This window comes from Microbacterium sp. IO18, from assembly GCF_049099505.1.
GTDB lineage: Bacteria > Actinomycetota > Actinomycetes > Actinomycetales > Microbacteriaceae > Microbacterium > Microbacterium aurugineum.
This window is the reverse complement of sequence record NZ_JBMJAF010000002.1, coordinates 250,658-305,401: the sequence shown is the minus strand read 5'-3', so window position 1 is coordinate 305,401 and position 54,744 is coordinate 250,658. Positions and strand designations below refer to the sequence as shown.

At 68.2% G+C, this 54,744-nt stretch carries 58 protein-coding genes and 3 tRNA genes (2 of these 61 only partly in view); 33 read left to right on the top strand and 28 right to left on the bottom strand.

Annotated features, from left to right (window positions below):
• The 8 genes from topA to ACLF6J_RS13070 form a co-directional block, all read left to right on the top strand.
• Positions 1-2,011, top strand: the 3' portion of a protein-coding gene (gene topA, locus ACLF6J_RS13105) for a type I DNA topoisomerase (protein WP_134351977.1). It extends 851 nt beyond the left edge of the window; only the last 2,011 of its 2,862 coding nucleotides appear in the window; its start codon lies beyond the left edge, outside the window; its stop codon occupies positions 2,009-2,011.
• Entirely contained in the window at positions 2,008-2,637 is a 630-nt protein-coding gene (tmk, locus tag ACLF6J_RS13100; protein WP_134351975.1) for a dTMP kinase, read from the top strand. Before topA ends, tmk begins: the two co-directional genes overlap by 4 nt.
• Before the next feature lie 71 nt (positions 2,638-2,708).
• Positions 2,709-3,866: a DNA polymerase III subunit delta' gene (locus ACLF6J_RS13095; RefSeq protein ID WP_047521576.1), complete on the top strand. Its 1,158-nt coding sequence runs from the start codon at positions 2,709-2,711 to the stop codon at positions 3,864-3,866.
• Positions 3,863-5,416, top strand: coding sequence for an alpha/beta hydrolase (locus ACLF6J_RS13090; RefSeq protein WP_134351973.1), 1,554 nt, complete (start codon positions 3,863-3,865; stop codon positions 5,414-5,416). The genes ACLF6J_RS13095 and ACLF6J_RS13090 overlap by 4 nt, the downstream gene beginning before the upstream one ends.
• 69 nt (positions 5,417-5,485) lie before the next feature.
• Positions 5,486-5,558 (top strand) — tRNA-Thr (locus tag ACLF6J_RS13085).
• A 66-nt stretch (positions 5,559-5,624) separates the two neighbouring features.
• Positions 5,625-6,206, top strand: a complete 582-nt coding sequence (locus ACLF6J_RS13080) for an isochorismatase family protein (protein WP_134351971.1) — start codon at positions 5,625-5,627, stop codon at positions 6,204-6,206.
• A complete protein-coding gene (locus ACLF6J_RS13075; RefSeq protein WP_134351969.1) occupies positions 6,203-6,736 on the top strand; it encodes a DUF1697 domain-containing protein in 534 nt (177 codons plus the stop codon). Before ACLF6J_RS13080 ends, ACLF6J_RS13075 begins: the two co-directional genes overlap by 4 nt.
• A 258-nt stretch (positions 6,737-6,994) precedes the next feature.
• Complete coding sequence (locus tag ACLF6J_RS13070) at positions 6,995-7,510, top strand: CGNR zinc finger domain-containing protein (RefSeq protein WP_047521568.1); 516 nt, start codon at positions 6,995-6,997, stop codon at positions 7,508-7,510.
• 29 nt (positions 7,511-7,539) lie between these two features.
• Here the strand turns inward: ACLF6J_RS13070 and ACLF6J_RS13065 are convergent, their stop codons facing one another.
• Entirely contained in the window at positions 7,540-8,085 is a 546-nt protein-coding gene (locus ACLF6J_RS13065) for a type 1 glutamine amidotransferase domain-containing protein (protein ID WP_047521566.1), read from the bottom strand.
• 172 nt (positions 8,086-8,257) lie between these two features.
• Here ACLF6J_RS13065 and ACLF6J_RS13060 point away from each other — a divergent pair, with 172 nt between their 5' ends.
• Positions 8,258-8,710: a hypothetical protein gene (locus ACLF6J_RS13060; protein WP_047521564.1), complete on the top strand. Its 453-nt coding sequence runs from the start codon at positions 8,258-8,260 to the stop codon at positions 8,708-8,710.
• A gap of 9 nt (positions 8,711-8,719) precedes the next feature.
• Here ACLF6J_RS13060 and ACLF6J_RS13055 read toward each other — a convergent pair whose 3' ends face one another.
• The 3 genes from ACLF6J_RS13055 to ACLF6J_RS13045 form a co-directional block, all read right to left on the bottom strand.
• Complete coding sequence (locus tag ACLF6J_RS13055; RefSeq protein WP_421076905.1) at positions 8,720-9,508, bottom strand: CPBP family intramembrane glutamic endopeptidase; 789 nt, start codon at positions 9,506-9,508, stop codon at positions 8,720-8,722.
• Between the two features lie 393 nt (positions 9,509-9,901).
• Positions 9,902-9,974 (bottom strand) — tRNA-Lys (locus ACLF6J_RS13050).
• A 139-nt stretch (positions 9,975-10,113) separates the two neighbouring features.
• A complete protein-coding gene (locus tag ACLF6J_RS13045) occupies positions 10,114-10,773 on the bottom strand; it encodes a fasciclin domain-containing protein (protein WP_047521562.1) in 660 nt (219 codons plus the stop codon).
• 151 nt (positions 10,774-10,924) lie between these two features.
• Between ACLF6J_RS13045 and sigK the strand changes: the two genes are divergently transcribed.
• The 4 genes from sigK to ACLF6J_RS13025 all read left to right on the top strand — a co-directional run bounded on the left by sigK (position 10,925) and on the right by ACLF6J_RS13025 (position 14,055).
• A complete protein-coding gene (sigK, locus tag ACLF6J_RS13040) occupies positions 10,925-11,524 on the top strand; it encodes an ECF RNA polymerase sigma factor SigK (protein WP_208526474.1) in 600 nt (199 codons plus the stop codon).
• Complete coding sequence (locus ACLF6J_RS13035; protein WP_134351963.1) at positions 11,521-12,315, top strand: anti-sigma factor; 795 nt, start codon at positions 11,521-11,523, stop codon at positions 12,313-12,315. The genes sigK and ACLF6J_RS13035 overlap by 4 nt, the downstream gene beginning before the upstream one ends.
• 29 nt (positions 12,316-12,344) lie before the next feature.
• A complete protein-coding gene (locus tag ACLF6J_RS13030) occupies positions 12,345-12,974 on the top strand; it encodes a hypothetical protein (protein ID WP_047521556.1) in 630 nt (209 codons plus the stop codon).
• Between the two features lie 196 nt (positions 12,975-13,170).
• A complete protein-coding gene (locus ACLF6J_RS13025; protein WP_134351961.1) occupies positions 13,171-14,055 on the top strand; it encodes an aminodeoxychorismate lyase in 885 nt (294 codons plus the stop codon).
• A 60-nt stretch (positions 14,056-14,115) separates the two neighbouring features.
• Here the strand turns inward: ACLF6J_RS13025 and pstB are convergent, their stop codons facing one another.
• The 7 genes from pstB to ACLF6J_RS12990 all read right to left on the bottom strand — a co-directional run bounded on the left by pstB (position 14,116) and on the right by ACLF6J_RS12990 (position 22,251).
• A complete protein-coding gene (gene pstB, locus ACLF6J_RS13020) occupies positions 14,116-14,895 on the bottom strand; it encodes a phosphate ABC transporter ATP-binding protein PstB (RefSeq protein WP_134351959.1) in 780 nt (259 codons plus the stop codon).
• 28 nt (positions 14,896-14,923) lie between these two features.
• Positions 14,924-16,009, bottom strand: coding sequence for a phosphate ABC transporter permease PstA (gene pstA / locus ACLF6J_RS13015; RefSeq protein ID WP_047521550.1), 1,086 nt, complete (start codon positions 16,007-16,009; stop codon positions 14,924-14,926).
• Between the two features lies 1 nt (position 16,010).
• On the bottom strand, positions 16,011-16,988 hold the full coding sequence (gene pstC / locus ACLF6J_RS13010) for a phosphate ABC transporter permease subunit PstC (RefSeq protein WP_134351957.1): 978 nt from the start codon (positions 16,986-16,988) through the stop codon (positions 16,011-16,013).
• Between the two features lie 104 nt (positions 16,989-17,092).
• Entirely contained in the window at positions 17,093-18,193 is a 1,101-nt protein-coding gene (locus ACLF6J_RS13005) for a phosphate ABC transporter substrate-binding protein PstS (protein ID WP_134351955.1), read from the bottom strand.
• Positions 18,194-18,364: 171 nt separating this feature from the next.
• Positions 18,365-19,354, bottom strand: coding sequence for an NUDIX hydrolase (locus ACLF6J_RS13000; RefSeq protein WP_134351953.1), 990 nt, complete (start codon positions 19,352-19,354; stop codon positions 18,365-18,367).
• Positions 19,351-21,516 (bottom strand): RNA degradosome polyphosphate kinase, encoded by a 2,166-nt coding sequence (locus ACLF6J_RS12995; RefSeq protein WP_047521544.1) that lies wholly within the window; start codon positions 21,514-21,516, stop codon positions 19,351-19,353. The genes ACLF6J_RS13000 and ACLF6J_RS12995 overlap by 4 nt, the downstream gene beginning before the upstream one ends.
• Before the next feature lie 51 nt (positions 21,517-21,567).
• On the bottom strand, positions 21,568-22,251 hold the full coding sequence (locus ACLF6J_RS12990) for a winged helix-turn-helix transcriptional regulator (RefSeq protein ID WP_047521542.1): 684 nt from the start codon (positions 22,249-22,251) through the stop codon (positions 21,568-21,570).
• Between the two features lie 73 nt (positions 22,252-22,324).
• Between ACLF6J_RS12990 and ACLF6J_RS12985 the strand changes: the two genes are divergently transcribed.
• From ACLF6J_RS12985 to ACLF6J_RS12975, 3 genes are all read left to right on the top strand, one after another.
• Positions 22,325-22,615 carry a hypothetical protein gene (locus ACLF6J_RS12985; RefSeq protein WP_047521540.1) on the top strand — a complete coding sequence of 97 codons (291 nt, stop codon included), beginning with the start codon at positions 22,325-22,327 and terminating at the stop codon, positions 22,613-22,615.
• Between the two features lie 150 nt (positions 22,616-22,765).
• On the top strand, positions 22,766-23,368 hold the full coding sequence (locus ACLF6J_RS12980; protein WP_134351951.1) for an FABP family protein: 603 nt from the start codon (positions 22,766-22,768) through the stop codon (positions 23,366-23,368).
• Between the two features lies 1 nt (position 23,369).
• Positions 23,370-24,506 carry a YgfZ/GcvT domain-containing protein gene (locus tag ACLF6J_RS12975; RefSeq protein WP_134351949.1) on the top strand — a complete coding sequence of 379 codons (1,137 nt, stop codon included), beginning with the start codon at positions 23,370-23,372 and terminating at the stop codon, positions 24,504-24,506.
• 2 nt (positions 24,507-24,508) lie between these two features.
• On the opposite strand, the gene ACLF6J_RS12970 is transcribed toward ACLF6J_RS12975, so the two are convergent.
• Positions 24,509-25,336: a class I SAM-dependent methyltransferase gene (locus tag ACLF6J_RS12970; protein ID WP_134351947.1), complete on the bottom strand. Its 828-nt coding sequence runs from the start codon at positions 25,334-25,336 to the stop codon at positions 24,509-24,511.
• Between the two features lie 58 nt (positions 25,337-25,394).
• Here ACLF6J_RS12970 and ACLF6J_RS12965 point away from each other — a divergent pair, with 58 nt between their 5' ends.
• Positions 25,395-26,144 carry a phosphoglyceromutase gene (locus ACLF6J_RS12965; protein WP_421076904.1) on the top strand — a complete coding sequence of 250 codons (750 nt, stop codon included), beginning with the start codon at positions 25,395-25,397 and terminating at the stop codon, positions 26,142-26,144.
• A gap of 113 nt (positions 26,145-26,257) precedes the next feature.
• Here ACLF6J_RS12965 and phoU read toward each other — a convergent pair whose 3' ends face one another.
• Positions 26,258-26,968 carry a phosphate signaling complex protein PhoU gene (gene phoU / locus ACLF6J_RS12960; protein WP_047521531.1) on the bottom strand — a complete coding sequence of 237 codons (711 nt, stop codon included), beginning with the start codon at positions 26,966-26,968 and terminating at the stop codon, positions 26,258-26,260.
• Positions 26,969-27,184: 216 nt separating this feature from the next.
• Here phoU and ACLF6J_RS12955 point away from each other — a divergent pair, with 216 nt between their 5' ends.
• Positions 27,185-28,408: a sensor histidine kinase gene (locus ACLF6J_RS12955; RefSeq protein ID WP_134351945.1), complete on the top strand. Its 1,224-nt coding sequence runs from the start codon at positions 27,185-27,187 to the stop codon at positions 28,406-28,408.
• A complete protein-coding gene (locus tag ACLF6J_RS12950) occupies positions 28,405-29,088 on the top strand; it encodes a response regulator transcription factor (protein ID WP_047521528.1) in 684 nt (227 codons plus the stop codon). The genes ACLF6J_RS12955 and ACLF6J_RS12950 overlap by 4 nt, the downstream gene beginning before the upstream one ends.
• 57 nt (positions 29,089-29,145) lie before the next feature.
• Here ACLF6J_RS12950 and ACLF6J_RS12945 read toward each other — a convergent pair whose 3' ends face one another.
• The gene (locus tag ACLF6J_RS12945; protein WP_047521526.1) at positions 29,146-29,679 is read right to left on the bottom strand and encodes a DNA modification methylase; all 534 of its coding nucleotides are present in this window, start codon (positions 29,677-29,679) and stop codon (positions 29,146-29,148) included.
• A 135-nt stretch (positions 29,680-29,814) separates the two neighbouring features.
• On the opposite strand from ACLF6J_RS12945, the gene ACLF6J_RS12940 reads away from it, so the two are divergent.
• The 5 genes from ACLF6J_RS12940 to ACLF6J_RS12920 all read left to right on the top strand — a co-directional run bounded on the left by ACLF6J_RS12940 (position 29,815) and on the right by ACLF6J_RS12920 (position 34,762).
• Positions 29,815-30,297, top strand: coding sequence for a CarD family transcriptional regulator (locus ACLF6J_RS12940; protein WP_017201416.1), 483 nt, complete (start codon positions 29,815-29,817; stop codon positions 30,295-30,297).
• Between the two features lie 71 nt (positions 30,298-30,368).
• Complete coding sequence (ispD, locus tag ACLF6J_RS12935) at positions 30,369-31,598, top strand: 2-C-methyl-D-erythritol 4-phosphate cytidylyltransferase (protein ID WP_131491426.1); 1,230 nt, start codon at positions 30,369-30,371, stop codon at positions 31,596-31,598.
• 85 nt (positions 31,599-31,683) lie between these two features.
• On the top strand, positions 31,684-33,090 hold the full coding sequence (gene cysS / locus ACLF6J_RS12930; RefSeq protein WP_134351943.1) for a cysteine--tRNA ligase: 1,407 nt from the start codon (positions 31,684-31,686) through the stop codon (positions 33,088-33,090).
• Entirely contained in the window at positions 33,083-34,096 is a 1,014-nt protein-coding gene (gene rlmB / locus ACLF6J_RS12925) for a 23S rRNA (guanosine(2251)-2'-O)-methyltransferase RlmB (RefSeq protein WP_047521519.1), read from the top strand. Before cysS ends, rlmB begins: the two co-directional genes overlap by 8 nt.
• Positions 34,097-34,120: 24 nt before the next feature.
• Positions 34,121-34,762: an NAD(P)-dependent oxidoreductase gene (locus ACLF6J_RS12920; protein WP_134351941.1), complete on the top strand. Its 642-nt coding sequence runs from the start codon at positions 34,121-34,123 to the stop codon at positions 34,760-34,762.
• A 152-nt stretch (positions 34,763-34,914) separates the two neighbouring features.
• Here the strand turns inward: ACLF6J_RS12920 and ACLF6J_RS12915 are convergent, their stop codons facing one another.
• Together ACLF6J_RS12915 and ACLF6J_RS12910 are read right to left on the bottom strand one after the other, a co-directional pair.
• Entirely contained in the window at positions 34,915-36,219 is a 1,305-nt protein-coding gene (locus ACLF6J_RS12915; RefSeq protein WP_134351939.1) for a DUF4032 domain-containing protein, read from the bottom strand.
• A 212-nt stretch (positions 36,220-36,431) separates the two neighbouring features.
• Positions 36,432-37,535 (bottom strand): ABC transporter ATP-binding protein, encoded by a 1,104-nt coding sequence (locus ACLF6J_RS12910; protein ID WP_047521512.1) that lies wholly within the window; start codon positions 37,533-37,535, stop codon positions 36,432-36,434.
• A gap of 233 nt (positions 37,536-37,768) precedes the next feature.
• Here ACLF6J_RS12910 and ACLF6J_RS12905 point away from each other — a divergent pair, with 233 nt between their 5' ends.
• The 3 genes from ACLF6J_RS12905 (at position 37,769) to ACLF6J_RS12895 (ending at position 41,319) form a co-directional block, all read left to right on the top strand.
• The gene (locus ACLF6J_RS12905; RefSeq protein ID WP_134351937.1) at positions 37,769-38,707 is read left to right on the top strand and encodes a DsbA family protein; all 939 of its coding nucleotides are present in this window, start codon (positions 37,769-37,771) and stop codon (positions 38,705-38,707) included.
• 40 nt (positions 38,708-38,747) lie between these two features.
• Positions 38,748-38,820: transfer RNA gene (locus ACLF6J_RS12900), tRNA-Thr, on the top strand.
• A gap of 261 nt (positions 38,821-39,081) precedes the next feature.
• Positions 39,082-41,319, top strand: coding sequence for an arylsulfatase (locus ACLF6J_RS12895; RefSeq protein WP_134351935.1), 2,238 nt, complete (start codon positions 39,082-39,084; stop codon positions 41,317-41,319).
• Between the two features lie 42 nt (positions 41,320-41,361).
• Here the strand turns inward: ACLF6J_RS12895 and ACLF6J_RS12890 are convergent, their stop codons facing one another.
• The 3 genes from ACLF6J_RS12890 to ACLF6J_RS12880 form a co-directional block, all read right to left on the bottom strand.
• Entirely contained in the window at positions 41,362-41,991 is a 630-nt protein-coding gene (locus tag ACLF6J_RS12890) for a hypothetical protein (RefSeq protein ID WP_134351933.1), read from the bottom strand.
• Positions 41,992-42,076: 85 nt separating this feature from the next.
• On the bottom strand, positions 42,077-42,700 hold the full coding sequence (locus ACLF6J_RS12885) for a hypothetical protein (protein ID WP_134351931.1): 624 nt from the start codon (positions 42,698-42,700) through the stop codon (positions 42,077-42,079).
• A 4-nt stretch (positions 42,701-42,704) separates the two neighbouring features.
• Positions 42,705-43,019, bottom strand: a complete 315-nt coding sequence (locus ACLF6J_RS12880; RefSeq protein ID WP_047521504.1) for a hypothetical protein — start codon at positions 43,017-43,019, stop codon at positions 42,705-42,707.
• A 224-nt stretch (positions 43,020-43,243) separates the two neighbouring features.
• Here ACLF6J_RS12880 and ppk2 point away from each other — a divergent pair, with 224 nt between their 5' ends.
• Both ppk2 and ACLF6J_RS12870 read left to right on the top strand, forming a co-directional pair.
• Positions 43,244-44,122: a polyphosphate kinase 2 gene (gene ppk2 / locus ACLF6J_RS12875; protein ID WP_134351929.1), complete on the top strand. Its 879-nt coding sequence runs from the start codon at positions 43,244-43,246 to the stop codon at positions 44,120-44,122.
• Complete coding sequence (locus tag ACLF6J_RS12870; RefSeq protein WP_134353868.1) at positions 44,103-45,056, top strand: aldo/keto reductase; 954 nt, start codon at positions 44,103-44,105, stop codon at positions 45,054-45,056. Before ppk2 ends, ACLF6J_RS12870 begins: the two co-directional genes overlap by 20 nt.
• A 10-nt stretch (positions 45,057-45,066) precedes the next feature.
• On the opposite strand, the gene ACLF6J_RS12865 is transcribed toward ACLF6J_RS12870, so the two are convergent.
• The 7 genes from ACLF6J_RS12865 to ACLF6J_RS12835 form a co-directional block, all read right to left on the bottom strand.
• The gene (locus ACLF6J_RS12865) at positions 45,067-45,744 is read right to left on the bottom strand and encodes a response regulator transcription factor (protein WP_134351927.1); all 678 of its coding nucleotides are present in this window, start codon (positions 45,742-45,744) and stop codon (positions 45,067-45,069) included.
• The gene (locus tag ACLF6J_RS12860; protein ID WP_134351925.1) at positions 45,741-47,015 is read right to left on the bottom strand and encodes a sensor histidine kinase; all 1,275 of its coding nucleotides are present in this window, start codon (positions 47,013-47,015) and stop codon (positions 45,741-45,743) included. Before ACLF6J_RS12860 ends, ACLF6J_RS12865 begins: the two co-directional genes overlap by 4 nt.
• A 10-nt stretch (positions 47,016-47,025) precedes the next feature.
• Positions 47,026-47,841 carry an integral membrane transport protein gene (locus ACLF6J_RS12855; protein ID WP_047521499.1) on the bottom strand — a complete coding sequence of 272 codons (816 nt, stop codon included), beginning with the start codon at positions 47,839-47,841 and terminating at the stop codon, positions 47,026-47,028.
• The gene (locus tag ACLF6J_RS12850; RefSeq protein ID WP_047521497.1) at positions 47,838-48,749 is read right to left on the bottom strand and encodes an ABC transporter ATP-binding protein; all 912 of its coding nucleotides are present in this window, start codon (positions 48,747-48,749) and stop codon (positions 47,838-47,840) included. Before ACLF6J_RS12850 ends, ACLF6J_RS12855 begins: the two co-directional genes overlap by 4 nt.
• A 105-nt stretch (positions 48,750-48,854) precedes the next feature.
• Positions 48,855-49,265, bottom strand: coding sequence for an arsenate reductase ArsC (locus ACLF6J_RS12845; protein WP_134351923.1), 411 nt, complete (start codon positions 49,263-49,265; stop codon positions 48,855-48,857).
• Positions 49,266-49,290: 25 nt separating this feature from the next.
• On the bottom strand, positions 49,291-50,262 hold the full coding sequence (locus ACLF6J_RS12840; protein WP_134351921.1) for a metalloregulator ArsR/SmtB family transcription factor: 972 nt from the start codon (positions 50,260-50,262) through the stop codon (positions 49,291-49,293).
• Positions 50,263-50,341: 79 nt separating this feature from the next.
• Positions 50,342-50,974: an SOS response-associated peptidase family protein gene (locus ACLF6J_RS12835; protein ID WP_134351919.1), complete on the bottom strand. Its 633-nt coding sequence runs from the start codon at positions 50,972-50,974 to the stop codon at positions 50,342-50,344.
• 106 nt (positions 50,975-51,080) lie between these two features.
• Here ACLF6J_RS12835 and ACLF6J_RS12830 point away from each other — a divergent pair, with 106 nt between their 5' ends.
• Complete coding sequence (locus ACLF6J_RS12830) at positions 51,081-51,992, top strand: DMT family transporter (RefSeq protein ID WP_134353867.1); 912 nt, start codon at positions 51,081-51,083, stop codon at positions 51,990-51,992.
• A 4-nt stretch (positions 51,993-51,996) separates the two neighbouring features.
• Here the strand turns inward: ACLF6J_RS12830 and ACLF6J_RS12825 are convergent, their stop codons facing one another.
• Together ACLF6J_RS12825 and msrB are read right to left on the bottom strand one after the other, a co-directional pair.
• Positions 51,997-52,590 (bottom strand): nitroreductase family protein, encoded by a 594-nt coding sequence (locus tag ACLF6J_RS12825; RefSeq protein ID WP_134351917.1) that lies wholly within the window; start codon positions 52,588-52,590, stop codon positions 51,997-51,999.
• Complete coding sequence (msrB, locus tag ACLF6J_RS12820) at positions 52,587-52,991, bottom strand: peptide-methionine (R)-S-oxide reductase MsrB (RefSeq protein ID WP_047521486.1); 405 nt, start codon at positions 52,989-52,991, stop codon at positions 52,587-52,589. The genes ACLF6J_RS12825 and msrB overlap by 4 nt, the downstream gene beginning before the upstream one ends.
• A 71-nt stretch (positions 52,992-53,062) precedes the next feature.
• Here msrB and ACLF6J_RS12815 point away from each other — a divergent pair, with 71 nt between their 5' ends.
• The 3 genes from ACLF6J_RS12815 to ACLF6J_RS12805 all read left to right on the top strand — a co-directional run.
• Positions 53,063-54,055, top strand: coding sequence for a DUF2332 domain-containing protein (locus ACLF6J_RS12815; RefSeq protein ID WP_134351915.1), 993 nt, complete (start codon positions 53,063-53,065; stop codon positions 54,053-54,055).
• A gap of 9 nt (positions 54,056-54,064) precedes the next feature.
• The gene (locus ACLF6J_RS12810) at positions 54,065-54,322 is read left to right on the top strand and encodes a DUF3263 domain-containing protein (protein WP_047521479.1); all 258 of its coding nucleotides are present in this window, start codon (positions 54,065-54,067) and stop codon (positions 54,320-54,322) included.
• A gap of 79 nt (positions 54,323-54,401) precedes the next feature.
• Positions 54,402-54,744 carry the 5' portion of a LytR C-terminal domain-containing protein gene (locus ACLF6J_RS12805; protein WP_227991732.1) on the top strand. The gene runs 236 nt beyond the window's last position, so 343 of the gene's 579 nt are visible here — the first part of the coding sequence; its start codon is at positions 54,402-54,404; its stop codon lies off the right edge, out of view.

Here is a 54,744-nt window from a genome sequence, read left to right as displayed (position 1 = left end):
CACGACCTCGACGATGCAGCAGGAGGCCGGGCGCAAGCTCTCCATGGGAGCCAAGCAGGCGATGGGTGTCGCCCAGCGGCTGTACGAGAAGGGGTACATCACCTATATGCGTACCGACTCCACGTCGCTGAGCACCCAGGCGGTGCAGGCGGCGCGGAGCCAGGCGGTGGCCCTCTACGGTGATGCCGCCGTGCCGCTGAAGCCGCGGGTCTACAAGTCCAAGAGCAAGAACGCGCAGGAGGCGCACGAGGCCATCCGTCCCTCGGGCGACAACTTCCGGACGCCGGCATCGCTGTCGTCTGAGCTCGATCGCGATGAGCAGCGCCTCTACGACCTCATCTGGAAGCGCACGGTTGCCAGCCAGATGGCCGACGCGAAGTACGAGACCACCACGGTCACGATCGCCGTCGATGCCGCGGGGAAGAAGGCCGAGTTCACGGCGTCCGGAACCGTCTACACCTTCAAGGGCTTCCTCGAGGCCTACGAGGAGGGGCGGGACGAGAAGCGCGGTGACGCGGATGCCGCAGAGAACCAGTCGCTCCCGGCCGTCGCCGTGGGCGATCAGCTCGCGGTGTCGGACGCTGAGGCGAAGGGCCACCGCACCACGCCGAAGCCGCGCTACACCGAGGCTTCGCTCGTCAAGGTGCTCGAGGAGAAGGGCATCGGTCGTCCCTCCACTTTCGCGTCGATCCCCGAGACGATCCTCGACCGCGGCTACGCCGTCAAGCGCGGCCAGGCCCTGGTGCCGACGTGGCTGGCGTTCAGCGTGGTGCGTCTGCTCGAAGAACATTTCGCGGACCTCGTCGACTACGACTTCACGGCAGCGCTCGAAGACGACCTCGACACCATCGCGCGCGGTGAACAGAACCGTGTCGAATGGCTCAAGTCGTTCTACTTCGGCTCGGACTCGCACGTCGGTCTCCGCCAGGTCGTCGACAACCTCGGCGAGATCGATGCGCGTGCGCTGAACTCCACGCGCATCACCGACACGGCTACTCTCCGCTTCGGCAAGTACGGCCCGTACCTCGAGGTCGCCGACCCCGAGAACCCGGAAGCGAAGCCGCGCATCGTGAACGTGCCGGAAGACCTGGCGCCCGACGAGCTCACGGCGGAGAAGGCACAGGAGCTCATCGATGCTCCTGTCGCGGGCGACCGCGTGCTCGGGGAGAACCCGGCGAACGGCAAGATCGTCGTCGTCAAGGACGGCCGCTTCGGGCCTTATGTGCAGGAGAACGATCCGGTGGCGGAAGACGCCGCGATCGATGAAGCGACCGGAGAGGTCGTCGAGGCCCCGAAGCCCAAGCGCGGAGCGAAGAAGGAAGCGGCTCCCAAGCCGCGGACGGCGTCACTCTTCCGTTCGATGTCCGTCGACGAGATCGACCTCGACACGGCGCTGCAGCTGCTCAGCCTCCCGCGCGTGGTGGGTGTGGACCCGGAATCCGGTGATGAGATCACGGCGCAGAACGGCCGCTTCGGTCCGTACTTGAAGAAGGGCACGGACTCCCGCTCCCTCGAGAGCGAGTCGCAGATCTTCAGCATCACGCTCGAGCAGGCGCTCGAGATCTACGCGCAGCCGAAGTACGGTGCCGGTCGACGGGCGTCGAGCGCGCTCGCCGAGTTCGAGGCCGATCCCGTCAGCGGCAAGCCGATCCGCATTCGCGACGGTCGTTTCGGGGCGTACGTCACCGACGGAGAGACCAACGTGACCATCCCGCGTGGTCAGACCGTCGAAGACATCACCTTCGAGATCGCGGTGCAGATGCTCGCCGACAAGCGCGCCAAGGGGCCGGCCCCCAAGCGGGGAGCAGCGAAGAAGGCTCCGGCGAAGAAGGCGCCAGCCAAGAAGGCGGCGGCCAAGGCGACCACCGTGAAGAAGGCTCCCGCGAAGAAGGCTCCCGCGAAGAAGACGGCAGCGGCGACATCGGCTGCGCGGTCGGCGGCGGCGAAGAAGGCGGCGGCTACCCGTGCGGCGAACGCGGCCGCGAAGGCCGCCGAGAAGGCGGACTCGTGACCTCAGGCCGCGGGGTGTGGATCACGCTCGAAGGCGGCGACGGGTCCGGCAAGACCACGCAGTCGAACCTGCTCGCCGAGTGGCTCGTGGCTGCGGGTCGCACGGTCGTGCGCACGCGGGAACCGGGCGGCTCCGAGGTCGGCCAGCTGATCCGTGACATCGTGCTGCATCACCGTGGTGACATCGCGCCGCGCGCGGAGGCTCTGCTGTACGCGGCCGACCGTGCGCATCACGTCGCGACCGTCGTGCGACCGGCGCTCGAGCGTGGCGACGTCGTGCTGCAGGACCGCTACCTCGATTCGTCCGTGGCGTATCAGGGAGCCGGGCGCGTGCTGGATGCGAAAGAGATCCGCGACCTGTCGCTCTGGGCCGCGGAAGGTGCCCTTCCCGACTTGACCGTGCTTCTCGACCTCGATCCCGCGGCAGCACGCACCCGTCTCGACTCGGCGGACAAGCCGTTCGACCGCCTCGAGGCCGAGCAGGAAGAGTTCCACGGCCGGGTCCGCGATGCCTACCTCGCGCTCGCCGACGCCGAGCCCGACAGGTTCCTGGTTCTGGACGCCGCTGCCTCTCCCGAGAGCATCGCCGAACGGATCCGCGCGCGGGTCGGAGACCTGCTCGACTGATCAGCCCGCGGCTCTCCGCGCGGGGAGGTCAGGGTCCCGACGAGGTCAGTGGTCCCGATTAGGCTGAGTACATGCCCCAGACCGTTCCCGCTCCGTTCCCGTGGGTGGATGTGTGGGGGCAGGACGCCGCGGTCGACACGCTCCGTGCCGCCGCCTCCGATCCCGCCGCGCTGTCGCACGCCTGGCTGATCACCGGTCCACCCGGATCAGGAAGATCGACCCTGGCCTATGCCTTCGCGGCCGCGCTGATCGCCGATCACCCCGACGACGAGAACGTGATGCGGCAGGTGCTGGCGGGCACGCATCCCGACGTCACCGCGCTGCGCACCGACAAGGTCATCATCACGATCGCCGAGGCCCGAGGCCTGGTGGAGCGCTCCTACTTCGCCCCCTCCGCCGGGCGATATCGCGTGATCGTGGTCGAAGACGCCGACCGCATGGTCGAGCGCACGTCCAACGTGCTCCTGAAGGCGCTCGAGGAGCCGCCGGAGCAGACGGTCTGGATCCTGTGCGCCCCCAGCGAGGCCGACCTCCTGCCCACGATCCGCTCTCGCGTGCGGTCGTTGCGGCTGACGGAACCGGACGTCGACGATGTCGCGCGTCTCATCAGCCTGCGCACGGGGGCGGACGAGGCCATCGCCGAGCAGGCCGCGCGGCACGCGCAGCGCCACATCGGCATGGCCCAGCGGCTCGCGACCGACGATGCGGCGCGCCGTCGCCGCGACGAGACGCTGCGATCCGTCCTCGGTGTACGCGGCGTCGGCGATGCCGTCGAGGTCGCCGGCCGGATCATCCAGGCCGCAACGGAGGATGCGAAGGCGCTCACGGCCGAGCGCGATGCGAGCGAGCGCGCCTCGCTGCTGCGCACGATCGGCATCGCGGAGGGCCAGGCTGTGCCGCCGGCGCTGCGCACCCAGCTGTCTGCGCTCGAAGACGATCAGAAGAAGCGCGCGACCCGGAGTCTGCGCGACGGGATCGACCGGGTGCTCACCGACCTGCAATCGCTGTTCCGTGACGTCGTGATGCTGCAGTTCGACCGTGGCGGCGACCTCATCAACCGAGAACTCCGTCCCGAACTCGAGGAGCTCGCGGCCGTCTGGCCCGTGACCCGTACTCTTGTCGTACTTGACCACCTAGCCGAGACGCGGCAGTCCCTGGAGCGCAACGTCGCTCCGCTGCTCGCCCTGGAGAGCTTGCTCGTGACGATCACGAGCGGGAGGAAACCGTGAACAACCGATCGACTTCCCGCTTCCGGCGTGCCCTCGGGGTCATCGCCGGCCTCGCCGCGGCTTCCGTCGCCCTCTCCGGCTGCCTCTACGCGATGATCCCCGAGCAGTCCTCGCGGCCGTCCACGACCGCCGTCCCCGACACCGAGGGTGTGGCAGAAGACCTGCTGCCGTTCTACTCGCAGGAATTGACCTGGACCGAGTGCGGCACCGGCTTCGACTGCACCGACGTGACGGCGCCGCTCGACTGGGAGAACCCGGCAGCGGGCGACATCACGCTCGCGGTCGTGCGCCACCGGGCGGAGGGGACCCCGGTCGGCTCGCTGCTGACCAACCCCGGTGGCCCTGGTGCCAGCGGTGTGGACCTCGTCCTGAACAACCTCGGATTCGCCGTCGGGGCCGACCTCATCGAGAACTTCGACGTGATCGGCTTCGACCCGCGCGGAGTCGGCGACTCGACCGCGGTGACCTGCTACGACGCCCCGGAGATGGATGACTATCTCTACGGCATCCCCGCCGCCGCCCGCGGTACCGCGGAGTGGGAGGCCGAACTGCTCGACGCGCACAAGTCGTTCGCCGAAGCGTGCGATGCGAACAGCGGCGGGATCCTGCCGTACATCACCACCGTCAACGCCGCCCGCGACATGGATCTGATCCGTGCCGTGCTGGGCGACAAGCAGCTGAACTACCTCGGCTACTCGTACGGCACATTCCTCGGCGCGACCTACGCCAAGCTCTACCCCGAGAAGGCCGGGCGTCTGGTGCTCGACGGTGCGATCGATCCCGCTGTCCCCGGCCTCGAGGTCGGCGCGACGCAGGCACTCGGTTTCGAATCGGCGCTGCGCGCCTACATGCAGAGCTGCCTCGACTCCGGGGAGTGCCCGTTCGCCGGCACGGTCAATGAAGCGATGGCCGATCTCGGAGCGCTCCTGGCGAGCGTCGATCGCACGCCGTTGCAGAGCGGCGACGGTCGACTCATGGGCGCGGACACCCTGCTGACGGGCATCATCGCGGCGCTCTATTCGCAGGACAACTGGGGATTCCTCACGCAGGCGCTCGATGAGGCTCTGCAGGGCGACCCGACCTCGGCATTCTTCCTCGCCGACTTCTACAACAGCCGCGAAGACGGCGTCTACATCGACAACTCCACCGAGGCGTTCCGCGCATACAACTGCATGGACTACCCGGTGGAAGACGACCCCGCCGCGGAAGCCGCCATCGATGCCAAGATCGCCGAGGGTGCCCCGACCATCGCGCCGTATTGGGGCGGTCCGGATTCCTGCGAGGTCTGGCCCTATCCGCCGACCGGAACCCGGGGTGAGATCACGGCCGAAGGTGCGGGACCCATCCTCGTGATCGGGACGACCAACGACCCGGCGACGCCGTACGAGTGGTCCGAATCGCTCGCGGATCAGCTGGAGGAGGGCGTTCTCATCACTCGCGTGGGCGAGGGGCACACCGGCTACAACAAGGGCAACATCTGCGTCGACGACGCGGTCGAGGCGTTCCTGCTCGACGACGTGGTGCCCGAAGACGGCCTCCGCTGCGAGTGAGACCGGCCCGATTCGCGAGCGAGCGCGAGACAGGGTAATATCGGTGATCGCGCCGCTCACGCGTCGCACGCCGCTTTAGCTCAGTCGGCAGAGCATTTCACTCGTAATGAAAAGGTCGTCAGTTCGATTCTGACAAGCGGCTCCGAAGGCCCCGTGATGCGAAGAACATCACGGGGCCTTTCCCGTCCCCACGGCGTAACCTCGAAGTATGAGTAGAGCGCTTCTCATCGTCGATGTGCAGAACGACTTCACCGAGGGCGGTGCGCTCGAGGTCGTGGGCGGTGATGCGGTGGCCTCCGCCGTCACGGGCTACCTCGCCGCGCACGCCACGGACTACGAGGTGATCATCGCCTCCCGCGACTGGCATGACGCCGAGGGCGACAATGGGGGTCACTTCGCCGAGACGCCGGACTTCATCGACTCCTGGCCGGTGCACTGCCTCGCCGGGACCCCGGGGGCCGACTACGATCCGCTCCTGGTGACCGATTCCGTGACCCACCACGTCCGCAAGGGGCAGGGCAAGCCCGCCTATTCGATGTTCGAGGGGGAGACCGAAGCGCAGGAGACCGTCGGTGAGGTCCTGGCGGCGGCCGGCGTGCTCAGCGCGGATGTCGTCGGGATCGCGACGGATCACTGTGTCCGTGCGTCAGCGCTCGACGCGATCGCCCACGGTGTCCACGTCCGCATCCTGACCGACCTCGTCGCGGGGGTCGCTCCGGAGGCGAGTGAGGCCGCGTTGGCCGAGCTCGTGCATGCCGGCGCGGAACTGGTCGTGAGCGCGGACGCGTGAGTCGTAGCGTCCTCCTGCTGCGGGCCGTGAACGTCAGCGGGCGCAACAGGGTTCCGATGGGGCGGCTGCGCGACGTGCTGGCAGCCGAGACGGACCTCGCCGATATCTCCACCTACATCGCCAGCGGGAACATCCTCTGCGCGACTCCGCCGGATCCCGAGACCGCACGCGCTGCTGTCCGTTCCGTGATCCACCGCGAGTTCGGGGTGGACACCCCCGTGATCCATCGGACCCATGCGCAGCTGGTCTCGTCGGAGTCCGCGCAGCCCTTTCCCGAAGGGGATGTGACTTTCGTGCACGCGATGTTCCTCGAGGGGCGGCCTGCGAGTGGTGCGCTCGCAGCGTTGGAGGAACGCCTGCTCCCTGCAGAGCGCCTCGCTCTCGTCGACGACGACCTGTGGATCGACTACGGTGAAGGCGGCGTGCATTCCACGAAGCTGACGAAGGCGGTGCTCGACCGTGCGCTCGGCGTGGCGGGCACAGCGCGCAACCTCCGCACGATCCGCACGCTCATCGAGCTGGCCGCGTGATCGTCGGCGTCTGAGCCTCAGCGCCCTGCGCCACCGAGTTCCCCGCTCACCCCGACCGGTGGTGTGTGAGGGTGCGCCTGCAGGTCGACACGTCGGGATCCGCAGTCCGCACAGCGCACGTAGAGCACGACGCCCTCGCTCGTCGGGTGTCGGGATTCCACTCGCCAGCCGTGTTCATGGGGCGCGGTCTCCGGTCGGAGGCGGGGGATCGGGAGAGTGTTCGGCGAGGTCATGCATCCAGCGTGATGTAATGGTCTTATGCATCTCAACCCTTACGGCGAGTATGCGGTCCTGCTGGCCGCGTCGTTGGCGAACGACTGGCCCGAGGATCGCGCCGGCATCGAGGAGCGCACCCTCGCCCTCGGGATGACGCAGACATTCCCGCCCGCGCCCGAGGACCATGCGGAAGTCCGAGCGGTCATCGACGACTGGCTCGCGATCGTCGACGAGCCCGATGCCGACGCGAGGGCGCTGCTGCTGAACGCACAGCTCGCCGCCGCCGCCGCGTACCCGCGGCTGACCAACCACGACGGCGAGGGCTGGCACCTGCACTACCGCGATGACGTGCCGTCGCTGCCCTACGTGCTCCGGGCGATCATCAGCCTCGGCACGTCGCTGCATCTCGTCACCCGGGGAATGAGCAGGCTCGGGCGCTGCCAGGCCGCGCCGTGCACGAATGTCGTGGCGGACGTGACGCGCAACGGTCGCCAGCGGTTCTGCTCCGTGCGCTGCGCCAACCGTGCGGCCGTCCGTCGGCATCGGGCTCGCCTCTGAGGCCGAAGTCTCGGCCCGCGGGCGCGGAATCAGGCCGTCTGGCCCGCGTGCTTCCCCTCACCGATCTCCTCGACGAGCTTCGCGTTGAAGGCCGGGAGATCGTCGGGTGTGCGGCTGGAGACGAGTCCTTCGTCCACGATGACCTCTTCGTCGACCCAGGTCGCTCCGGCATTGCGGAGGTCGGTGGTCAGGCTCGGGTAGCTCGTGAGCGTCCGGCCGTCCACGACGTCCGCCTCGATGAGGATCCAGGCGCCGTGGCAGATCACGCCGACGGGCTTGTGCTGGTCGAAGAAGGCGCGGGCGAGCGCGATCGACGGCTTGTCGAGGCGCAGGTGGTCGGCGTTGACGACACCGCCGGGAAGGACGAGGGCGTCGAAGCTGTCGGCCGCCGCCTCGGAGGCGAGCAGGTCGACGGCTTGCTCGTGACCGTTCTTCCCTGTGATCGCCGCTCCCGCCGGGGCGATCAGTGTCGCGCTCGCGCCCGCGGCGGTGACCGCCTCCCACGGGCTGGTGAGCTCGCTGTCCTCGAATCCGTCGGTCGCCAGGAACGCCACTCGGTTGCCGGTGAGGGTCATCGTTCATCCTTTCGTGGGGAGTCGCCCGCGGATGCGGACGAGTCGACCCTCTCCCGGAACGAGCGAGGAGTGAAGGGGGTGGCCGGGGAGCGGGGCAGGATGCTAGAGGCGGAGTCGGGCGGTCGCGGAGCGCTCCCGTCGGATCGGAGTGGGGAGGCAGTAGCATCCAGCCATGCGCTTCCGTTCTGCCCTCGTCCTCGTGCCGGTGCTCGTGCTGCTCGCCGGCTGCGCTCCTGAGCCGGCGCCGAGCCCCTCGCCGACCGCGTCGACCGCCTCGCCTTCGCCGACGTCATCTCCGACCGACACGGCGACACCCGAGCCGACCGAGTCTGCGACGGCATTCGCGACCGCCCAACTGGTGGAACTGTGCACGCAGAAGACCCGGAGTCTCGCGCCGGATGCGACCTATTTCGCCGACATGGCGACCACGGAGTGGCTCGGTGGGCAGTCGCTCTGGTTCGTCGTGATCCCGAAGACCCTGGACGGGCAGGACAGTGTCGCGGTGTGCGCGATCGGCGGCACCCCGGACGCTCCGGTGTTCGACCTCGAGGGCGAGACGCTGCCGAGCGGCGTGGCCGAGATCCGTGACGAGCTGCTGGCAGGAGTGCACGACGGCGAATCCTGAACGTGCAGGTCACCTCAGCGCATGCGACGGGGTGGTCGGGGCGAGGAGCGAGACCTGCGGTGTGCGTCGGATCACGACGACGGCGCCGATGATGCCCAGCACGAGACCGGCGATGAAGATGATGTTCGCCATGCTGAATCCCGATGCGAGCGTGGCGATCGTCGCGTTCGAGTGCTCGGCCATGGACTCCATGGCGTTGTTGAGCATGTGGACGACCATGCAGAAGAAGATCGAGCCGGTGACCCGTCGAATCGCGTAGAACGCGAACCCGACCATGATCGCGTAGACGACCTGGTATCCCGTCTCTGCGCCGGGCTCTGCGACGAAGTTGATCGAGTGAAGAAGGCCGAACGCGACCGCAGTGATGACTGCGACCCAGACCTCTTTCAGGTTGCCGCGGATGCCGATGAGAAGCGCGCCGCGGAACATGAGTTCTTCCCAGGCTCCGGAGTACAGCCCAGACAAGAGCGCCAGGACGATGGTCGTCGTGGGAAGGACCGCCCAGTCGGTGGAAACGGTGCAGTAGACGATGTAGAGGACCGGCCCGAACGCGAGCAGCATCGGGAGGACTCCCTTGACCCGGTTCGGTTCGAACAGCAGTGGGCGAAGCCAACCGAGCGCAGCGGCGATCCCGACGGCGATGACGACGACCAACGCCGTGCTTATCAGCATGTACAAGGGTTTCGGCAGGCCCGCGAAGGGCAGGCCCGCGACGGCGGGGAGGAAGAAGAGCGCGACGGCAAAGATCGCCCCCATCCAGATGCTGGGTTTGACGCGGTACTTGGTGGGCATGTTCATAGGGATCCTTGATCGGGACGCAGGCGGATGAGTGTCGGACCACACAGCGGAGGTGGCGCGCGGAAAGGCGACGTGTGGTGAGGGCATCGTGGACGAGCGGCCTGGCTCGGGTGGCGCGGCGCGTCCGACACTAAATAGTAACGTCGATGGATTAAATATCCAATTCAAGCGAAACGCACGTCTGCTGCGCCGCGGAAGGCGACGCTCCGAGTGGGGAGTGGGGAGTGGGGACGCGATATCCCGCGGAGGGACGCGGCGTAGCCGGCGGGCCTCGTCGAAACGACAGCGGAGCGCGCCCGGAATCAACCATCGGTGCGGCATGCCTCGGCGGGCCCGGCGAACCCTCCGAAGAGGAGGTCCCAAATCAGGCGAGCTATCCCCGTGCCTGTGCGGTGGGCCCCGTGGGGCTCGAACCCACGACCCGCGGATTAAAAGTCCGATGCTCTGCCGACTGAGCTAGAGGCCCCTGCGTCAAGTCTAGTGCGCAAGAAGAAGGGCCGTCAGCGACATGACTCCGCTGACGGCCCTTCTCTCCTTCTCAGGATCCTCCCCCTACTCCCGAGAAGGGCGTGCGTCGGGTGTCCTCCCACCCGACCGCGCCCGGCTTAGGATGCCGGGGGCATCAGGACCGTGTCGATGAGGTACACGGTCGCGTTCGCGGTCTGGACTCCACCGCAGATGACCTTCGCGTCGTTGACCATCAGGTCGTCGCCGCTGCCCGTGACCTCGAGCTCGGCGCCCTGCACGGTCTTGTGCATGCCGTCGATGTCGGCCGGCTCGATCTGGCCGGGGACCACGTGGTAGGTCAGGATCGAGCTCAGCGTGGCGCTGTCGGTCTTGAGGGCCTCGATCGTGGCCGGGTCGATCTTCGCGAAGGCGTCATCCACCGGTGCGAACACGGTGAACTCGCCGCCGTTCAGGGTGTCGACCAGGTCGACGTCGGGGTTGAGCTGTCCGCTCACCGCCGAGACCAGCGTGGTCAGCAGCGGGTTGTTCGAGGCCGCGACCGCGACCGGGTCCTGGGCCATGCCCTCGACGGATCCTGCGCCGTCCGGCACGGCGTCGGCGTATGCCGCGCAGCCGGGACCGACCAGGTTCGCCGCCGGGTCCATCTCCATCGGCGTCGACTCCGACGTCTCCGGTGCCTTCGGCTCGGACGACTCGTCCGTGGTGCTGCCGCTGCCCATGGAACAGGCCGAGAGCAGGAATGCGCTCGCCAGGCCGAGGGTGATTGCCGCGGTGACCTTCTTCTTGGTGCTGAACATGTCGAGCTCCTTCAGAACTGAGCCACGGCCTCTCCGTGGCGTCGAGTGCTGTTCGGAGCCCCTGCGGCATCGGATGGGAAGAATCTCAGAAATCTTTGAAATCGCTCCGGCAAGCGGCCTCGTCTGCGCGAGACCGGAGCGGAGATACGGCATGCTTATAGGGATGGTCATCGATGGGTTCGACGTTCCCGAGGACGGAGCGACGCAGGATGCTGTCGCCGACCTCATCGTCCGCGTCGCGTCAGGTGATCAAGCTGCCTTCGCGACTCTCTACGATCTGCTCTCCTCTCGCGTGTTCGGCCTCATCCTCCGTGTGCTGGTCAACCGCTCGCAGAGCGAAGAAGTGCTCCAAGAGGTCTTTCTGGAGATCTGGCAATCCGCTTCGCGCTTCGCTCCGAACAGAGGTCAGGGACGAGCATGGATCATGACGATCGCTCATCGCCGGGCCGTTGATCGGGTGCGTGCATCGCAGTCGAGCGCCGACCGAGACGTACGAGCAGGATTCAAGGACATCGGCGTCGCGCACGACAGTGTCGCGGAGCAGGTCGAATTGGGGATAGAGGGAGGGAAGGTCGTCGAAGCGCTCTCGGGGCTTCCGGAAGCGCAGCGCGAAGCACTCGTCCTCGCGTATTACGGCGGTTACAGTCAAAACGAGATCGCGGCCCTCGTGGGCGCGCCACTGGGGACGATCAAGACACGGATGCGAGACGGGCTGACCCGTCTGCGCACGGCGATGGGGGTGACGGCATGAACGAGAAGGACTTCGCAGAGCTCGCGGCAGGTGCCGCGCTGCACTCGCTGTCTGCAGACGATGAGCGTCGGTATCTCGCTGCCCTCGCGGAGCACCCGGAATGGGAGGACACCGTGGATGAGGATGCTGCCACCGCTGCGTCACTCGCGGACCCCGTCGAACCGGTCACCGCTCCCGCGCACATCCGATCCGCGCTGCTCGCACAGATCGCGGACCTGCCCCAGGACGGCGGAACGCGGTCCGATCCGGATGCCACCTCGGCGGTCACGGACGCCCCCGTCGCCACCCAGAGCGACGCCATCGACGCTCGTGCCGAGCAGAAGCCGAAGCAGCGCCGCTGGACGCGGAGCGTGTTCGCCCTGGCGGCGTGCCTGGCCGTGCTGGTCGGCGTCGGAATCGGTGCGGTCGCCCTCAACCAGCAACTGAATCCTCCCGCCAGCGTGGTCGCGCTGCAGGAGATCGAGGCCGCGGGAGACGCCGAGCAGGCGACCGTCGCCCTCGATGACGGGGGATCGGCGACCGCGCACTGGTCCGCCTCGGTCGGCAAGGCCGTGCTGGTCGCCGACGGCATCCCCACCCCTGCAGAGGGGGAGACGTACGAGCTCTGGTTCGTCCGCGGTGATGCCCCGGTCTCGGCGGGTGTGTTCGATGTGGACGGCGGCGACGCCACCGCGCTCCTGGCGGGCGAGATGCAGGCGGGCGACGCGATCGCCGTGACCGTCGAGCAGGCTGGTGGATCTCCGACGGGCCAGCCGACCACGGACCCGGTCATCGTCATCCCCACGGCCTGACCGTCGTCGATCGCGCGTACCCTGGAGGGATGCCCGAGCAGCACCACCGCCCCGTGCGTCGCCCCACCACCGCCTTCGACAACATCGTCGGTTCGCACGATCCCGCCGAGGAGACCCGTGTCGCGCACGCCACGGCTTCCGCGCTGCTGACCCGTGTACGAGCGGACGAGAGCGGCGCGAGCGCCGAGCGACTCGTGGCCTTCACGGCCGAGCACGGCATCGACGAGATCGCCGAGCTCTGGTCGAAGGCGCCGTCGCGTACGCTTCCCGGAGCACTGTGGCGTCTCTACGTGCTGCAGCTCGCGATCCACGCCGACGCTCGCACGGCCGCACTGCTCTACGACCGAGGCCGTGTCGAACTGTCGTCGGCGGACACCGTGATCGCGGGTGCTCCGGTGCCGGCGGGGCCGGAGGAACTCGTCGCCCTCATCGACACCATCCTGCGCGGGGCCTTCCGTGGCGACTTCGCCGTGGCACTCGATCGCGCCGCCGCTTTCTGTCGTGTGCAGGCGTCCGGTGCGACCCATACCGCCGACGACTACGAGCCGACGGAGCCGGCGCGCGCCAGCGAGCTCACGACGCGGGCACTCCGCTTGAGCAGCTATGCGCAGGATCTGGCAGCTTCGGCCGTGCTGTGGCGCACAGGAGCCCTCAGCTGAGCGGATCCTCACCGGGGGAGCGCTGGTGCTTCCGCAGCGTTCGGCGCGCCTGGACAAGAAAAGACCGGGCCGCAAGAACGCCTCTCGGCGGAAGGCCGCTCGTAGCGGCAAAAAATGGAGCCCGGGGTTATGCGGCCCGGCCATTCAATTGTAACGCGATGCAGCCGTGGGTATTCCCGCCCTCTAGGCTCGGATCATGACCGGGCGCTTCGCATTCATGATCGATCCCGTGGACATCGAGGAGCAGCGCTCCGACTACGCCGACACCTTCACCCAGGTGGATGCGGCGGCGCCGGCGCTCAGCGTCGGTGAACTCAGTACCCAGCGGGGTGACGGCGTGTTCGAGTCCATCGGCGTCGTCGACGGGCACGCGCAGGAAGTGGTCCCACATCTGGAGAGGCTCGCGCACTCCGCGCGCCTGTGCGATCTCCCCGCACCGAACCTCGAGCAGTGGCATCAGGCCATCGACGAGGCGGCGGCACAGCTCGGATCCGGTGAGTCCGTCATCAAGCTCATCCTCAGTCGTGGCGTCGAGCACGGGCCCACTCCCACGGCCTGGGTCACGGCTGCACCGGCGCCCGACTTCTCCGCCGTGCGGGAGAACGGGGTGCGCGTCGTCACTCTGGACCGTGGTTACGACCTCGGCGCCGCCGAGCGGGCACCGTGGTTGCTGCTGGGCGCCAAGACCCTGTCGTATGCCGTGAACATGGCGGCCCTGCGTGAGGCTCACCGCCGCGGCGCGGACGATGCGATCTTCCTTTCGAGCGACGGCTTCGTGCTTGAGGCACCGACGGCTTCGCTGATCCTGCGGTTCGGGGACCGCTTCGTGACCCCGGCGCCGAACGGGGGCATCCTGCATGGGACGACCCAGCTCAGCGTGTACGAGCACCTCGCGGCGCAGGGCTTCGAGACCGCCTACGACCGTATCCCGGCAGCGGATCTCCCGCGAGCGGATGCGGCCTGGCTGGTGTCGAGCGTCCGCCTCGCCGCAGCCATCACCGCGATCGACGGTGCCTCTCTCCCGGTGGACCCCAGCCTGACAGCCGACCTGAACCGTTACCTGCTCTCTCCCCGCGACTGAGCAGGTCTTTGCTCCGCTCCTTCAAGCGTGCAGGGCTTTGGCAGTCCCCGCGGCGAGGGGTCAGCCGAAGCGGCCGGAGACGTAGTCCTCCGTGGCCTGCACAGAGGGGGTGGTGAAGATCGACATGGTGTCGTTGTACTCGATGAGCTTGCCGGGCTTGCCGGTGCCGGCGATGTTGAAGAACGCCGTCTTGTCCGACACGCGCGAGGCCTGCTGCATGTTGTGCGTGACGATGACGATCGTGAACTCGTTCTTGAGTTCGCTGATGAGCTCTTCGATCGCGTAGGTCGAGATGGGGTCCAGGGCCGAACACGGCTCGTCCATCAGCAGCACCTGCGGCGATACGGCGATCGCGCGGGCGATGCACAGTCGCTGCTGCTGGCCGCCGGAGAGCCCGGAACCCGGCTTGTCGAGCCGGTCCTTGACCTCGTTCCACAGGTTCGCACCCGTAAGGGACTTCTCGACGAGGGCATCCTGGTCGCTCTTCGACATGCGGCTGTTGTTGAGCTTGACCCCGGCGAGCACGTTCTCCTTGATCGACATGGTGGGGAACGGGTTCGGCCGCTGGAATACCATGCCCACCTGGCGGCGCACGAGCACCGGGTCGACTCCGGGTCCGTAGAGGTCTTTGCCGTCGAGCAGGACCTCGCCCTCGACGCGTGCGCGGGGGATGACCTCATGCATGCGGTTGAGGGTGCGAAGGAACGTCGACTTGCCACAGCCCGAGGGGCCGATGAAGGCTGTGACGCTGCGCGGTTGGATGTCGAGGGAGACGCCTTCGACGGCGAGGAAGTCGCCGTAGTAGACGTTGAGGTCGTTGACTTCGATGCTCTTGGACACGTGTTTCCTATTCCGGGTGGGCCGCCGCTCAGCGGCCGGCGAGCTTGGGTGCGAACAGCTTCGCGATGAGTCGGGCGAGCAGATTCAGCAGCATGACGATGAGGATGAGGGTGAGGGCCGCGGCCCAGGCACGGGCGATTGCCGCGTCCGGGTTCGTGCCCTGGTTCATGTACTGGTTGTAGGCGAACACCGGCAGCGTCATCATCTGCCCGTTGAAGATGTTCGTGTTCAGGCTCTGGGTGAAGCCGGCAGTGAGCAGAAGCGGCGCCGTCTCTCCGATCACCCGCGAGATGGCCAGCATGATCGATGTCATGATGCCCGCGATCGACGTGGGCAGCACGACCTTCAGGATGGTGAGCCACTTCGGCACTCCGAGGGCGTAGGACGCCTCTCGCAGTTCGTTGGGGACGATGCGCAGCAACTCTTCGCTGCCTCGCACGACCACGGGGGTCATCAACACGGCAAGCGCGAGAGCTCCCATGAATCCCATCGAGATGCCCGGGCGCACCAGCAGCGAGAACACAGCGTAGATGAACAGACCCGCCACGATCGAGGGGATGCCGGTCATCACGTCGACGAAGAAGGTGATCGCCTTCGCGATCTTCCCGCGGCCGTATTCGACGAGGTAGATCGAGGTCATCAGGCCGATGGGTACGGAGATGACGGTGGCTGTGAGCGTGATGAGCACAGTGCCCCAGATGGCGTGGACGATTCCACCGCCTTCGCCGACGACGTTGCGCATCGAGTAGGAGAAGAACTCCAGGTCGAAGCGCTCGATGCCGTTGGCGACGACCGTCCAGAGCAACGAGATGAGGGGCAGGAGCGCGATGAGGAAGGCTGTCGCCACCAGTGCGGTCATGAGCCTGTCGATCGCCTTGCGGCGACTCTCCGCGATGGACGAGATCACGGTGATGATCACCATGTAGATCAGGATCCCGCAGATCACGGTACCGACGATGTTGAAGTCGGCGAGGCTGGAACCGGCAGCGGCCACGGCGAAGATCGCGGCCGAGATGGCGAAAGATGCTGCGAGCAGCGCCCACGGAGCCCACTTGGGGAGCTTGCCCGAGGTGAGCGACGCGGTGCTCGCGGGAGCGGCGGTCAGGACGGTCATGTCAGTTGGCTCCCGAGAACTCGGCGCGGCGGGCGACGATCCATCGCGCCAGCGCATTGACGGCGAAGGTCACGACGAAGAGGATGAGGCCGGTGGCGATCAGCGTGTTCACTCCGGTGTCGTGTGCCTCGGGGAAGGCCAGGGCGATGTTGGCCGGGATCGGCGTGGGGTTCGTCGCGGTGAGTACCAGGAAGGTGACCACCGCGGACGGGGAGAGCACCATGGTCACAGCCATGGTCTCGCCGAGTGCCCGGCCGAGGGCGAGCATCGCCGCCGAGACCATGCCGCCGCGAGCGAAGGGCAGGACGGCCATACGCACCATCTCCCATCGGGTGGAACCGAGGGCGAGGGCGGCCTCCTCGTGGAGCTTCGGGGTCTGCAGGAAGACCTCGCGGCAGATGGCGGTCATGATCGGGATGCACATCACTGCCAGCACGAGAGCCGCGGTGAGGATCGTCTTCCCGGTCGACGACACCTGGCCCCCGAAGAAGGGGACCCAGGAGGCGTTCTCGTTCAGCCAGGCGTAGATCGGCTGCAGGAGCGGGGCGAGCACGAGGCCGCCCCAGAGCCCGAAGACGACGGAGGGGACGGCGGCGAGCAGATCGATGATGTAGCCGAGGACCGCGGCGAGACGCCGGTGGGCGTAGTGGGAGATGAACAGCGCGATGCCGATCGCGATGGGAGCGGCGATGAGGAGCGCGATGAATGAGGCCCAGAGCGTTCCGAAGATGAGCGGCCACACGTACGACCAGAAGGACTCACCCTTGAGGATGTGGTTGTCGCTGGTGTCGAGCTCGAAGGCGGGGAGGCTCTGAATGAAGAGGAAGGCGGCGACGAGCGCGAGGACGATGAGGATGACGATCCCCGCCCCGAGCGCGGTGCCGGAGAAGACCCGGTCGCCAAGTCGCTGCTTCGCCTTGATAGGCGCAGGTGGCGCCTTGGTCGGCGTCGGTGTCGGCGCCTGGGCTGTCGTGCTCATGATCTCCCTGTTTCGGGCCGGGTCGATATGGATCGGATACTGACCGGGAGGTGCCCCCGCGCCCCGTCGGGACGCGGGGGCACCGTGTCAGAGTGTCGGCGTGATCAGCCGACCTGGATCAGGTCGATCGCGGCGAGGACCTGATCGCGCAGGCCGTCCGAGATCGGTGCGCTGCCGGCGTTCTCGGCCGCAGCGTCCTGGCCCTCAGCGCTCGCGATGTAGGTGAAGTACTCCTTCACGAGCTCCGCGACGTTGCTGTCCTCGTACTGCTCGCAGCCGATGAGGTAGCTGACCAGGGCGATCGGGTAGGCGCCGTCCGAAGCGGTGGCGGGGTCGACGTCGAAGACGAGGTCCCCTGCGCCGCGGCCTTCGACCAGCGGCGAGTTCTCGACGAGCTTGGCGGCAGCCTCGGCGGAGTAGGCGACGAAGTCCCCGCCCACGCCGACAGCGACCTGTCCGAGGCCATCGGCCTGCGAAGCGTCGAGGAAGCCGATGGCGCCGTTGCCTGCCGTGATGGCCTGCTTCACACCGGAGGTGCCCTGCGCTGCCTCGCCACCCTGGATCGGCCACACGTCGGCCGGCTCGTAGGTCCAGACGTCACCCGCCGTGGCGTTGAGGTACTTGGTGAACGTCTCCTGCGTCCCCGAGGGGTCGGAGCGGTGCACGGGCGAGATGGCCAGGTCAGGCAGCTCGACGCCGTCGTTCAGCGCGGCGATCTCCGGGGCGTTCCAGTTGGAGATGGTGCCGGCGAAGATGCCCGCGATGGTCGCGGCGTCCAGGTTGAGGGAGTCGACGCCCTCGAGGTTGAACGCGACGGCGACCGGCGAGATGTAGAGCGGGACCTCGACGATGTCGTCGGTCGTGCAGGCGCCGAAGCCGCCGGCGGCGACCTCTTCGTCGTTGAACGCGCGGTCGGAGCCGATGAAGTTGCTGCCGCCTTCGAGGAAGTTCTCGCGACCCGTACCGGATCCGGTGGGCTCGTAGTTGACGGTCACGTCGGGGTTCGCGGTCTGGAACGCGGCGACCCAGGCTTCCTGAGCGGCCGCCTGCGAGGACGCACCGGTGGCGTCGATCGTTCCGGAGAGTGTGGAATCGGTGGGAGCTTCGGTGGAACCGGAGCCGCCTTCGTTCGCGGCGCAACCGGCGAGAGCGAGAGCGGCGACGGCGCCGATGGCGCCGATTCGTGCGATTCGGGAGATCTTCACTGTGGATCCTTCGATCTTGGATGGGTGGGGCCCGGTGCAGGGCACACAGTGACGCTATGGGCGACGGTTAACGAGACTCTCCCGAGCAGGTGAACGGCAGGTGAACGACGGGCGACTCTCTGGGGTGCTCCCGCGTGATTCCGGCGGTGGTGTCCGGAATCCGTCGACGCGTCAGACCTTCGGGATGTGCGTCTCGATCGCGATGATGCCGGAACCGGGGTTCGTGGACGACAGGTGCACGACCGAGAACGCGGCAGGCTCGAGGTCGGCGGCGCTGCCGAGATACGACCCGGTGACGGTGCCGGTCGCGAGGGCGATCTCCGACAGCAGCCCGGGGAGCACGGGACCGTGGCTGCACAGCACAGCCGGCTTTCCGGACCGCACTCGTCGTCCGACCACGGATCGAAGATCGGCCGCGCCGTCTTCCCAGGCGTCCTGGCTGATCTTCTCCGTCTGGACCGGCTTCCGGCCGAGGCCCTTCGCGAGCGGGGTGACGGTCGCGACGCAACGTACCGCGTCACTCGTGACGATCTTGCGCACACCGAAGGCGCGGAGCGGCCCGACGATGGACTTCGCCTGGGTGCGGCCACGTTCGGTGAGCGGGCGCGCGGCGTCCGAGCGGTCCCAGTCCGAGCGTGAGAGCGCCTTCGCGTGGCGCAGCACGATCACCGGGAAGGTGCGCAGCACGCCGTCATCGACCAGGTTGGAGAAGAAGTCGAGGATCTCCAGGTCGACCGGGTAGCTCAGTCGGTTGCGTGCCTTCTTCACGCTGACCCATTCGAGCGCCGCGATCTCCCGATTGGGCACGAACGTGGACTCGCGGATCGCGTCCTCCGTCGCCTCGGCCGCCCAGTAGTGCACGACCTTCTGCTTGCGGGAGGCGAGGTGGTAGCGGCTCACTCCGATGGGAACGCCGAGGGAGACGCGGATGCCGGTCTCCTCGTGCACCTCGCGCACGGCGGTCTCGGCGAGCATCTCTCCCGGATCCACCTTCCCCTTGGGCAGCGTGACGTCCCGGTACTTGGTGCGGTGGATCAGGAGGATCCGCAACTTGCCGTCGATGATCCGCCAGACCACGGCGCCTGCGGCGTACACCGCCTTGTCGGCCCACTTCGACCCCGTCTCGGAGTCGGGCGGGAGCTGCAGCTGCCGCCGGATCATCGAACCGCCCGTGCGCGGCGGCGCCGCTGGATCAACCCCATGGTCTTATCCTGCAGGTCGATCAGGGGCTTTCCGTCGGCATCCACGGCGTGGCGCTCCCAGACGCCGTCGGCGCCGAGGTGCCACGACGATGTGCCGTCGTTCATCGCCAGGTCGAAGAAGGTCCGGAGCTCCTTGAGATGGGCGGGGTCGGTCACGCGCACCAGTGCCTCGACGCGACGGTCGAGGTTGCGGTGCATCATGTCCGCGCTGCCGATGTACACCTGCGGGTCACCGGCGTTCTCGAACGCGAAGATCCGCGAGTGCTCGAGATAGCGGCCGAGGATGCTGCGCACCGTGATGTTGTCGCTGATGCCGTCCAGGTCGGTGCGCAGGCTGCAGATGCCACGCACCCAGACGTCGACCTTCACGCCCGCGGCGCTCGCGCGGTACAGCGCGTCGATGATCTCCTCGTCGACCATCGAGTTCACCTTGATGCGGATGTGGGCGGGGATCCCGGCCTCCGCGTTCTTGCGCTCGGCGTCGATCTGGCGGATCAGTCCCTTGCGGAGGTGGAGCGGGGCGACGAGGAGTCGTTTGAACTTCTTCTCGATGGCGTACCCGCTCAACTCGTTGAACAGGCGCGTCAGGTCCTTGCCGACCTGTGCGTCGGCGGTGAAGAGCCCGAAGTCCTCGTAGATGCGGCTGGTCTTGGGGTTGTAGTTGCCGGTCCCGACGTGGGAGTAGTGCCGCAGCATCCCTTCTTCCTCGCGGATGACCAGGGCGAGTTTGCAGTGTGTCTTGAGTCCCACGAGGCCGTACACGACGTGCACGCCGGCCTTCTCGAGCTTGCGCGCCCAGACGATGTTGTTAGCCTCGTCGAACCGGGCCTTCACCTCGACCAGCGCGAGGACCTGCTTGCCGGCCTCAGCGGCGTCGATTAGGGCCTGCACGACGGGGCTGTCTCCGGAGGTGCGGTACAGCGTCTGCTTGATGGCGAGCACGTGCGGGTCGCGGGCGGCCTGCTCGAGGAAGGCCTGCACGCTCGTGGTGAACGACTCGTACGGGTGGTGGACGAGCACGTCCGATTTGCGGATCGCCTTGAAGATGTCGGCCCGTGCGCTCGATCCCGCGGGCTGGAAGGCCACCGCCGTGGTGGGCAGGTGCGGCGGGTAGCGCAGATCGGGCCGGTCGATGCGCGAGAGGTCGAAGAGTCCGCGGAGGTCGAGAGGCCCGGGGAGGCGGTAGACCTCGAGATCCGTGATGTCGAGCTCGCGGACCAGCAGATCCATCGTGACGTCATCCATGTCATCGGTGATCTCGAGCCGGATCGGCGGACCGAACCGGCGGCGCAGGAGCTCGGCCTCCAGCGCCTGGATGAGGTTCTCGCTCTCGTCCTCCTCGATCTCCACATCTTCGTTGCGGGTGAGGCGGAACGCATGATGGTCGAGCACCTCCATGCCCGGGAACAGGTCGCCCAGGTGGTTGGCGATGAGTTCCTCCAGGCGCAGGAAGCGCTTGATCTCGCCGGCGCCGGGAACCTCCACGAAGCGGGGGAGCATCGGCGGGACCTTGATGCGCGCGAACTCCTGGCGCCCGGTGCGGGCGTTGCGGATGCGGATCGCGAGGTTCAGCGAGAGTCCGGAGATGTAGGGGAACGGGTGCGCCGGGTCGACCGCGAGGGGCATCAGCACCGGGAACACCTGCGCCTGGAAGTAGTCGGACAGCGCGGAGCGCTCGCCGTCCGTGAGCTCGGACCAGTCCGTGATCTCGATACCGGATTCGGCGAGGGCGGGGCGCACGAGCGAGTTCCACGCGTCCGCGTGGCGCAGCTGCAGTGCGTGCGCCTCACGGGAGATGTCGGCCAGCGCGTCGACAGGGGAGCGGCCGATGTTCGTCGGCACCGCGAGACCTGTCATGATGCGCCGCTTGAGCCCTGCGACGCGCACCATGAAGAACTCATCGAGGTTGCTGGCGAAGATGGCCAGGAAGTTCGCCCGCTCGAGTTCGGGGAGTGACGGGTCTTCCGCGAGCTCCAACACGCGCTGATTGAACGCGAGCCAGCTGAGCTCGCGATCCAGGTAGCGGTGGTCGGGCAGCAACGAGTCCGGGGACTCGATGGCGTCGAAGTCGTCGTCTTCGGCGTCACCGAGACCGGCGTCGGCGAGTGCGGGATCGATCATGGGGTACATCTAAGCACCGCCAGGTGACGCTCGTGTGAACGGTGTCGATCCTCAGTGGCCCGCGGCGACGCTCTCTTCTTCGTTGACGTTGAAGCGATAGCCGACGTTGCGCACCGTGCCGATGATCTGTTCCTGGTCGCCGAGCTTCGCCCGGAGGCGCCGCACGTGCACGTCGACCGTGCGGGTTCCGCCGAAGTAGTCGTAGCCCCACACCTCGCTGAGCAGCTGCTCCCGCGTGAAGACACGCGAAGGATGGGTGGCCAGGAAGTGCAGCAGCTGGAACTCCTTGTAGGTGAGGTCCAACGGCCTGCCGCGCAGCTTCGCCGAGTACGACTGCTCGTCGATCGTCACTCCGGAAGCCTGCACGCTCGCGGGCTCGGCGACCTCATCGCGGCGGGCCAGCGCGAGGCGGAGGCGCGCGTCGATCTCCGCCGGGCCCGCGGTCGCGAGCAGCACGTCGTCGATTCCCCAGTCGCCCGAGAGAGCGCTCATGCCGCCCTCCGTGACGACGAGGAGGAGAGGGGCGTCCTGACCTGTGGCGCGCAGTAGCCGGCACAGCGACTTCGCGGCGACCAGATCATGGCGTCCGTCGACGATCACGACGTCGTACTCCGGAGCGTTGACCAGCTGTGCGGGTTCCGCAGGGATCTGGCGCGCTCTATGGCTCAGCAGCTCAAGGGCGGGCAGGACCTGCTCCGAGAGCGGAGCATTGGTCAGAACCAGGACCAGGGCCACGCGCACTCCTCACCGACGGGGGATCGACGTCGTGCCGCCATGATACCGGGGCGGATGCGCAACAATGGTTGTCATGACGGAACCAGCACTCGCACCACGCAACGCGTTCGTCGGTGTGATCGTCGTGTGGGCAGCGGCATTCGTCGCGACCGTCGCGATCGGGATCTTCGTGCCGGAGGAGTGGCGTGTCCCCTGGATGCTCGTGGGCTTCGGGGGCGTCGTCCTGCTCTCCTTCGCCGTGCAGCTCTGGTACGGCCGCACCCAGGGATTCATCTTCCGGGTGGCGAGCAGCGTGATCGGTGCCCTGATGCTGATGGGGCTCATCTCGGTCGGTTTCGGTCTCGCGGCGCTGATCCCGTCCTGACGACGGCGGGGCGCGGTAAGGTGGGGGACATGGACCTCATGGCGCTCGAAATCTTCTTCATCGGCCTGCTGGGCCTCGCGAGCCTCGCTATCGTCTTCGTCTCGGCAGTGGTGCTGCGCAACCTCTTCCGCGGCCAGCGCTGACGCGATCGTGATCGAGCTGCCCGTCGACCTTCCGGCCGATCTCGTCCCCTTCGCGTGGCTGATCGGCGTCTGGGAGGGCACCGGTGTCATCGACTACCCGGTCGGCGACGAACGCCTGCAGGGTGAGTTCACCCATCGGGTCAGTTTCAGCCATGACGGCGGCCCGTTCCTGAACTACTCCGGCTCAGCCACCTTCCTCACCGAAGAGGGTGCGCCGGCGGCGGCACTGCTCGCCGAGACGGGATTCTGGCGACTCGCGCGACCGGCGACGGACTCGGATCCCGGTCCCGCGCTGCTCCCGCCCACCGCGCCCGCCGTCGCACGCACGGTCGACGACGTGGAAGAACTGCGCGCGCCGAGCGGCGGATTCCCCATCGAGGTGTCGCTCGCGCACGCAGACGGTGCCCTCGAGCTGTACATCGGCGAGATCAACGGTCCGCGCATCGACATCGGCTCCGACGCCGTCGTGCGCAGTGCCGGCGCCAAGGTGCACACCGCATCATCGCGCATGTACGGCCTCGTCGACGGACACCTGCTGTGGGCGTGGGACATCGCCGCGCTCGGCACCCCGCTGCGCTCCCACGCCTCCGCCCGGCTGGCCAAGGTCTGAGATGTCCGGTTTCGACCAGGTCGACGGTGCCGTCGCCGAGGGCGACCTGATCGCCCACTTCGGCGATGTGTTCCGAGAACAGCGGCGCCTCGCCGACGGCGCGGCTCTCGCCCCGCTCGGCGATCGCACCGTGATCGAGGTCGCGGGTCCGGAGCGGTTGAGCTGGCTCGATTCGATCACGTCACAGGCCGTGGGACGCCTCGCCCCCGGTGACAGCACCGAGCTTCTGGTGCTCGACCCGCAGGGCCGGGTGGAGCACGCGGCCGGTGTCATCGACGACGGCGAATCCACGTGGCTCATCGCCGACGACGGAGACGCCGAGGCGCTTGCCGGCTGGTTGACGCGGATGAAGTTCCGCACACGGGCGACCGTCGACCTCCGCTCCGACCTCGTGCTGGTCGGATACATCGACGGCGGCGTCATCTCCGCGACGGCGACCGCCGCGGCGTTCGCCCCGAACGGCACCGCACTCGTGTGGTCCGACCCGTGGCAGCGGATCAGCGTCGGCGGACACCAGTATTCCGAGGTCATCGAGCATCCGGCAGCCGACTACGCCTGGCGGGTGGCGATCCTCACCGCGGAGCAGGCCGACGCTCTCGCCGCTTCTCTCGACCGGGAGGCGTTCGCCGGCGTTCTCGCCGCAGAGGCTCTGCGGGTCGCGGCGTGGCGCCCGCGCTGGACGACCGAGGTCGACGAGCGCTCGCTTCCTCATGAGTCCGACTGGATTCGCAGCGCGGTGCACCTGAGCAAGGGCTGCTACCGCGGACAGGAGACCGTCGCCAAGGTCCACAACCTCGGGCACCCGCCGCGTCGTCTGGCCGCGCTCCACCTGGACGGCAGCGATGCGGTCCTGCCCGAGCCCGGTACCGCGGTCTTCGCCGGCGACGACGAGGTCGGGCACCTGACCTCGGTGGCGCGTCATCACGAGGACGGTCCGATCGCCCTTGCGATCCTCTCCCGGCGCGCGCCCATCGGCGACCTGGTGGTTCGCGCCGACGGCATCGACATCGCCGCATCGCAGCAGGTCATCGTTCCGGCCGACGCGGGGGCCACGGCAGACGTCCCGCGCCTGACCCGGCTGTCTCGGAGACCCTCGGCGCCGGACCCGCGTGACGCCGTCCCCGGAAACGGAAGCTGAACTCAGCCGGGCAGCGGCGCGACCGCGGCCCACGGCAGTGTGAGCTCGCCGAGACGCCAGCGGGTGCGCCCGCCGAGCACCGGCCAGCCCTGATCCCGTAGTCCGGTCACCGCGGCGAGGAAGCGCTGCGTGGCGCCGAACGTCGACAGGGGAGCCGCGCGGTCCCACTCCCGGTCGAGGTCGATGAGCACATCGTGCACGCGCTCCCCGGCGACGTTGCGGTGGATCAGGGCCTTCGGCAAACGCTCGGCGACGACGCTCGGACGTTCGAGATCGGCGAGACGGAGCGAGATCGTGAAGCGCAGCGGTGTGGCCTGCGAATCGACGTCGATCCAACTCGACACGCGCCCGATCTCGTCGCAGGTCCCTTCGAAGAGCAGGCCTCCGGGGGACAGGCGTGCGGTCATGCGTGCCCAGGCATCCGGCACGTCTTCCTCGTCGTACTGGCGCAAGACGTTCATGGCCCGGATCGCCGCAGCGCTGCGTCCTCGGGGGAGGGGGACCTCGAAGCCACCCCGCGCGAACGACACGGGGAGATCAGCGGCGAAAGGAGTCCGTCCGGCCCGCACCTCCGCGAGCTGAGCCTCGGCCGTGGCGACGCGGGCGGGGTCGATCTCGAGCCCGAGCACCTCGACATCGTCGCGGACGCGCACGAGACGTGTGGCGAGTTCGAACGCGGTGACTCCGCTGGCACCGTAGCCGAGGTCGACGACCAGGGGATCGTGCGCGCGGCGCAGCGCGTCGCTCTGCGCGATCCAACGGTCGTTGCGCCGGAGCCGGTTCGTCCCCGTCGTGCCGCGGGTCGGCCGGCCGAGGGGAGATGACGCCATGTCACCATCCTCCCAGGATCCGACTCGGCGGGACGTCCCGGGTGGATAAACTGGCGGCATGACTGCGACGCGTACCCTCATCCTGCTCCGCCATGGCCGAAGCGAGTGGAACGAACTGAACCTCTTCACCGGTTGGGTGGACGTCCGCCTCAACGCTCAGGGCGAGAAGGAGGCGCGTCGCGGCGGCGAGCTGCTCGCCGAGTCCGGCATCCTGCCGGACGTGCTGCACACCTCGCTGCTGAGCCGGGCGATCCAGACGGCGAACATCGCTCTGGACGCCGCGGACCGTCTGTGGATCCCCGTGACGCGCTCCTGGCGTCTGAACGAGCGTCACTATGGTGCGCTCCAGGGCAAGGACAAGGCGCAGACGCTCGAGGAGTTCGGTCCCGAGCAGTTCCAGCTGTGGCGCCGGTCGTTCGACGTGCCCCCGCCCGTGCTCGACGACGAGAGCGAGTTCAGCCAGGTGCACGATGTCCGCTACCAGGGCATCGACGGCGAGGTGCCCCGCACGGAGTCGCTCAAGCTCGTCATCCACCGTCTGCTGCCGTACTGGGAGAGCGCGATCGTCCCCGACCTCGAAGCCGGCAAGACGGTCCTCGTCACCGCGCACGGCAACTCGCTGCGCGGCCTGGTGAAGCACCTCGAGGGCATCAGCGACGAAGACATCGCCGAGCTGAACATCCCGACCGGCATCCCGCTGGTGTACGAGCTCGATGAGAACAACGTCCCGACCGGTCCCGGCCGCTACCTCGACCCCGAGGCTGCGGCTGCCGGCGCGGCCGCCGTCGCCGCGCAGGGCAAGAAGTAGGTCGAGACCCCCTCACACCGTCGGCGCCCCTCCTGATTCACGCGAATCAGGAGGGGCGCCGACGTGCAGAGGGGGTCTCGACCGAAATGTCCGGAGGGAAGCGGGGCGACGGGTCAGGCGTGGCCGTGTTCCTGCTGCTCCAGCTCCTGCTGTTCGACCGCGAGGGGGATATCCTCCTCCTCGACCGCCCAGTCGCCGGTCGAGAGGTAGACGACCTTCTTCGCGACGGCCACCGCGTGGTCGGCGAAACGCTCGTGGTAGCGGCTGGCGAGCGTGGCATCGACGGTCGCCGTGGCCTCGCCCTTCCAGTTGTCGCTGAGCACCTTCTCGAAGACGGTGGCGTGCAGTTCGTCGACATCGTCGTCCGCGTTGCGGATGGCGTCGGCGAAACGCAGGTCTTGTGTGCGCAGCAGCTCCGAGAGCGTGCGCGCGACCTCGACGTCGAGCTCGCCCATCTTCACGAACGTGCCCTTGAGGCCCTTCGGGATGGCGCGCTCGGGGAAGCGGAGGCGGGCGAGCTGGGCGATGTGCTCCGACATGTCGCCCATGCGCTCGAGCGAGGCGCTCACGCGCAGAGCCGTCACGACGATGCGCAGGTCGCGTGCGACCGGCTGCTGGCGGGCGAGGATCTCGATCGCCTGCTCGTCGAGGGCGACGGCCAGTTCGTCGATCTTCGCGTCGTCGGCGATGACCTCCTCGGCCAGTGCCACGTCGCTCGTGGCGAATGCCCGGGTGGCCTTGTCGATGGAGACCGTGACGAGGTCGGCGATCTCGACCAGGCGGTTCTGAAGATCCTCGAGGGACTGGTGGAACACTTCGCGCATGTTGGGGCGCAACCTTTCATTCGGATCTCGGCTGTGTCAGCGCGAGACGGCGGGTCGTCCGCACGAGAGCAGGTCTGTGCTCCCGCACAAGCCCGAAGCGATTGTCCGCTTCGAAGGTTAACGAACGGTGCCCAGCACGTGAATAGTACTTCCCCTGTTCCCGCCAGGGCGCGGAAACCCGCCGGACGGACGGTGAACGCACTCTACGCTTGTGACATGACCTTGCCGCAGCTCGCGCTGTCCTCGCTCGCCATCGGGCTGGTGATCGGTGTCGGCCTCTCCCTGCTCGTGGCCTGGGCATACCGGGCACGCGCACGTGTGCAGGAGGAGACGTCGCTGGCCGTCCCGGCCGGTATCACCGACGTTCTGCGCAGCATGGACGATGCAGCGGCGATCGTCGACACCTCCGGCATGGTTCTCGCCTCCTCGCAGGCCGCGACCCGCTTCGGTATCGAGGTCGGGGCGACGCTTGACAACCCGGAGCTCCGTCAGCTCGTACGTGTCGTGCGGGACACAGGAGGCTCCGTCACCGAGTCGATGCGCATCACGCGGGGAGGATTGAGCCTCGATCCGCGACTCGTGTCGGCGCGCGCGAGCGTGATCGGCACGCGCCTGGTGCTGCTGATCATCCGCGACGTCACCGAGCAGGAACGCCTCGATCAGATGCGCCGGGATTTCGTCGCCAACACGAGTCACGAGCTGAAGACCCCCGTGGGCGCCGTGAGCCTTCTCGCCGAGGCCATCGAGTCGGCCGCCGACGACCCCGCGCAGGTGCGCATCTTCGCCGCACGCATCTCCGCCGAGGCCGGAAGACTCGGGCAGCTCACCGGGCGCATCATGAGCCTGTCCCGGCTGCAGGCGGAGGACGGCCTGACGAAGGTCGGTCCCGTCGCGATCGACGAGGTGATCGCCTCCTCGATCGAGGCCCATGTCGTACAGGCCGATTCCGCCGGCGTCGAGCTCGCCAGAGGCGGGGACCGCGGCGTCTGGGTGCGCGGTGACGCGCAGATCCTCATCGAGGCGGTCGGCAACCTGATCGCCAACGCCATCGTCTACTCGCCCCGGGGGTCCCGGGTGGGCGTCGGCGTGCGCGCCGAGGACGGAGTGGTCGAGATCGCGGTGTCCGACCAGGGCATCGGTATCGCGGAAGCGGACCGTGAGCGCATCTTCGAGCGGTTCTACCGAGCGGATGAGGCCCGTTCCCGGCGCACGGGCGGCACGGGACTCGGGCTGTCGATCGTCAAGCACGCCACGCAGCGCCACGGTGGGGAGGTGCGGCTGTGGTCCCGCCCCGGACGCGGCTCCACCTTCACGATCCGGCTTCCTCGGATCGACGCCCCGGAGCACGGCGACTCGGGCAAGAAGAGCAAGAAGAAGCGTGCGCGCAAGGCCGCCAAGGCTGCGGCATCCGCGCGCGTTCGAAACGGAGAGAGAACATGACCCGAATCCTTCTCGTCGAGGACGAGCCCGACCTCGCCGACCCGCTCGCGTATCTGCTTCGCCGTGAAGGCTACGAGGTGGAGATCGCGGAGGATGGCCCCGGCGCGCTCTCCGCGTTCCGGGAGCGGGGCGCGGACATCGTGCTGCTCGACCTGATGCTGCCCGGGATGCCGGGCACCGAGGTGTGCCGTCAGATCCGCTCGACGTCGGCCGTGCCGATCATCATGCTCACGGCGAAGGACTCCGAGGTCGACATCGTGGTCGGGCTCGAGCTGGGCGCCGACGACTACATCACCAAGCCGTACTCGTCGCGCGAACTGCTCGCGCGGATGCGCGCCGTGCTGCGCCGGGTCGTGCAGGCCGACGGCGAGCTCGACGAACGCGTGCTCGACGGCGGCAGGGTCTCACTCGACATCGACCGGCACACCGTGTCCGTCGCGGGTGAGCAGATCAACATGCCGCTGAAGGAGTTCGAGCTCCTCGAGGTCCTGATGCGCAACTCCGGACGCGTGCTCACCCGCGGTCAGCTCATCGACCGGGTCTGGGGGAGCGACTACTTCGGCGACACAAAGACGCTCGACGTGCACATCAAGCGCATCCGTTCGCGCATCGAGGAGAACCCGAGCGAACCGGTGATGCTCGTCACGGTGCGCGGCCTGGGCTACCGCTTCGAGGGCTGAACGCAGAGGAGGCCGGCACCCCGTAAGGTGCCGGCCTCCTGTGTGTTCGACGCGGGGTCACTCCGAGGGAGCAGGCGCCGCCGTGTCGGTCGGCATCGGCGTCGGTGCCGATGTGCGCACCGACTCCGAGGGGACGAGGTCCGAGTAGTAGGGGAGAGAGCCGTCGAGCACGGGAACGTCGGCCTTGACGCCGGTGGAGTCTCCGGACTGGAAGTGCATCTCGACGGTCGCACCCGGCTTGGTGTCGAGTCCGACGATGCGCAGCGGCTCTTCGTCGGCGCCCAGGCTCTTCGTCTCGCCCGCGGGGACCGTGACCTTGAAATCGTTGCCGTCTCCGAGGGAGATCGTGAGTGTGGCGCTCTCTTCGGTGGGGTTCACGACGGCGGCGATGAAGTTGCCGATCGATCCGTCCTCCGTCGCGATCACGAGGGCGTTGCGCACGTCGATCGGGCCGTCGGCGTCGGAGATGTTCACGCCGTCGGACGCCGGATACTCGATCTTGGTCGACTGCGGGGTGATGAACGTGCACCCGGTCGCGCCGAGCAGAACGAGGGCGCTGAGGGCTGCAGACGCAACAAGGCGCGATTTCACGGGTCCTCCTGAGGTCCGGCGGGATATCCGCATCCATTCTATGGGTAAGTCGTGAGCGACTCTGCGGCCCTGGGGCGCGAACCTTAGCGCATCTGCCCTGTGGTATCCTTGAGGTTGCCGAAAGGACACGTTTTTATGCTTTTTGAGGTTGGCGAAACCGTCGTCTATCCCCACCATGGCGCTGCGACCATCATCGAGGTCAAGGAGCGCATCATCAAGGGTGAGGCGAAGAAATATCTGAAGCTCAACGTCACCCAGGGCGATCTCATCATCGAGGTTCCTGCTGAGAATGTCGACCTGGTCGGCGTTCGCGATGTGATCGGGAAAGAGGGCCTCGACCACGTGTTCGAGGTGCTGCGCGCACCCTTCACGGAGGAGCCCACGAACTGGTCCCGCCGGTACAAGGCGAACCTCGAGAAGCTCGCCTCCGGCGATGTCATCAAGGTGAGCGAGGTCGTCCGCGACCTGTGGCGTCGCGATCAGGACCGCGGGTTGTCGGCGGGCGAGAAGCGGATGCTGGCGAAGGCTCGTCAGATCCTCATCTCCGAGCTCGCGCTCGCGGAGAAGACCGACGAGGACAAGGCGGGCGCACTGCTCGACGAGGTCCTCGCTTCCTGAGTTCTCGACGAAGGGGCGGATGCTGCGGCATCCGCCCCTTCGTCGTCCCTGCCACGCGGTAGCGTGAGAGGGTGACCCTGCTTCCTGTCCCCGACATCGCGATCATCGTCGTCGCCGCCGGCTCCGGCACTCGGCTGGAGGCGGGGGCGCCGAAGGCTCTCGTGGGGATCGACGCGCATTCGATCCTCCGGCATGCCCTGGACGGCGTGTTCGCAGCCCTGCCTGCGCAGGTGATCGTCGTCGCACCTGCCGGCCACGAGGGCGACGCGTTGGCGGAACTCGAAGCCGCCGCAGGAGACCGGCGAGACCTCGGTCGCGTCGTGACGGGCGGCGCGACGCGGCAGCAGTCCGTCGCCGCGGGGCTCGACGCTCTCTGGGGCGACGTGAAGACCGTGCTCGTGCACGACGCGGCGCGCGCCCTCACGCCACCCTCTCAGATCGATGCGGTCGCGCGTGCCGTCACCGCGCAGGAAGGAGTCGTGCCCGCGCTCCCCGTGGTCGACACGCTCAAGAAGGTGGCGGAAGGTGCCGTGGTGGCCGCGGTCGACCGTTCCGAGCTCGCCGCGGCGCAGACGCCGCAGGGCTTTCCCCGCGCTGCGCTCGAAGCGGCTTACGCGGCAGCCGTCTCCGCGGGGGTCGAGTACACCGACGACGCGGCGTTGTTCGCCGCGGCCGGGAACACGGTGCGGCACATCGACGGTTCCGCTCGAGCGTTCAAGATCACCACCCCCGATGACCTCGAGCGCGCCCGGCACCTGGTCGGTGCGTCTGCAACGCCGGCGCACGCACCGCAGGAGGCGCCGATCACTCGTCCCGTCATCCCTCGAATCGGCATCGGCACCGATGTGCATGCGTTCGGCGGCGAGGGGAACCTCTGGCTCGCCGGCGTGGAATGGCCGGGGGAGCAGCCCCTCTCCGGACACTCCGACGGGGATGCGGTCGCACACGCGATCGTCGACGCTCTCCTCGGCGCCGCCGGCCTCGGGGACATCGGCGAGCACTTCGGCACCTCGCACCCGGAGTACGCGGGCGCACATGCGGAGGTCTTCCTCGCGCGCACCCGTGAGCTGCTGGCAGACGCGGGCTTCGAGATCGGCAACGTCTCCGTGCAGCTGCAGGGGAACCGGCCGCGCTTCAGCGTGCGTCGTCGCGAGGCGGAAGGCGTCTTGTCCTCCGTGCTGGGCGCTCCCGTGTCCGTCACAGCGACCACGACCGACCGGCTGGGCTTTCCCGGGCGGGGCGAGGGCATCGCGGTGACGGCGGTCGCGGTCGTGGTGGCCGTCGATCCGCGCGACGGGTGACGGTCCACCACGTTCAGATCGTCACACGCCGCATGAATCGTCATCGTGGGGCGGTCGCTCAGCAGTCGCCGAGTAGGCTTGAGCGGTGACTCTCCGCCTCTACGACACCCGCGCTGCGGTGTTGCGCGACTTCGTGCCTCTCGATCCCGAGAACATCACGATGTACGTGTGCGGACCCACGGTGCAATCCGGACCCCACATCGGGCACGTCCGAGCGGCCCTGAGCTTCGATCTGCTGCGTCGCTGGTTGGCCCACCGTTATGGTCGGGTCACCTTCGTGCGCAACGTCACCGACATCGACGACAAGGTGCTCGCCAATGCGACGGATGCGGAGCCCTGGTGGGCACTGGCCTACCGCATGGAGCAGGAGTTCACGGCCGCGTATGCCGGTGTCGGCATCCTTCCTCCGACCTACGAGCCTCGCGCCACGGCATCCGTTCCTCAGATGCAGGAGCTGATCGCTGGTCTGATCACCCGCGGACACGCCTACCCCGCCCCCGACGACTCGGGAGACGTGTACTTCGACGTGCGCTCCTGGTCGGAGTACGGCTCCCTCACGCATCAGTCCATCGACGCCATGGAGCCCGCGGAGGACGCCGACCCCCGAGGCAAGCGGAACCCGCAGGACTTCGCGCTCTGGAAAGGCAGCAAGCCGGAGGAACCGGCGGACGCGACGTGGGCCTCGCCGTGGGGCGCCGGTCGTCCCGGGTGGCACATCGAGTGCTCCGCCATGGCGAAGCGCTACCTCGGCGCGGAGTTCGACATCCACGGCGGCGGGCTCGACCTGCGATTCCCTCATCACGAGAACGAGCTCGCGCAGTCGACGGCGGCGGGCGACGGTTTCGCCCGCTACTGGGTGCACAACGGACTCGTGACCGTGGCCGGGCAGAAGATGTCCAAGTCGCTGGGCAACTTCACCTTGGCGGCGGACGTCCTGTCGGCACATGACCCGCGGGTGGTGCGCTATGCGCTCGCCGCCGCGCACTACCGATCGAGCCTCGACCTCAGCGAATCGTCCTGGGCGGAGGCCGAGGCCGCGTTGGCGCGCATCGACACCTTCGCCGCTCGCGTCCGCCGCGCCGTTCCCGGCATGACGGATGACGCTGAGGGCGATGCTGCTGTTCCGGATGCGTTCGCCGACGCGATGGACGACGACCTGAGGGTCCCCCAGGCGCTGGCCGTGCTGCACGACACCGTGCGCCGCGGCAACTCGGCACTCGACGCCGGGTCGAAGGAGGAGGCCTGGACCGCTTTCGTCCAGGTGGACGCGATGGTCCGCCTCCTCGGATTCGACGAACTCCCGTCCGGTGGGGCAGACCTCGCCGAGCACCGCACTCTGGACGCCCTCGTCCAGACGATGATCACCCAACGCGCGCAGGCTCGCGCTGACAAGGACTGGGCGGCGGCGGATCGCATCCGAGACGCGATCGCCGCCGCAGGAATCACGCTGGAGGACACTCCGGCCGGAACTCATTGGAGTATCGATGGCTAAGCCACAGCGCCCCGGCGCGAGCAACGGTAAGAAGAAGGGCCCGACCAAGGGCACGGGCGGACTCGGGCGCAAGGCACTCGAGGGACGCGGTCCGACCCCGAAGGCGGAGGACCGCGCCTGGCACCCCGCGGGCAAGCGCAAGGCAGCAGCCGAGCGCTATGCGGCCTCGGGGGGCAAGGGCAAGCCCGGCGGACAGCGCCAGACCTCGGGCGGCAATCCCAACCGCTCCGCCAGGGCGAAGGACAACACCACCGACACCGAGACGGTCACCGGGCGCAACTCGGTGCTCGAGGCACTGCGGGCGAAGATCCCCGCGACGGCCTTCTACATCGCGCAGCGCGTGGAGATGGACGACCGCGTCAAGGAGATGCTGTCGATCGCGACCCATCGCGGAATCCCCGTGATGGAGGTCACCCGGCAGGAGCTCGACCGCATGGCCGGCTTCGACGGCGTGCACCAGGGCGTCGCGGTCAAGGTGCCCCCGTACGAGTACGCCCACCCGCAGGACCTCCTCGAGAAGGTCATCGACCAGGGCGAGGTGCCGCTGTTCGTGGCGCTGGACGGTGTCACCGATCCCCGCAACCTCGGAGCGATCATCCGATCCGCTGCCGCGTTCGGCGGTCACGGCATCATCCTGCCGCAGCGCCGTTCCGCCGGGGTGAACTCCGCAGCCTGGAAGACCAGTGCGGGCGCCGCCGCGAGGATCCCGGTGGCACTCGCGACGAACCTCACGACGCAGCTCAAGGAGTTCAAGAAGCAGGGCGTGTTCGTGCTCGGACTCGACGGTGGCGGCGATGTGTCGCTTCCCGACCTGCAGCTCGCCGATCGTCCCGTGGTGATCGTCGTGGGTTCGGAGGGCAAGGGGCTGTCGCGGCTCGTCACCGAGACGTGCGACCAGATCGTCTCGATCCCGATCTCCGCCGCGACGGAGTCGCTGAACGCCGGTATCGCGACGTCGGTCGCGCTGTATCAGGTGGCGACGGTCCGCGCCGCGAAGCAGTCCTAGCGCACGTCCAGAGAGAGGTTCACCATGGCTCGCATCATCGTCCTCGGAGGAACCGGGTACGCCGGTCGTCATATCGTCGCGGAGGCGGTGAGTCGAGGACATGCCGTGATCGCGATCTCGCGCTCGGAGGCGACTGATCCGGTAGCGGGCGCAGCCTACGTGCAGGGCTCGGCGCTGGAGCCGGCGTCGCTCGCGGACGCCTTCGTCGGTGCGGACGCCGTCGTCTCGGCGCTCTCACCGCGCGGGGACATGGCCGATCGGGCGTTGGAGGCGTTGACCAATGTCGTCTCTCAGCTCGCCGGTACGCCGACGCGTCTCGGTGTGGTCGGAGGAGCAGGTGGCAGCCTCGTCGCTCCGGGCGGACCGCGTCTGTTCGATCAGGACTTCCCCGAGGAGTACAAGCACGAAGCGCAGGTCGGCATCGATTCCCTCGCGCTCCTGGAGAGCACGGACGATGGTCTCGACTGGTTCTTCATCCACCCCGCAGAGGTCTTCGGCCCCTGGGCCGAGGGCGAGCGCACCGGACACTACCGCGACGGCGGTGACGTGATCGTCCGCGATGCCGAGGGGAAGTCGTTCATCTCCGGTGCGGACTTCGCGATGGCCGTGGTCGACGAGATCGAGCAGGGGAATCACCACCGCGAGCGCTTCACGGTCGGCTACTGACCGCGCGTACCGGCGCAACCGCGCGTACCGGCGCGACCACGCGTACCGGCGCAACCGCGTCTCGGGCGGTCGACGCCCCCCTGCCGTGTCGAAACCCCCGGGCTCCGGCGCCGTCCACCGGGGGTATCGACGATGAAGAGGGGTTTCGGCACTCAGACCAGGTCCCGCCAGTCGATGTCCTCGTCGTCGTCGGTGACGGGAGTCACCCCGGTGATGACGGGCAGGCTCATCGTCTCGGTGGGTGGACCCATGATGGTGGCCTCGTCACGGCGGTGGCGCAGTACCTCGTTGATGTAGCTCGTCAGGACTTCCGCGAGGGGCACGGAACGTCCCTGCGCCTGTGACAGGTACCACCGGTGCTCCAGTACCTGGTGGAACACCTCCGCGGGCTCGAGTTTGGCACGCAGTTCGTACGGGATCGCGCGGACGACGGGCTCGAAGACCCGCGTGAGCCACTCGTGCGCGTACATCTCCTCGTCGGACCACTGCTTCGTCGAACGGGCGCGGAACTCGTCGAGGTCGTTGAGCAGGCGCCGGGCCTGGTTCTCTTCGACGTCGAGCCCTGTCAGGCGGATCAGGCGGCGCTGGTGGTGACCGGCGTCCACCACCTTCGGTTGGATCTCGACGACCGTGCCATCCGCCGTCGTCGACATGGACATCTCGTCGATGTCGAAGCCCAGAGCGTTGAGCCGCTCGACGCGTTCCGTGATGCGCCACGTCTCCGCTGCCGAGAACGACTCCTGGGCGGTCAGCTCCGCCCACAGGGACCGATACGAGGACACGATGCCGTCGGCGATCGCGATGGCGTCCACACCGTGCTCCAGGCGGCCCCCGGCGGCGAGGTCCATGATCTCCCCGGCGATGTTCGTGCGGGCGAGGTCGAGGTCGTAGGCGCGTTGGCCGTCGGTCAGCCCCTCCTCGTGCAGTTCCCCGGTCTCGGCGTCGACCAGATACGCCGCGAAGGCTCCGGCGTCGCGACGGAACAGCGTGTTCGACAGGGAGACATCGCCCCAGTAGAAGCCGACGTTGTGCAGGCGCACCAGGAGAAGTGCCAAGGCGTCCACGAGCCGGGTGGCCGTATCCGGACGGAGGACGCGGGTGAACAGCGCGCGATAGGGCATGGAGAAGCGCAGATGCGCTGTGACGAGGGCTGCCGGCAGCGTCTCCCCGTCGGCATCCGTACGCCCGGCGATCACGGCGACGCGGTCGACACAGGGGACATCGAGCCGAGTGAGGTTGCCCAGCATGTCGTATTCGCGTTGAGCCATCTCGGCCGTGGTCTCCTTCACCGCGATGACGCGCCCGGAGAGGTCGGCGAAGCGCACGAGATGGCGGGAGAGACCCTTCGGGAGGGACACGATGTACTCCGAGGGCCACTTCGCGAGCGTCGTGGACCAGGGGAGGGCCAGGAGACCCGGGTCGATCTTGCTCGCGGTGATCCGCAGTGAATCGTGCATGGTGCTCCTTGANCCCCCCCCCCCCCCCCCCCCCCCCCCCCCCCCCCCCCCCCCCCCCCCCCCCCCCCCCCCCCCCCCCCCCCCCCCCCCCCCCCCCCCCCCCCCCCCCCCCCCCCCCCCCCCCCCCCCCCCCCCCCCCCCCCCCCCCCCCCCCCCCCCCCCCCCCCCCCCCACCCCCCCCCCCCCCCCCCCCCCCGCGTCTGTGGATCCGATCAGACGGAGACGACCGGCTTGTCGTTCAGGCGGTCGCCGGACTCGATGTCGAACGCGTGCACGTGGCCCGGGTTCGCCGCGAGCGTGACCGTCTCGCCGGCGTTCGGGTGGTTGCGGCCGTCGACACGGGCGACGATGTCACTGCGCTTGCCGTTGATCTCGGTGTGGCCGTAGAGGTAGCCGTCGGCGCCGAGCTCTTCGACCAGGTCGACGACGACGGGAAGACCCTTGCCGTCGGCCGGTCCGACCGTGATGTCCTCGGGGCGCACACCGACCGTGACCTGGCTGCCGTTGGCGCGGCCGACCGTGTCGCGATCGAGCGGGACGATCTCCGAGCCGAAGCGGATGCCGCCGTCGGCGAGGTCGGCAGCGAACAGGTTCATCGCGGGCGAACCGATGAAGCCGGCCACGAAGACGTTGTTCGGCTTCTCGTACAGGTCGCGCGGGGAGCCCACCTGCTGGAGGAGGCCGTCCTTGAGGACCGCGATGCGGTCACCCATGGTCAGAGCCTCGGTCTGGTCGTGGGTGACGTAGACCGTGGTGACACCGAGACGGCGCTGCAGCGAGGCGATCTGCGTACGCGTCTGCACGCGGAGCTTGGCGTCGAGGTTCGACAGCGGCTCGTCCATGAGGAACACCTGGGGCTGACGCACGATGGCGCGTCCCATGGCGACACGCTGACGCTGACCACCCGAGAGGGCCTTCGGCTTGCGGGTCAGGTAGGGCTCGAGGTCGAGCAGCTTGGCGGCTTCGAGCACGCGGGCCGCACGCTCTTCCTTGCCGACGCCCGCGATCTTCAGGGCGAAGCCCATGTTCTCGGCGACCGTCATGTGCGGGTACAGCGCGTAGTTCTGGAAGACCATCGCGATGTCGCGGTCCTTCGGCGGGACGTCGGTCACGTCGCGGTCGCCGATGAGGATGCGGCCGGCGTTGACCTCTTCGAGGCCGGCCAGCATGCGGAGGGAGGTCGACTTACCGCACCCGGAAGGACCGACGAGGACGAGGAATTCGCCGTCACCGACCTCGAGGTTCAGCTTGTCGACAGCGGGACGGGTTCCGCCGGGGTACAGGCGGGTGGCCTCGTCGAAAGTCACAGATGCCATCGTTGTTTCTCCTTCACCGGCAGGTACGTGCCGGACGATCCGTAGTGATGAAGCGGCGGAGTGAACCCGCCGTGACCCGACTCTGGGTCGGGATCAGTATGGCATGAACCGGGGTACCTGGGTATTTCTCAGCCTGAATCGCTAGCATCGAACTCGGCCGCGCGCTGCGGCGATCGTCGCCGAGCGGCGGTCGGGGCCAACCCGGACCCCCCTGGAGACTTACAAGAGGAACGATGTCGAGCGACGAAACGCCGAACGTCCCCACGCCACGCAATTCCCGCGAGGTCGTGCGGGAGAAGGCCCAGAGAGTGCACGCCCAGCAGTCGCGGGCGCGCCTCATGCGACGGATCATCATCGGCGCCGTGGCGCTGGTCGCGGTGGGCGCGATCGGCACGGCGGTGACGCTGGCGGTGTCATCGCAGGTGTCCAAGCCGCGGCTCACACCGACCGGCATGGAATCGGACGGCGTCGTCGTCACCGACGTCGAGGCCTTCGCAGGATCCGCTGCGGTACCCACGACCCCCACGCCCGAGCCGAGCGACGCGGGCGCTTCCGAATCTCCGACGCCGGAGCCGACGGCGTCCGAGAAGGTCGACATCCACGTCTACGTCGACTACCTGTCGCCCGACGCCGGAATGTTCGAGCGTGCCAACGCCCGCCAGCTCGCCGGATGGATCAAGGAAGGCGCGGTCACCGTCAGCTACCACCCGGTGGCCCTGCTCACCGCGAGCTCGAACGGCACCAAGTTCTCGCTGCGTTCGGCTGCGGCTGCGGCGTGCGTCGCCACGCATTCGCCCGAGCAGTTCTACGCGTTCAACCACGAGCTGCTCGACGATCAGCCCGAGGTCGGCAGCGATGGTCTCTCCGACGAAGACCTCGCGAATCTCGCTCTCGCGGTCGGCGTCGACAACGGCAAGGCCGTCCGCTCGTGCATCGAGGACGGCGACTTCGTCAGCTGGGCCAAGGAAGCCACGACCCGGGCACTGGACGGCCCGCTCGCCGGTTCAGATGACCTGGTGCTGACCGCGACCCCGATGATCGTGGCGAACGGCGAGGCCTACGTCGGCGCCATGGACGATCCCGCCGAGTTCTCGCAGTTCGTCCTCAGCGTCGCCAGCGACGCGTCGCGCGAAACGCCGACCCCGACACCGACCTCCACACCCGCCCCCTGATTCGGAGGGGGTCGATGCCGTCGCTAAGCTGATGGCATCCGCCGACTTGGCGCAATTGGTAGCGCACCGTACTTGTAATACGGGGGTTACGGGTTCGAGTCCCGTAGTCGGCTCAGCACACGCAGTGAAAAGCCCCGATGGGAGGCCCCTCGTCGACGCGACGAGGTCTTGTCGACGAGGGGGCGATGCGCTACTTTGAGCGCCATCCAGTGCGCGGTGCTCGGATCGATCCGACCTTCGTCTCTGGCGGGAGTTCGGAGAAGTCGATGGTTGCTGGATCCGAAGGAGTTCGGCCGATTCGTTCGGCACCGTTGCCGCCCGCGAGGGTGCTGCCCTTTCCGCCGCCGCCATCGGGAAGCGTCGCGGGGCGCATCATGCAGGAATCGACGTATTCCCCGAAGCCTGTCGAGTCGCATCTTCCCTCGGATGCACCGAACATCCTGATCGTTCTGATCGATGATGCAGGCCCCGCATTGCCGACGTCGCTCGGCGGCGAGGTGAGCACGCCGACTTTCGACCGGCTGCGTGACGAGGGAGTCGGCTACAACAGGTTCCACACGACGGCGATGTGCTCGCCCACGAGAGCGGCGTTGTTGACAGGGCGAAACCACCATCGGGTCGGGAACGGCCAGATCGCCGAGCTGGCGAACGACTGGGACGGGTACTCTGGCCACATTCCCAAGAGCACGGCGACCGTCGCGGAGGTGCTGCGCAACTACGGCTACTCCACCGCGGCGTGGGGGAAATGGCACAACACTCCCGCGGAGGAGACCACCGCTGCCGGTCCTTTCGACAGGTGGCCCACCGGATACGGGTTCGAGTACTTCTATGGCTTCCTCGCGGGGGAGGCGTCGCAGTATGAACCGAACTTGGTGCGCAACACGACGGTCGTGCTGCCGCCGAAGACGCCGGAGGAGGGATATCACCTGAGCGAGGACATCGCCGATGATGCCATCGGCTGGCTCCGCGCGCACAAGGCGCTCGCGCCCGAGAAGCCGTTCCTGATGTATTGGGCGAGCGGAGCGATCCACGGTCCCCATCACGTCACCAAGGACTGGGCCGACAAGTACAAGGGCAAGTTCGACGACGGGTGGGATGCGTACCGTGAACGCGTCCATGAACGGGCCAAGAGCGCAGGGTGGATCCCCGCCGATGCCGAGCTCACTCCCCGCCATCCCGAGATGGCCGCATGGGATGACATTCCCGATGACGAGAAGCCATTCCAACGTCGTCTGATGGAGGTCGCGGCCGGTTTCGCCGAGCACGTCGACGTGCAGGCGGGCAAGGTCATCGACGAGGTGGAACGACTCGGCTACGGAGAGAACACCATCGTCCTCTACCTGTGGGGGGACAACGGCTCGTCCGGCGAGGGGCAGAACGGCACCATCAGTGAGCTGCTCGCGCAGAACGGCATCCCGAGCAACGTCTCCGATCACATCGCCGCACTCGAAGAGCTCGGAGGACTGGACGCGATCGGCACGCCCGCGACCGACAACCAGTATCACGCAGGCTGGGCCTGGGCGGGTTCCACTCCCTACCAAGGGATGAAGCTTCTGGCCTCGCACCTCGGGGGCACTCGGAACCCGCTCATCGTGAAGTGGCCCGCGCGGCTCCAGCCCGATGCGACTCCGCGTACTCAGTTCCACCACGTCATCGACGTCGTGCCGACGATCTACGACATCCTGGGAATCAGCGAACCCGACGTGGTGAACGGGATCCCCCAGGAGCCCCTCGACGGCGTCAGCTTCGCGTACTCGCTCGCCGATGCGGAGGCGGAAGGACGCCGGCACACGCAGTACTTCGAGATCATGGGGAGCAGATCCATCTACTCGGATGGGTGGATGGCCTCCGCGATCGGACCGCGTCTGCCCTGGGTGCAAGGCCTGCCTGCGGGTATCCGGACCTGGACCCCGGATGAGGACCTGTGGGAGCTCTACGATCTCGAGAACGACTGGAGCCAGGCCCACGACGTGGCGTCGGAGCACCCGGAGAAGCTCGCACAGCTCAAAGAACTCTTCGCCATGGAAGCGGCCAAGAACAAGGTGCTGCCCGTCGGGGGCGGGCTGTGGGTCGTCGCCCTCCATCCGGAACAGCGCATCGCGCCGCCGTACACGGAGTGGAGTTTCACGGGCGACACGTTCCGCATTCCGGAGTTCTGCGCTCCCGCTCTCGGTAACAAGCCGAACGTGGTCCGGTTGGGCGTCACCCTTCCGGAGCGGGCGAACGGGGTTCTGTACAAGCTCGGGGGTTCGGGAGGCGGGCTGACGTGCTTCCTCGATGACGGTGTCCTCACCTATGAGTACAACCTCTTCCTCATCCAACGGACCACCATCGCGACAGAGTCGCCTCTCGCCCCAGGGGAGTCGGTGATCGAAGTGGTGACGGACTACGTGGAACGTCGACCAGGCGGTCCGCTGAAGGTCGTGCTCCGGGCTGATGGCGTCGAGGTGGCGTCCGGGGTGGTGCCGGTCAGCGCGCCCTTGCTGTTCAGTGCGAACGACTGCCTCGACATCGGGCGCGCATACGGCGGCCCCGTCTCACGTCGGTATGCGGATCGAATGCCGTTTCCTTTCGACGGCCTCATCGACGACGTGCACATCGCCTATCTCTGATGGCGGCGGTGGGGGTTCTGGTCGGGGCGGCGTCCACCCGGGTCAGATCTTGATCGGGAACGTGATCAACAGGGCGAGTCCGCACAGCACGATGACGCCGCTCAGGCCGAGGAACACCCGGCGTCGCCAGGGGACCGCCTGGTGCTGAGAGATCGCGGCGAAGAACAGGACGAGCGCGAACAGCACGGTGAGCAGGGAGTAGTTGTCGCCGCGCTGATTGTTTGTGAGAGCTTCGTCGAACTTCGCATCCGCTCGCGCGCTCAACTGCTCGGCTTCCCGTGTGCCGGGCGGCACGTATTCCTCCATCACGAATGGCCCGCGCGCGGTGCGCCCCTCCGCGGTCCACGCGTCGAAGGCCACCGCGAACTCCTCGGTGAAGCGTTCTTCGACGAAGCTCACCAGATCGTCCCGTCCGTCGGCTTCCGCGAGAACCCATTCCGTGTACAGCGTGAGGTCGTACTGTCGCGCAGCTTGGGCCGTGGACTGGGCGGAAGCCGCTTGAACGCGAGCGCTGGAGGCCTGGCTGAATGCGATGGACATCTCGCCGCCCCACTTCGAGGCCTCGAAGCCGCACCACGCCGTCACGACCGCGGTCACCGAGAGCAGGACGACCGTGATGATGTCCAGAACACGTGTCGTGGGGGTGGGCTCGTCCGAGGCGCCTCTGTGCATGAGCCGATTCTGCGGCCCTCGACGTGGGTGCTGCCGTTCTTCTCACCCGGACGGGGTGACCGGCGGCACACTCACCCGGTGGCACTCAGAACAGGGTCACCGTGCGAGAGCTCGTCGTCCCGTCCGTCGGGTCGCCTGTGGCTCGGACCTCCACGGTGATGCCTGAATGCAGCGGGCTCGAGCCGAGGATGCCGAAGCTGACGTGGGTCACGCCCTGACCGGGCACCGACCCTGCGAAGACGAGTGTGTAGGACGCCGTGCCGTCGCCGTTGTCGACCGCGCCTCCGGCCGTCCACGTCGGGTCGGTCGCCGGCAGTGCACCCACGACGGGGCTGCCGCCGCCGGCGTTCGCGATGATGGCGGGTACCACGGCGCCGACATCGATCGAGGCGAACGTCACGACGACGACGCCGCTGGTGATCGGCTCGACAGGCAGCGAGACGGCCTGTGTGTCGTCGTTGCGCAGCTGGATCGATGCCCCGTAGTACTCGGGATCGATCCAGGTGCCGCCCAACATCGACTCGATCACGAACCGCCCACGCGCACCCGCCGATGCGGCGGCGAGCGGTGTCGCGACAGCCGCAGCGATCACGGGAACCGACCATGCCGCACCAGCCAGGAGCGAGCGCCGTCTCACCTCGCCATGTCGCTCCCGGGTCGCGGGATTCCCCGTGGGGCGGCCGTCGACGTGCTCTTCGCGCGGTGCCACGGTGTCACGCCTCTTGCGGCACGTCGAGCACCTCGTCGACGAGGCTGATCCCGCCCGTCGAGCTCGCGGAGTGCATCAGGTTCTGGATCCAGGTCGGATTCAGCTGCGGTGCCTCGGGTGCCTCGAAGGTGAAACGCAGCGGAATGGACGGGTGCAGCCAGATCGTCGAGCGTCCGGCGGGTTCGCCATCGGGATGACGCCAGGACAGGGTGAAGCTCTCGTTGCGGCGGAGCTTGGTCGCGATGACCACCTTCAGATGGGCGAGCGCGCGGTCCTCGATGTGGATCTCTTCGCCGTTGCCGTACTGGATCGTTCCCATCCCCGCACGATAGTCGCGATTCGCGCCTTTCGCCGATTCTGCGGTGTGATCTCGTATCCTGACATATCACCTTAGTGGGTGATATGTTACCCACGCCGATCCTCCGGTGCCCGATGGAGTCGTACCGGGGGAGACGGCGCAGGTGGCCGCCTCCCCGGTCCGGCCACCTGCGCCGCGGTGAGGCGCGGTGCGCTCGGATCGGCCGGTTGGAAGGGACGTACCTCATGAGCGCATCAGACGTGGCCGCGGTCGCGACGGAGGGGCAGCACGGCTATCCGCCCACCGAGAAGCTCTCCGCGGCGGCATACGAACACGAGAAGCGACTGCTCCAGATCGAACTCCTCAAACTCCAATTCCATGTCAAGAGCGCTTCCGAACGTGTGCTCGTCCTGTTCGAGGGGCGGGATGCGGCAGGCAAGGGAGGGGCGATCACGCGCTTCATGGAACACCTCAATCCGCGCGGGGCGCGGGTCGTCGCTCTCGACAAGCCCACGGATGCCGAGCGCACCCAGTGGTACTTCCAGCGCTATGTCGCACACCTGCCGTCCGGTGGCGAGATCGTGCTGATGGACCGCTCCTGGTACAACCGTGCCGGTGTCGAGCGGGTGATGGGCTACTGCTCGTCCGCCGACTACGAGGAGTTCCTGCAGACGGCTCCCTCGTTCGAGCGGATGCTCGTGGGATCGGGCCTCCGTCTCGTCAAGCTCTGGTTCTCCGTCGGTGAGACGGAGCAGAGGCGGCGGTTCCAGCGACGCAGCGCGGATCCGGTCACACAGTGGAAGCTGAGTCCGACGGATCTCGCCGGCGTCGATCGGTGGGCGGACTACACGGCGGCAGAGGAGGCGATGTTCTTCCACACCGACACGTCGGCCGCCCCGTGGATCGTCATCGCCTCGGACGACAAGAAGCGAGCGCGGCTCGAAGCCATGAGATGCGTTCTCGCCCGATTCGACTACCCCGGCAAGGACCCCCTGATCGCTCATGCTCCCGATCCGCGTCTCGTCGGGCGCCCGTCGCAGGTTCGGCTCGAGGAGGAGGGGGCGAGCGGGAATGCGCAAGGCACCGCGAGCGGTTATGACCGACATGACTCGTATCGGCAGTAGTGATCTTGACGTGCTCCCGCTCTCGCTCGGCGGCAATGTGTTCGGCTGGACGGCCGACCGCGACACCTCCTTCGCGGTGCTCGACGCCTTCGTGGACGGGGGCGGCGACTTCATCGACACCGCCGACTCCTACAGCTCCTGGGTGGCGGGCAACGAGGGCGGGGAGAGCGAGACCATCGTCGGCGAATGGTTGGCCTCCCGCAAGCCCGCCGGCGTCGTCGTCGCGACCAAGGTCAGCCAGCACCCGCAGTTCCGAGGGCTGTCCGCGGGCAACATCCGCAAGGCGGCCGAGGCATCGCTGATGCGCCTGGGCGTCGACGAGCTCGATCTGTATTACGCGCACTTCGATGACGAGACCGTCCCGCTGGAGGAGACCGTCGCCGCGTTCGGCCAGCTCGTCGCGGATGGCCTGGTGCGGCACGTCGCTGTCTCGAACTACTCGGCCGATCGGATCCGGGAATGGATCGAGATCGCCCGGCGCACCGGCGCGGCCGTGCCGGTCGCCGTGCAGCCGCACTACAACCTCGTGCACCGCAACGAGGTCGAGGAGACGATCATCCCGGTCGCCGAGGAGTTCGGGCTCGGGCTCGTCCCCTACTACTCTCTCGCGAGCGGGTTCCTCACCGGCAAATACCGTTCGACGGATGCCGCGGGTCAGGCCTCTCCGCGCGCACAGGGCGCCGCGAAGTACGCCACCGAGGCCGGCCTGCGGATCATCGACGCGCTGGAGGAGATCGGCGACGCCCACGGCGCGTCGATCGCGGCGACCTCGCTCGCCTGGTTGCGTGCGCAGCCCACCGTCGTCGCACCGATCGCCAGCGCCCGCTCGGTCGAGCAGGTGCCGGACCTGCTCGCGGGAGCACGCCTCGAACTCTCCCCGGAAGAGGTGGCCGTGCTCGATCAGGTCTCGGAGTGGAGTCCCGCCCAGGCGTGATGCGAGGCGGCTAGTCGCCGACGAGGCCGAGTCGGTGGGCCAGGATCACCGCGTGGATGCGGTCGCGGGCGGCGAGCTTGGTCAGCACCCGGCCCACATGCGTCTTCACGGTGGACTCGCCCACGTAGAGCGTCTGGGCGATCTCGGCATTGGTGAGGCCGCGTCCGATCGCCAGGAACACATCGCGCTCTCGTTCGGTCAAGGAGGCGAGCGCGGCGCTCTCCGCCGCGTCGGGCGCCGGGGCCGCGGAGGGTCCCAGGTGCGGCGTCACGTGCTCGAGCAGCATCCGTGTGACGCGCGGTGAGAGGGCGGCATCTCCGCGGTGCACGGCGCGCACGGCGGAGATCATCTCCTGTCGCTGCGCATCCTTCAGCAGGAAGCCGCTCGCGCCCGCGCGGATGGCGCCGAAGGCGTACTCGTCGAGGTCGAAGGTGGTCAGCACGAGCACTTTCGTCTGCGGATGTTCGCGCACGATCGTCTCGGTGGCCGCGATGCCATCCAGTTCCGGCATGCGGATGTCCATCAGCACGAGGTCGGGGGCGAGGCTCCTGCTCTGCGTGATCGCGGCTCTCCCGTCGGCGGCCTCACCGACCACGACGATGTCGCCCTCGGCTTCGAGAACCATGCGGAACCCGACTCGGATGAGCTCCTGATCGTCCACCAGGAGCACTCTGATCGCGTCTGTCATCTGTCGCCCTCCATCGACTCGCTCCCGGCGCCGGGAGCGCTTCCCCCTGTCGGTAGCACGGCCTGCAGCACCCACTGTCCTTCACCGGCCGGCCCCGATTGCAGCGTGCCGTGCACGTGGGCCGCACGTTCGGACAGTCCGCGGACACCGAAACCGGCGGTTCCGACCTCGCCCGTGACGCCGTCGTTCACGATCTCGATCGTCGCCGTGTCCGGTCCATAGTCCAGGCGTACGGTGATCGCCGATGCGGTCGGTGCATGGCGCATCGCGTTGGTCACGCCCTCCTGGACGATGCGACCGATCGCGTGTGCGACTGCGGGGGAGACGTCGGGCTGCCCCACCACGGTGAGCGTGGCCGGAAAGCCGGCGCGTTGCGCGGCTTCGACGGTGTCCCGGGGCGGTACCGGATGCAGCGGCGCGAGAGGCAGCGGTGAATCGTCCCCACGCAGGACGCCCAACATCGACCGCATCTCGGTGAGCGCGGCACGAGCGGTGTCCGCCGTCGAGAGCGCGGCCTTGCGCGCCTGCTCGCGGTCCGACGTCGCCGCGCCGCCCTCGGAGAGCGCCACGATCACCGTCAGCGAATGCGACACGATGTCATGCATCTCGCGGGCGATGCGTGCGCGCTCGGAGGCGGCCGCCAACTTGGCCTGCTGATCGCGTTCGACGAGGAGCTGTCGGGAGCGATCGATGACGGCGGAGAGGTAGCGCTTGCGTCCTCCGACGTTGACGCCGATGAGCGTGCCGATCAAGCCGAGCACGATGTAGCTGAGGGCGGTGTCGAGCCCGCTCTGGAGCACGACCCGGCCCGAGAGCATGAGCAGAGTGGTGAGGCCGACGAACCACGCGGCGCCGATTCCGTACCAGGTCCAGGCGGCGCGGGAGGAGCGGTAGACCGCCAGACCGTAGCAGGCGACGAGCAGAAGGATCAGCCCGCCGGACAACCCCGTGAACAGGCCCACGGTGCCCAGGACCACCGACGCGACGAAGGGGGCCAGCGGCGCCCGGCGCCGCCAGAGCAGGGTGCTGCAGGCGAGGACCACCATCGACAGCGTGGCGATGTTGATCGCGATGGCGGTCGCCTCGGGGATCGAATCGTCCAGGAGTCGCCCGGCGGGGACGAGCGAGAGGAGGAGGCAGAGAAGCGCGAGCAGCACATCGGCGAGCACCGGGTGCCGCGCCCAGAAGCGCCGGAAGAGCCCGGGCGCACGCGGAAGCCGCAGCTCCTCGTCCTCACGGACCGAGTCGCTGCGGCTTCGCGTTCTCCTCACGGACCCGACTCTACGCGTCGCGGGTGCGCAGAACCGCCCAGGCCACGAGGGCGCCGCCGGCGACCCAGCAGGCCAGCGTCAGGAAGGCCACAGGAGTATCGAGCGGGGCGCCATCACTGGGCAGGATGGCGCTCTGCGCGGCTGCCACCGGGAGGTAGTTCGCGGCATCGACGAGCCATGCCCAGGTCTCGCCGGCGAAGGTGAAGAAGCTCGCCACGATCGGCAGTACGAACAGCACACCGACGGTCGCGGCGATCGCACCCGCGCCGGAGCGCAGGATGAATCCGAACGACACACCGATCAGGGCGAAGACCGCCATCGAGAGCGAGGCCACGACGATCGGGAGCAGCGACATCGACGGGTCTGACCAATCGATGCTCTGGTCGCGCGGTGCCACGACGAGAGAGACCGCGGCGGCCGCGAGGGCGAAGATGATCAGCGACGACAGGAACAGGAACACGGCGAGCACGATCGACTTCGCCGCCAGCACGGATCCGCGGATCGGGTTGGCCGTCAGGGTCGAGCGGATCATGCCGGTGGAGTACTCCCCGGTGACCGAGATCGCGCCGATGATGCCGGCGAGCAGCATGGTGAACTGGATCGGCATGATGACGGCCTGGATCGGCTCGAAGCCCGGCATGTCGACCGCCTGTGCGATGAGCACGGCGATCCCGATGGTGAGAGCTGCGGCGATCCCGATGGACCACCAGGTGGAGCGCAGGGTGGCGAGCTTGATCCACTCGCCGCGCAGTGCGCGCACGAACGTCAGGCGTCGACCGGTGTCGACGCGCGGCCGCGTGGGAGCGGGTGCCTGTGTCGTGGTCATGAGATCTCCTTGGTGCGGTACTCGACGGAGTCGCCGGTGAGGGCGAGGTACGCGTCTTCGAGCGAACCGGTGGTGGGGGTGAGTTCGTGTAGCGGGATGCCACGATCGGCGGCCAGGTCGCCGATGCGTGCGGCGGGCAGTCCCACGATGTCGAGCAGATCAGGAGCGGAGCTCACGATCTCCACATCCGGGCCGCCCACGGCCGCGGCCAGGTCAGCCGGTCGGGGCGTGCGAACCCGCACGGTGTTCCTGGTCCAGGAACGCACGAGGTCGGCCAGGGCCGCATCCGCGAGCACCCGACCGCGACCCATGACGATGACGTGATCCGCCGTCTGCGCCATCTCGCTCATCAAGTGACTCGAGAGCAGCACGGTGCGCCCTTCGGAAGCCGCATGCCGGACGAACTGGCGCACCCAGCGGACACCCTCCGGGTCGAGGCCGTTGACGGGCTCGTCGAGGATCAGCGTGTGCGGGTCGCCGAGCAGTGCCGAGGCGATGCCGAGGCGCTGTCCCATCCCGAGGGAGAACTTGCCCGCCCGCTTGCGGGCGACGGAGCCGATGCCCGCAAGGTCGATGACCTCGTCCACACGCGAGGAAGGGATGCCGTGGGTCGCCGCCATCGCGCGAAGGTGATTGCGCGCGGTGCGCCCGGTGTGCACGGCCTTCGCGTCGAGCAGCACGCCGACCTCGGTGAGGGGAGCGCGCAACTTGCGGTACTCACGCCCGGCGACGGCTGCGCGGCCGGAGGTCGGGCGATCCAGCCCGACGATCATGCGCATGGTGGTGGACTTGCCCGCGCCGTTCGGTCCGAGGAACCCGGTGACACTGCCCGGCTTGACGGTGAACGACACGTCGTCGACGGCGGTCTTGTCTCCGAACCTCTTCGTGAGGCCTTCTGCTGTGATCATGACATCCACGCTACGGAGCACCCTCCGGACTCTGCATCCGCCCCAGGTACCGTCTTCTGCTCCGGACGTCCTCCCCGCGGAGGACATTCGGGGCTCGGGCCTCGTCTAGACCAGTTCGTTCACCAGCTGCTCGATACGCGCGCGGATGTCGTCGCGGATCGGGCGGACAGCATCGATGCCCTGGCCCGCCGGGTCGTCGAGCTTCCAGTCCTCGTAGCGCTTGCCGGGGAAGAACGGGCAGGCGTCGCCGCACCCCATCGTGATCACGACGTCGGACGCCTGTACGGCCTCGGTCGTCAGTGCCTTGGGCTGCTCGGCGGTGATGTCGATGCCGAGCTCGCTCATGGCCTCGACGGCGATCGGGTTGATCTGGTCGGCGGGCATGGAGCCGGCGGAGCGGACCTCGATGCGGTCGCCGGCGATGTCGCGGAGGAACCCGGCGGCCATCTGCGAGCGTCCGGCGTTGTGCACGCAGACGAAGAGGACGGAGGGCTTGGCGGTGGTCGTGTCAGTCATGGTTGCTCCTGGTGCGAGGGTGTGGTCAAGAGAGAAGATCGTCGACGAGCGCGCGCACGCGGGCGGCGATGTCGTCGCGGATGGCTTCGACGCCCTCCCGCGACGCGAGGGCGGGATCACCGACGGCCCAGTCGTCGTAGCGCACGCCGGGGATGATCGGGCAGACGTCGCCGCAGCCCATCGTGATGACGATGTCGGCCGCGCGAACGGCGTCGTCGGTGAGCGGCTTCGGGAAGCGCTCGGCAGCCCGGTCGCCTTCGATCTCGGCGAGGATCGAGCGGACGTGCGGGTGGATGATGTCCGCGGGCGCGGATCCTGCCGAGCGTGCGACGACCTTGCCGGCGGCGAGCGTGTTGACGAGCGCGGCGGCGAGCTGCGAGCGTCCGGCGTTGGCGACGCAGACGAAGAGCACCTGGGGGACGGACGCATCGCGGTCACGAGTGAGGTCCGCGAGTCGCTGACGCGCGAAGCGCTCGGTCAGAGGAACGAGGGCGGAAGTGACCCTGGCGGTGCGCGCGAGCGCGGTGTACGACTCTCGGACGATGGTGAGCACCACGTCGGGGTCGAGGTCGGGGATTTCCGCCGCGAGCTCGACCGCGAGACGGGTCACGCGGGCGTCGAAGTCCGGTCGCGGGTGATCGTGGTCGCATGTGACACCCCCGGGTGCGAGCGTCGCGGGCGCGAACGACTCCAGCAGAGCTGTGACCGCGCTGCGGCGGTTCGGGGTGATCCGATACCAGACCCAGGTTCCTCGCCGTTCGGAGGTGAGGACATCGACGTCCTTGAGCACCTTCAGATGGTGGGAGACGGTCGGCTGAGAGACCTCGGCGAGCTCGGCGAGATCGCAGACACACGACTCCCCGCGCGGGTCGGACGCGATGGCCGACAGCATCCGCAGCCGCAGCGGATCCGACAGAGCCTTCAACGTCGCGGCAACGGAGGAGGCTGCTTCCCGCCCGATGGCGTGGGTGGCGACGGGGCCCTCTTGAATCGACATGTGTCTATATTGACGCCTGTCGATATCCGGCGCAACCGGTGCCGGAAGAGTTCACCTGTTCGTCACCGTGGTGTTCAGATCACGAGGAACGCCCGTCGGCCGGTTCCACACGGATCCGGTCATTGATCGGAGCGGCAGCCGCGACGGCCGCGTTGATCAACTCCCCGGGTGCGTTCGGCGTCGTGAGCCATTCTTCGGCGAAACCCGGATTGATGAGCAAGGGCATCCGGTCGTGGATGTGCGCCAGATGCCCCGCAGCGGGTTGCATCACGATGCTGTAGCAGGTGTAGTCGACACCGTCGGCGGTGCGTCCGGGCCGAGTGACCGCTGCCAGCCCGAGGAGACCGTCATCGGGTGCGGTGAAGTGGTGCCAGATGCGGGACGGCTTGGCCATCTCTCGCCAGAACGAGACCGGCACGATCGCGCGATCGGGGAGTGCCCCCTTGGCAGTGGCGAGTCGTTCCGATCGGGTGTTGATCGACGCGAAGCTCGCGGGCGCGCCGTTGACCAGATACCCCCACCAGGCGAGTTGCACAGTGGAGGGGTCGGTGATGATCGGGTTCAGGTTGCGCAGGTTCTTTCCCGTGGGGCGCAGAATCTCGCCGTCGTTGCCCGCTGCCCACGAGCGGAGCCCTTCGAGGACGTCGGCATCGAGCGCATCCCGATAGGCGTCGTCGGTGAACCGGGGATCGAGGCCGTAGCTCGCGCACATGCCGTCAGCGTAGACCCGGGCTCCGACATCGCGCAGGCGACCGGGCGAGGCAGGCGTGCTCGGGTAGGGTCGATGGGTGCCAGAACCCCGCCGCCTCCCCGCTCCGCTGGCACTCGGCGGAGCTGTCGCGATCGGGGTCATGACAGCCGTCCAGGCGCGGATCAACGGTGTGCTCGGGGTGCGCGTCGATGACGGCATCGTCGCGGGACTGCTCTCGTTCTCGGTGGGCCTGCTGGCCCTCGTCGCGGTGATCTCCTGCATCCCGTCGGCCCGTCGTGGTGTCGGGCGTCTGTGGCGCGGGATCCGTGAGAAGACCATCCCGTTCTGGATGCTGCTGGGCGGCGCGTGCGGAGCGCTCACGGTTTCGACGCAGGGGCTGACGGCCGGCGTGATGGGGGTCTCCCTGTTCAGCGTCGGCGTCGTCGCGGGCCAGACACTGCACGGACTCGTGCTCGATCGGATCGGCTTCGGGCCGGCCGGTGTCGTGGCAGTCACGCCGGGGCGCGTCGCCGGTGGGGTGCTCGCGCTCGCCGCCGTCGGAATCTCCCTGTCCGGGGACGTGCTCGCGGCAGCTCCGCTGTGGATGCTGCTGCTGCCGTTCGCCGCGGGCGTCGGCATCGCATGGCAGGCGGCCACCAACGGACGCCTCGCCCAGCGCGTGCGCTCGCCGCTTGCGGCGACCCTGATGAGCTTCATCACGGGAACGGTCGTGCTGATGCTCGCGGCCGGAGCGAGCATCGCGTTCCGGGGGATGCCCGATGCCCTCCCCACCGAGCCATGGCTGTATCTGGGCGGGTTCCTCGGCGCCGGCTACATCCTCCTCGGGGCGTTCATCGTCGGGCACACCGGAGTGCTCCTGATGGGGCTGGGGTCCGTGCTCGGGCAGCTTCTGACCTCGGTCGCGATCGACCTGATCTGGCCGGCTGCGGCAGGGCCCGCCCTCTGGCAGGTCATCGCGATGGTCACCGTCGCGGTCGCATCGGTACTCGTCGCGGTCCCGCGGCTGTGGCGCCGCTGACGCGTTACTTCTTCTTCTCGGCCTTCTTCTTCTTGCTCGACTTCTTCGGGGAAGTCGACCCGGGAGCGGGCATGCGCGTGAGCAGTTTCCGCGCATCGACCATCTTGCGGCGTCCCGCCTTCTTGCCCTCCGGCTTGCCACCGACGTAGAGCCAGCCCAGAAGTTCTTCGTCCTTGCCGAGGCCGTGAGCCTTCGCCACTGCTTTGGTGCGGGTGTAGTGACCCGTGCGCCAGATCACGCCCCACCCGGCCTCATCGAGCAGCAGACTCAGCATGTGCGCAACGCCGGAGGCGACGGCCTCCTGCTCCCAGCGCGGCACCTTCTCGCTCTTGCGGTAGCTCGCGACGACGGCGATCAGCAGCGGAGCTCTCAGCGGCTTGGTGGAGGGGGAGGAGTCGCCCTGGGCTTTCGCGATGGCGGCGCCGAGGACTTCGCGGTCCGCGCCCCGGAGCTCGATGAGCCGCCACGGGCGCAACGAGGAATGATCGGCGACGCGACCGGCGGCGGCCACGAAGGTCAGCAACTCCTCGCGGCCGGGGGCCGTGTCTTCCACCTTCGACCAAGATTGACGCGCGCGAACGGCGTCCAGGGCGCTCACGAGGCGTCGGGGGTGAAGTTCATCGCGATCGAGTTCATGCAGTAGCGGTCGCCGGTCGGCGTGCCGAACCCGTCCGGGAACACGTGGCCGAGGTGCGAGCCGCAGTTGGCGCAGCGGACTTCGGTGCGCACCATGCCCAGGCTGTCGTCCTCGAGGAGCTCCACCGCATCGGGGCGGATCGACTCGTAGAAGCTCGGCCAGCCGCAGCCGGAGTCGAACTTGGTCCCGCTCTTGAACAGCTCGGCGTTGCAGGCGCCGCAGGTGTAGAGACCCGCGCGTTCCTCGTCGAGAAGCTCTCCCGTCCACGCGCGCTCGGTGGCGGCCTTCCTCAGCACGGCGTATCGCTCATCGCCGAGCTCCTCGCGCCATTCGTCTTCGGTCTTGTCCACGCTGTACGACATGTGTCCTCCTGAGTCGCCTCCATTCTCCCTCCTGCAACGGCCTCTCGGGTGCTTCGCGTCAGAATGGACGGATGACGGATGCTGTCCAGGAGCGGTATGCGCGCTTCGCTCGTGACGAGGCGCCGGGTCGCAGCGCCCTCTACGCCGAATGGGCGGGCGGCATCGCGGAGGACGATGCGGTGCGGGCGGTCCTCCGCCGGATCCCGGAGACGAGGAGGCAGCCGCCGCTGGTGTTCGCCGTCACCCGGATGCTCGGCGCACCGCTGGCCGCATACCCGCAGTGGCGGCGCTTCGTGCTGCAGCATGCGGACGACATCGTCGTCGAGTGCGCCCGCCGGTCGCTGCAGACCAACGAGCCGCTTCGACTCGCCGCCCTCCTTCCCGTGCTCTCCGAGATACCCGGCCCGGTGGCGTTGCTCGAGGTCGGCGCGGCAGCCGGGCTCTGTCTCTATCCGGATCGGTATTCGTACCGCGTCGCCGATGAGCACGGGGAGGTGCGTGTCGCACTGGATCCGGTGGACGGACCGTCCTCGGTCGTGCTGGAGACCCGGGTGTCCGGACCCCTGCCGCCCCTGCGGATACCGGAGGTGGTCTGGCGTGCCGGAATCGACCTGGCCCCGCTCAACGCGGGGGACGAGCGTGACCGTGGCTGGCTGCGGGGGCTCGTGTGGCCGGGCGAGACGGGACGCGATGAGCGCATCGCCGCTGCCCTCGACATCGTCGCGGCCGATCCTCCGAGGCTCGTCGCCGGAGATGCGCTGGCGTCCATCGAGGCGCTCGCCGCGTCCGCCCCGCACGACGCCACCCTTGTCATCACGACGCCGGGGGTGCTCGTGCACATCCCGTGGGCGTCCCGGAACGCGCTCGTCGCGACCATCGACGGCCTGGACGCGCGCTGGATCACGATCGATCCGCCGGGTGTGCTCGACGTCTGGGAGCCGCCGGTCGATGCGGACGACTGGCCGGGTTTCGTGGTCGCGCTGGACGGTCGAGTGCGCGCTGCCGCGGATCCGCTCGGGCGCTGGTGGGAGTGGCGAGCGGCTCTGCCTGAGAACGCGTCCTAACCTGTACCCATGATCGGAGACCTCACGGAGCGCGATCGCGCGATCCTCGCCCTGGAAGGGACCTGGCCCCGGCATGACGGGGCGAAAGAAGAGGTCATCCGCACGCAGCTGGGGATGAGCGCCGCGCGCTACTACCAGCTCCTCGGACGTCTGATCGATTCGGAGGTCGCGCTGGAATACGACCCGATGCTGGTGCGCAGGCTCCGTCGACTCCGCGATTCGCGAGCGGCACGGCGTCGCGCACGCACCCCCGGTTTCGTCGGCTGAGCGGTCCTGCCCGAATCGCGGGGGCGTCGTCGCCCCGCCGCAGAACCGATTGACAGGAACCTGCCGCTAGCATCGAGGGGTGTCAAAGCCCTCCCGCGATCGTTTCGATGACGTTCCCCGTTCCTCCGGACGCGTGGGAGCGCACCGCGCCGAAGCTCCCGGCATGAACGGCTGGGTCGTGCTGCTGTGGTCCTTCGTCGCCGCGCTCATCCTCATCATCGCCGGCATCTTCGGCTCGCTCGTCGTGATGGGGCGGGTCTCGCTGTTCCCCGAGGCCGCGCCGTCCGTGGTCCCGTCGCCGGTCGACACGGGGATCGTCGACCCGACCATCTCCGTGATGGTCCTGAACGGGACGCCGGATGAGGGTCTCGACACGCAGATGCGCGACACCCTGATCAACAACGGCTGGGCAGCCGACGACG

Bases quoted from the DNA above. Each gene is read 5' to 3' on its own strand.
- ACLF6J_RS12895 (WP_134351935.1), top strand. From the start codon at position 39,082: ATGCAGGAATCGACGTATTCCCCGAAGCCTGTCGAGTCGCATCTTCCC.
- ACLF6J_RS12835 (WP_134351919.1), bottom strand. From the start codon at position 50,974: ATGTGCGCGAGCTACGGCCTCGATCCCCGGTTCACCGACGACGCCTAT.
- ACLF6J_RS13030 (WP_047521556.1), top strand. From the start codon at position 12,345: ATGCCCGAGCAGCACCACCGCCCCGTGCGTCGCCCCACCACCGCCTTC.
- msrB (WP_047521486.1), bottom strand. From the start codon at position 52,991: ATGTCGTACAGCGTGGACAAGACCGAAGACGAATGGCGCGAGGAGCTC.
- ppk2 (WP_134351929.1), top strand. From the start codon at position 43,244: ATGAGCGCATCAGACGTGGCCGCGGTCGCGACGGAGGGGCAGCACGGC.
- ACLF6J_RS13080 (WP_134351971.1), top strand. From the start codon at position 5,625: ATGAGTAGAGCGCTTCTCATCGTCGATGTGCAGAACGACTTCACCGAG.
- rlmB (WP_047521519.1), top strand. From the start codon at position 33,083: ATGGCTAAGCCACAGCGCCCCGGCGCGAGCAACGGTAAGAAGAAGGGC.
- ACLF6J_RS12850 (WP_047521497.1), bottom strand. From the start codon at position 48,749: ATGATCACAGCAGAAGGCCTCACGAAGAGGTTCGGAGACAAGACCGCC.
- ACLF6J_RS13095 (WP_047521576.1), top strand. From the start codon at position 2,709: ATGCCCCAGACCGTTCCCGCTCCGTTCCCGTGGGTGGATGTGTGGGGG.
- ACLF6J_RS12965 (WP_421076904.1), top strand. From the start codon at position 25,395: ATGACTGCGACGCGTACCCTCATCCTGCTCCGCCATGGCCGAAGCGAG.
- sigK (WP_208526474.1), top strand. From the start codon at position 10,925: ATGCTTATAGGGATGGTCATCGATGGGTTCGACGTTCCCGAGGACGGA.
- ACLF6J_RS12970 (WP_134351947.1), bottom strand. From the start codon at position 25,336: ATGGCGTCATCTCCCCTCGGCCGGCCGACCCGCGGCACGACGGGGACG.
- ACLF6J_RS12855 (WP_047521499.1), bottom strand. From the start codon at position 47,841: ATGACCACGACACAGGCACCCGCTCCCACGCGGCCGCGCGTCGACACC.
- ACLF6J_RS13065 (WP_047521566.1), bottom strand. From the start codon at position 8,085: ATGACCCTCACCGGCAACCGAGTGGCGTTCCTGGCGACCGACGGATTC.
- ACLF6J_RS12950 (WP_047521528.1), top strand. From the start codon at position 28,405: ATGACCCGAATCCTTCTCGTCGAGGACGAGCCCGACCTCGCCGACCCG.
- ACLF6J_RS12840 (WP_134351921.1), bottom strand. From the start codon at position 50,262: ATGTCGATTCAAGAGGGCCCCGTCGCCACCCACGCCATCGGGCGGGAA.
- ACLF6J_RS13000 (WP_134351953.1), bottom strand. From the start codon at position 19,354: ATGATCCGGCGGCAGCTGCAGCTCCCGCCCGACTCCGAGACGGGGTCG.
- ACLF6J_RS12890 (WP_134351933.1), bottom strand. From the start codon at position 41,991: ATGCACAGAGGCGCCTCGGACGAGCCCACCCCCACGACACGTGTTCTG.
- ACLF6J_RS12910 (WP_047521512.1), bottom strand. From the start codon at position 37,535: ATGGCATCTGTGACTTTCGACGAGGCCACCCGCCTGTACCCCGGCGGA.
- ACLF6J_RS12915 (WP_134351939.1), bottom strand. From the start codon at position 36,219: ATGCACGATTCACTGCGGATCACCGCGAGCAAGATCGACCCGGGTCTC.
- ACLF6J_RS12955 (WP_134351945.1), top strand. From the start codon at position 27,185: ATGACCTTGCCGCAGCTCGCGCTGTCCTCGCTCGCCATCGGGCTGGTG.
- ACLF6J_RS13060 (WP_047521564.1), top strand. From the start codon at position 8,258: ATGCGCTTCCGTTCTGCCCTCGTCCTCGTGCCGGTGCTCGTGCTGCTC.
- ACLF6J_RS12940 (WP_017201416.1), top strand. From the start codon at position 29,815: ATGCTTTTTGAGGTTGGCGAAACCGTCGTCTATCCCCACCATGGCGCT.
- ACLF6J_RS12880 (WP_047521504.1), bottom strand. From the start codon at position 43,019: ATGGGAACGATCCAGTACGGCAACGGCGAAGAGATCCACATCGAGGAC.
- ACLF6J_RS12985 (WP_047521540.1), top strand. From the start codon at position 22,325: ATGACGGAACCAGCACTCGCACCACGCAACGCGTTCGTCGGTGTGATC.
- pstA (WP_047521550.1), bottom strand. From the start codon at position 16,009: ATGACCGTCCTGACCGCCGCTCCCGCGAGCACCGCGTCGCTCACCTCG.
- ACLF6J_RS12845 (WP_134351923.1), bottom strand. From the start codon at position 49,265: ATGACTGACACGACCACCGCCAAGCCCTCCGTCCTCTTCGTCTGCGTG.
- ACLF6J_RS12810 (WP_047521479.1), top strand. From the start codon at position 54,065: ATGATCGGAGACCTCACGGAGCGCGATCGCGCGATCCTCGCCCTGGAA.
- ACLF6J_RS12975 (WP_134351949.1), top strand. From the start codon at position 23,370: ATGTCCGGTTTCGACCAGGTCGACGGTGCCGTCGCCGAGGGCGACCTG.
- ACLF6J_RS12815 (WP_134351915.1), top strand. From the start codon at position 53,063: ATGACGGATGCTGTCCAGGAGCGGTATGCGCGCTTCGCTCGTGACGAG.
- ACLF6J_RS12905 (WP_134351937.1), top strand. From the start codon at position 37,769: ATGTCGAGCGACGAAACGCCGAACGTCCCCACGCCACGCAATTCCCGC.
- ACLF6J_RS13045 (WP_047521562.1), bottom strand. From the start codon at position 10,773: ATGTTCAGCACCAAGAAGAAGGTCACCGCGGCAATCACCCTCGGCCTG.
- ACLF6J_RS13035 (WP_134351963.1), top strand. From the start codon at position 11,521: ATGAACGAGAAGGACTTCGCAGAGCTCGCGGCAGGTGCCGCGCTGCAC.
- ACLF6J_RS12995 (WP_047521544.1), bottom strand. From the start codon at position 21,516: ATGATCGATCCCGCACTCGCCGACGCCGGTCTCGGTGACGCCGAAGAC.
- ACLF6J_RS13025 (WP_134351961.1), top strand. From the start codon at position 13,171: ATGACCGGGCGCTTCGCATTCATGATCGATCCCGTGGACATCGAGGAG.
- pstC (WP_134351957.1), bottom strand. From the start codon at position 16,988: ATGAGCACGACAGCCCAGGCGCCGACACCGACGCCGACCAAGGCGCCA.
- phoU (WP_047521531.1), bottom strand. From the start codon at position 26,968: ATGCGCGAAGTGTTCCACCAGTCCCTCGAGGATCTTCAGAACCGCCTG.
- ACLF6J_RS12865 (WP_134351927.1), bottom strand. From the start codon at position 45,744: ATGACAGACGCGATCAGAGTGCTCCTGGTGGACGATCAGGAGCTCATC.
- ACLF6J_RS13055 (WP_421076905.1), bottom strand. From the start codon at position 9,508: ATGAACATGCCCACCAAGTACCGCGTCAAACCCAGCATCTGGATGGGG.
- ACLF6J_RS13070 (WP_047521568.1), top strand. From the start codon at position 6,995: ATGCATCTCAACCCTTACGGCGAGTATGCGGTCCTGCTGGCCGCGTCG.
- ACLF6J_RS12870 (WP_134353868.1), top strand. From the start codon at position 44,103: ATGACTCGTATCGGCAGTAGTGATCTTGACGTGCTCCCGCTCTCGCTC.
- ACLF6J_RS12920 (WP_134351941.1), top strand. From the start codon at position 34,121: ATGGCTCGCATCATCGTCCTCGGAGGAACCGGGTACGCCGGTCGTCAT.